47 protein-coding genes, 3 tRNA genes and 1 pseudogene (1 of these 51 cut by a window edge) are annotated in these 57,671 nt (G+C 57.2%); 25 read left to right on the top strand and 26 right to left on the bottom strand.

Features of this window, described 5'->3' with window-relative positions; genetic code table 11:
* On the top strand, positions 1-72 hold the 3' portion of the coding sequence (locus EA797_RS22100) for a hypothetical protein (RefSeq protein ID WP_255830579.1). Its footprint begins 54 nt before the window's first position; the window shows 72 of its 126 coding nt (coding positions 55-126); its start codon lies beyond the left edge, outside the window; the stop codon is at positions 70-72.
* Between the two features lie 103 nt (positions 73-175).
* Here EA797_RS22100 and EA797_RS05745 read toward each other — a convergent pair whose 3' ends face one another.
* The 3 genes from EA797_RS05745 to rimO all read right to left on the bottom strand — a co-directional run bounded on the left by EA797_RS05745 (position 176) and on the right by rimO (position 3,498).
* A complete protein-coding gene (locus tag EA797_RS05745) occupies positions 176-841 on the bottom strand; it encodes a TetR/AcrR family transcriptional regulator (protein WP_122164171.1) in 666 nt (221 codons plus the stop codon).
* Positions 842-1,038: 197 nt separating this feature from the next.
* Positions 1,039-1,845: an outer membrane protein OmpK gene (locus EA797_RS05740; RefSeq protein WP_122164170.1), complete on the bottom strand. Its 807-nt coding sequence runs from the start codon at positions 1,843-1,845 to the stop codon at positions 1,039-1,041.
* Between the two features lie 327 nt (positions 1,846-2,172).
* Entirely contained in the window at positions 2,173-3,498 is a 1,326-nt protein-coding gene (rimO, locus tag EA797_RS05735; RefSeq protein WP_122164169.1) for a 30S ribosomal protein S12 methylthiotransferase RimO, read from the bottom strand.
* Between the two features lie 340 nt (positions 3,499-3,838).
* Between rimO and EA797_RS05730 the strand changes: the two genes are divergently transcribed.
* Both EA797_RS05730 and EA797_RS05725 read left to right on the top strand, forming a co-directional pair.
* Positions 3,839-4,276 (top strand): DUF6306 domain-containing protein, encoded by a 438-nt coding sequence (locus EA797_RS05730; RefSeq protein ID WP_122164168.1) that lies wholly within the window; start codon positions 3,839-3,841, stop codon positions 4,274-4,276.
* A 108-nt stretch (positions 4,277-4,384) separates the two neighbouring features.
* The gene (locus tag EA797_RS05725; RefSeq protein WP_122164167.1) at positions 4,385-5,128 is read left to right on the top strand and encodes a helix-turn-helix domain-containing protein; all 744 of its coding nucleotides are present in this window, start codon (positions 4,385-4,387) and stop codon (positions 5,126-5,128) included.
* Positions 5,129-5,172: 44 nt separating this feature from the next.
* Here the strand turns inward: EA797_RS05725 and EA797_RS05720 are convergent, their stop codons facing one another.
* Positions 5,173-6,741 (bottom strand): sensor domain-containing diguanylate cyclase, encoded by a 1,569-nt coding sequence (locus EA797_RS05720; RefSeq protein ID WP_341866917.1) that lies wholly within the window; start codon positions 6,739-6,741, stop codon positions 5,173-5,175.
* Positions 6,742-7,045: 304 nt separating this feature from the next.
* On the opposite strand from EA797_RS05720, the gene EA797_RS05715 reads away from it, so the two are divergent.
* Together EA797_RS05715 and EA797_RS05710 are read left to right on the top strand one after the other, a co-directional pair.
* Positions 7,046-8,524, top strand: coding sequence for an ATPase domain-containing protein (locus EA797_RS05715; protein ID WP_122164165.1), 1,479 nt, complete (start codon positions 7,046-7,048; stop codon positions 8,522-8,524).
* Positions 8,517-8,930: a response regulator gene (locus EA797_RS05710; RefSeq protein WP_122164164.1), complete on the top strand. Its 414-nt coding sequence runs from the start codon at positions 8,517-8,519 to the stop codon at positions 8,928-8,930. The genes EA797_RS05715 and EA797_RS05710 overlap by 8 nt, the downstream gene beginning before the upstream one ends.
* A gap of 27 nt (positions 8,931-8,957) precedes the next feature.
* Here EA797_RS05710 and EA797_RS05705 read toward each other — a convergent pair whose 3' ends face one another.
* From EA797_RS05705 to EA797_RS05620, 17 genes are all read right to left on the bottom strand, one after another.
* Positions 8,958-10,028 carry an acyltransferase family protein gene (locus EA797_RS05705; protein WP_122164163.1) on the bottom strand — a complete coding sequence of 357 codons (1,071 nt, stop codon included), beginning with the start codon at positions 10,026-10,028 and terminating at the stop codon, positions 8,958-8,960.
* Positions 10,029-10,069: 41 nt separating this feature from the next.
* Positions 10,070-11,068 (bottom strand): glycosyltransferase, encoded by a 999-nt coding sequence (locus EA797_RS05700; RefSeq protein WP_122164162.1) that lies wholly within the window; start codon positions 11,066-11,068, stop codon positions 10,070-10,072.
* A 113-nt stretch (positions 11,069-11,181) separates the two neighbouring features.
* Positions 11,182-11,400: a hypothetical protein gene (locus EA797_RS05695; RefSeq protein ID WP_122164161.1), complete on the bottom strand. Its 219-nt coding sequence runs from the start codon at positions 11,398-11,400 to the stop codon at positions 11,182-11,184.
* A gap of 392 nt (positions 11,401-11,792) precedes the next feature.
* Positions 11,793-13,010, bottom strand: coding sequence for a glycosyltransferase family 4 protein (locus EA797_RS05690; RefSeq protein ID WP_122164160.1), 1,218 nt, complete (start codon positions 13,008-13,010; stop codon positions 11,793-11,795).
* Between the two features lie 147 nt (positions 13,011-13,157).
* Positions 13,158-14,276, bottom strand: a complete 1,119-nt coding sequence (locus EA797_RS05685) for a glycosyltransferase family 4 protein (RefSeq protein WP_122164159.1) — start codon at positions 14,274-14,276, stop codon at positions 13,158-13,160.
* Between the two features lie 28 nt (positions 14,277-14,304).
* The gene (locus EA797_RS05680; protein ID WP_122164158.1) at positions 14,305-15,651 is read right to left on the bottom strand and encodes a hypothetical protein; all 1,347 of its coding nucleotides are present in this window, start codon (positions 15,649-15,651) and stop codon (positions 14,305-14,307) included.
* On the bottom strand, positions 15,648-16,982 hold the full coding sequence (locus EA797_RS05675) for a hypothetical protein (protein ID WP_425275562.1): 1,335 nt from the start codon (positions 16,980-16,982) through the stop codon (positions 15,648-15,650). Before EA797_RS05675 ends, EA797_RS05680 begins: the two co-directional genes overlap by 4 nt.
* A complete protein-coding gene (locus tag EA797_RS05670) occupies positions 16,924-18,183 on the bottom strand; it encodes a glycosyltransferase family 4 protein (protein WP_122164157.1) in 1,260 nt (419 codons plus the stop codon). Before EA797_RS05670 ends, EA797_RS05675 begins: the two co-directional genes overlap by 59 nt.
* On the bottom strand, positions 18,161-18,742 hold the full coding sequence (gene rfaH, locus EA797_RS05665) for a transcription/translation regulatory transformer protein RfaH (protein ID WP_122164156.1): 582 nt from the start codon (positions 18,740-18,742) through the stop codon (positions 18,161-18,163). The genes EA797_RS05670 and rfaH overlap by 23 nt, the downstream gene beginning before the upstream one ends.
* 48 nt (positions 18,743-18,790) lie before the next feature.
* Positions 18,791-19,534, bottom strand: coding sequence for a WbqC family protein (locus EA797_RS05660; RefSeq protein ID WP_122164155.1), 744 nt, complete (start codon positions 19,532-19,534; stop codon positions 18,791-18,793).
* A 20-nt stretch (positions 19,535-19,554) separates the two neighbouring features.
* On the bottom strand, positions 19,555-21,765 hold the full coding sequence (locus EA797_RS05655; protein WP_122164154.1) for a polysaccharide biosynthesis tyrosine autokinase: 2,211 nt from the start codon (positions 21,763-21,765) through the stop codon (positions 19,555-19,557).
* A gap of 63 nt (positions 21,766-21,828) precedes the next feature.
* Positions 21,829-22,758 carry a glycosyltransferase family 2 protein gene (locus tag EA797_RS05650; RefSeq protein ID WP_305127013.1) on the bottom strand — a complete coding sequence of 310 codons (930 nt, stop codon included), beginning with the start codon at positions 22,756-22,758 and terminating at the stop codon, positions 21,829-21,831.
* Positions 22,759-24,285 (bottom strand): lipopolysaccharide biosynthesis protein, encoded by a 1,527-nt coding sequence (locus EA797_RS05645; protein WP_167468768.1) that lies wholly within the window; start codon positions 24,283-24,285, stop codon positions 22,759-22,761.
* 22 nt (positions 24,286-24,307) lie between these two features.
* A complete protein-coding gene (locus EA797_RS05640; protein ID WP_122164706.1) occupies positions 24,308-25,489 on the bottom strand; it encodes a DegT/DnrJ/EryC1/StrS family aminotransferase in 1,182 nt (393 codons plus the stop codon).
* Positions 25,490-25,549: 60 nt separating this feature from the next.
* Positions 25,550-26,323 (bottom strand): hypothetical protein, encoded by a 774-nt coding sequence (locus EA797_RS05635; RefSeq protein ID WP_425275561.1) that lies wholly within the window; start codon positions 26,321-26,323, stop codon positions 25,550-25,552.
* Positions 26,324-27,998: 1,675 nt separating this feature from the next.
* Positions 27,999-28,075: transfer RNA gene (locus EA797_RS05625), tRNA-Met, on the bottom strand.
* Between the two features lie 164 nt (positions 28,076-28,239).
* A tRNA-Met gene (locus EA797_RS05620) sits at positions 28,240-28,316 on the bottom strand.
* A 415-nt stretch (positions 28,317-28,731) separates the two neighbouring features.
* Between EA797_RS05620 and EA797_RS05610 the strand changes: the two genes are divergently transcribed.
* The 3 genes from EA797_RS05610 to EA797_RS05600 all read left to right on the top strand — a co-directional run bounded on the left by EA797_RS05610 (position 28,732) and on the right by EA797_RS05600 (position 30,439).
* Positions 28,732-29,043 (top strand): hypothetical protein, encoded by a 312-nt coding sequence (locus EA797_RS05610; RefSeq protein ID WP_122164152.1) that lies wholly within the window; start codon positions 28,732-28,734, stop codon positions 29,041-29,043.
* Between the two features lie 24 nt (positions 29,044-29,067).
* Complete coding sequence (locus EA797_RS05605) at positions 29,068-29,382, top strand: hypothetical protein (protein ID WP_122164151.1); 315 nt, start codon at positions 29,068-29,070, stop codon at positions 29,380-29,382.
* A gap of 82 nt (positions 29,383-29,464) precedes the next feature.
* Positions 29,465-30,439 carry a tRNA dihydrouridine synthase gene (locus EA797_RS05600; protein ID WP_122164150.1) on the top strand — a complete coding sequence of 325 codons (975 nt, stop codon included), beginning with the start codon at positions 29,465-29,467 and terminating at the stop codon, positions 30,437-30,439.
* Here EA797_RS05600 and EA797_RS05595 read toward each other — a convergent pair.
* Positions 30,436-31,182: an SDR family oxidoreductase gene (locus EA797_RS05595; RefSeq protein WP_122164149.1), complete on the bottom strand. Its 747-nt coding sequence runs from the start codon at positions 31,180-31,182 to the stop codon at positions 30,436-30,438. The genes EA797_RS05600 and EA797_RS05595 overlap by 4 nt on opposite strands.
* Positions 31,183-31,298: 116 nt before the next feature.
* On the opposite strand from EA797_RS05595, the gene EA797_RS05590 reads away from it, so the two are divergent.
* Entirely contained in the window at positions 31,299-31,742 is a 444-nt protein-coding gene (locus EA797_RS05590) for an Hsp20 family protein (protein ID WP_122164148.1), read from the top strand.
* Positions 31,743-31,795: 53 nt separating this feature from the next.
* On the opposite strand, the gene EA797_RS05585 is transcribed toward EA797_RS05590, so the two are convergent.
* Both EA797_RS05585 and EA797_RS05580 read right to left on the bottom strand, forming a co-directional pair.
* On the bottom strand, positions 31,796-34,684 hold the full coding sequence (locus EA797_RS05585; RefSeq protein ID WP_122164147.1) for a sensor domain-containing protein: 2,889 nt from the start codon (positions 34,682-34,684) through the stop codon (positions 31,796-31,798).
* Between the two features lie 124 nt (positions 34,685-34,808).
* Positions 34,809-35,675: a LysR family transcriptional regulator gene (locus EA797_RS05580; protein WP_122164146.1), complete on the bottom strand. Its 867-nt coding sequence runs from the start codon at positions 35,673-35,675 to the stop codon at positions 34,809-34,811.
* 173 nt (positions 35,676-35,848) lie between these two features.
* Here EA797_RS05580 and leuC point away from each other — a divergent pair, with 173 nt between their 5' ends.
* The 14 genes and pseudogenes from leuC to EA797_RS05510 all read left to right on the top strand — a co-directional run bounded on the left by leuC (position 35,849) and on the right by EA797_RS05510 (position 51,917).
* On the top strand, positions 35,849-37,276 hold the full coding sequence (gene leuC / locus EA797_RS05575; RefSeq protein WP_122164145.1) for a 3-isopropylmalate dehydratase large subunit: 1,428 nt from the start codon (positions 35,849-35,851) through the stop codon (positions 37,274-37,276).
* Between the two features lie 10 nt (positions 37,277-37,286).
* On the top strand, positions 37,287-37,934 hold the full coding sequence (gene leuD / locus EA797_RS05570) for a 3-isopropylmalate dehydratase small subunit (RefSeq protein ID WP_122164144.1): 648 nt from the start codon (positions 37,287-37,289) through the stop codon (positions 37,932-37,934).
* A gap of 92 nt (positions 37,935-38,026) precedes the next feature.
* On the top strand, positions 38,027-39,109 hold the full coding sequence (gene leuB / locus EA797_RS05565) for a 3-isopropylmalate dehydrogenase (RefSeq protein WP_122164703.1): 1,083 nt from the start codon (positions 38,027-38,029) through the stop codon (positions 39,107-39,109).
* A gap of 176 nt (positions 39,110-39,285) precedes the next feature.
* Complete coding sequence (gene asd, locus EA797_RS05560) at positions 39,286-40,398, top strand: aspartate-semialdehyde dehydrogenase (protein ID WP_122164143.1); 1,113 nt, start codon at positions 39,286-39,288, stop codon at positions 40,396-40,398.
* 401 nt (positions 40,399-40,799) lie between these two features.
* A pseudogene (locus EA797_RS21960) lies at positions 40,800-40,895 on the top strand (aspartate-semialdehyde dehydrogenase); the annotation flags it as partial.
* 151 nt (positions 40,896-41,046) lie between these two features.
* A complete protein-coding gene (locus EA797_RS05550; RefSeq protein ID WP_122164142.1) occupies positions 41,047-43,794 on the top strand; it encodes a motility hub landmark protein FimV in 2,748 nt (915 codons plus the stop codon).
* Between the two features lie 2 nt (positions 43,795-43,796).
* Positions 43,797-44,666, top strand: a complete 870-nt coding sequence (gene truA / locus EA797_RS05545; protein WP_122164141.1) for a tRNA pseudouridine(38-40) synthase TruA — start codon at positions 43,797-43,799, stop codon at positions 44,664-44,666.
* A gap of 122 nt (positions 44,667-44,788) precedes the next feature.
* The gene (locus tag EA797_RS05540) at positions 44,789-45,412 is read left to right on the top strand and encodes a phosphoribosylanthranilate isomerase (RefSeq protein WP_122164140.1); all 624 of its coding nucleotides are present in this window, start codon (positions 44,789-44,791) and stop codon (positions 45,410-45,412) included.
* A gap of 222 nt (positions 45,413-45,634) precedes the next feature.
* Positions 45,635-46,528 carry an acetyl-CoA carboxylase, carboxyltransferase subunit beta gene (accD, locus tag EA797_RS05535; protein ID WP_122164139.1) on the top strand — a complete coding sequence of 298 codons (894 nt, stop codon included), beginning with the start codon at positions 45,635-45,637 and terminating at the stop codon, positions 46,526-46,528.
* On the top strand, positions 46,525-47,829 hold the full coding sequence (gene folC / locus EA797_RS05530; protein ID WP_122164138.1) for a bifunctional tetrahydrofolate synthase/dihydrofolate synthase: 1,305 nt from the start codon (positions 46,525-46,527) through the stop codon (positions 47,827-47,829). The genes accD and folC overlap by 4 nt, the downstream gene beginning before the upstream one ends.
* Positions 47,813-48,439 (top strand): SPOR domain-containing protein, encoded by a 627-nt coding sequence (locus EA797_RS05525; protein WP_208644410.1) that lies wholly within the window; start codon positions 47,813-47,815, stop codon positions 48,437-48,439. The genes folC and EA797_RS05525 overlap by 17 nt, the downstream gene beginning before the upstream one ends.
* Positions 48,440-48,559: 120 nt before the next feature.
* Positions 48,560-49,072, top strand: coding sequence for a CvpA family protein (locus EA797_RS05520; RefSeq protein WP_122164136.1), 513 nt, complete (start codon positions 48,560-48,562; stop codon positions 49,070-49,072).
* Between the two features lie 84 nt (positions 49,073-49,156).
* Positions 49,157-50,662, top strand: coding sequence for an amidophosphoribosyltransferase (purF, locus tag EA797_RS05515; protein ID WP_122164135.1), 1,506 nt, complete (start codon positions 49,157-49,159; stop codon positions 50,660-50,662).
* 43 nt (positions 50,663-50,705) lie between these two features.
* Positions 50,706-51,917 (top strand): O-succinylhomoserine sulfhydrylase, encoded by a 1,212-nt coding sequence (locus tag EA797_RS05510; RefSeq protein WP_122164134.1) that lies wholly within the window; start codon positions 50,706-50,708, stop codon positions 51,915-51,917.
* 276 nt (positions 51,918-52,193) lie between these two features.
* On the opposite strand, the gene gspD is transcribed toward EA797_RS05510, so the two are convergent.
* Positions 52,194-54,464: a type II secretion system secretin GspD gene (gene gspD, locus EA797_RS05505; protein ID WP_122164133.1), complete on the bottom strand. Its 2,271-nt coding sequence runs from the start codon at positions 54,462-54,464 to the stop codon at positions 52,194-52,196.
* 3 nt (positions 54,465-54,467) lie between these two features.
* Positions 54,468-55,103: a type II secretion system protein N gene (locus EA797_RS05500; RefSeq protein WP_122164132.1), complete on the bottom strand. Its 636-nt coding sequence runs from the start codon at positions 55,101-55,103 to the stop codon at positions 54,468-54,470.
* 346 nt (positions 55,104-55,449) lie between these two features.
* On the opposite strand from EA797_RS05500, the gene EA797_RS05495 reads away from it, so the two are divergent.
* Both EA797_RS05495 and EA797_RS05490 read left to right on the top strand, forming a co-directional pair.
* Positions 55,450-55,526 (top strand) — tRNA-Asp (locus EA797_RS05495).
* 380 nt (positions 55,527-55,906) lie between these two features.
* Entirely contained in the window at positions 55,907-57,544 is a 1,638-nt protein-coding gene (locus tag EA797_RS05490) for a methyl-accepting chemotaxis protein (protein WP_122164131.1), read from the top strand.
* The last annotated feature ends 127 nt before the right edge of the window (positions 57,545-57,671 follow it).

Raw genomic sequence — 57,671 nt, 5'->3', positions numbered from 1 at the left:
GCGGTCGTGCAGCGCGGCCGCTACGTCTCCGAGCAGCTGATCAATTACCTGCTTTGCGCGGCGCGGGTTTGAACATGCGCTGGCACCGACGCACTTTGCTACGAGAGCCGGAAAGGACGCTCAGGGCGCCAGCTCATAATTGAAGCATCGAACCGCCGAGGAGGCGATTGCCGGGTCAGCGAGGCGGGGTCAGGCCGCAACCCTTCAGAATCACGCGTATCAGCGTTTCGGTGCCGCGTTCGAAATCATCTTTCTTGACCCGGCGCTGGCCCGTGATACGGCGTATCTGATCGGAGAAGTCGGCGTAATGCTGGGTGCTACTCCAGATCAGGAAGATCAGGTGCATGGGGTCGATGGGGTCCATCTTGCCTGCATCAATCCATGCCTGGAAAACGGCGGCGCGACCACGGAACCACTCGCGATAGTCTTCGTTGAAGTGGGCGGACAGGCACTCGCAACCACTGATCACTTCCATTGCGAAAATCTTGGAAGCCTGAGGTTGCTTGCGGGAGAACTCCATCTTGGTGCGAATGTAGCCTGCCAATGCAGTAGCGGGGTCGTCGTCCTCGGTGAGGTTGTCGAACGCATTGTCCCAGAGCTCGAGGATATGCCGCATGACCTCGACATATAGCCCGAGCTTGTTGGTGAAGTAGTAGTGAAGATTGGCTTTAGGCAGCCCTGCGCGAAGAGCAATGGCGTTCATGCTTGTGCCCTTGTAGCCGTGGTGGGCGAACTCTTGCGCGGCGGCCGAGAGGATCAGCTCCTCATTCTTCTGACGAATACGACCGGTACGTCTGTCATCGGCGGATGCTTGGGCAAGCGTGGCATCGAAAGTGGTCATAGGTCCGTCTCCTGTGCGCGCGCATCACGCCCGATGCGCTTGTTCAATGCTAGCCCATGCCGGCTTTTGCGCATCTTTACTGCGATCGGTGCGGATCAGAATTTGTATCAGTGGCGACGAGACGATGCGGCACAGTGTCAAGCAACAGCGCCATCAGCTTGGTGACGCTGTCCCCCGGCGCTGGGCTGACTCGCCTGTTAGAAATGCACCTTCACGATAGCGTTCCAGGCGCTCTGGTCGGTTGACCCCACGAAGTTCTTACTGACGAATCCGCCATCCTTGATGCCGTATTTGTTGGACCAATAGTCGTACTCGATACCTACGTAGAGCTGACCGGCTTTCTGATAGACCGCCTTGCCCAGGTCGTACTTGATCTGCGGGTTGATATGCAGGTTCTTGGACTGGTAATCGTCCGAGTCCTTATTGCCGGCATCGTTGACGACCCAGTCGATGTAGCCGTCGAAGAGGATGTCGGAGCTGCCAACCGGTATGGTGATCGCCCAGGTCGGGGTGATCTGCCACTGTCCTGACGCCTTGTTACGGATGCCGTCAGGCTTGCGGTAAGAGGTGTTGATGGCTAAACGGTCAAAGCCCGGGACAGCCAGATCTACAGCCGGACCGAGCAGATAATTCTGCACCCTGTCCTCGCCGCGCTCGTAGGTGAAGCCAATGAGCACATCGGTGACCGGGCCGAACGAGATATCGGTGCCAGTGGTCTTGCTGAGCGACAAGCGTGGACTGAATTCACCGTAGTAGGTGCGGGCAGCGTCGCTGTTGTCCTGGCTTTCGTTCCACTTGTAGTCGACGAACAAGAAGACGTCACCATAGGTCCAGCCGCTTGCGTGCTCGAAGGTCAAGGTGTGCTGGGTGTCCGGATCGACTTTGAAATCCTTACCGTACAAATAGGTCAGGCTATTGTTCTGCCAGAGCATGGGTGCCGCGCCGGCTTGGGCCGCCAGTAGCAGGCCGCCCGTAAGTGCAGCGGTGGTCAATAGGGGGTTCATGGGTAGCTCCTGTTGTTTGCATCATGTCTTTTATTTCTTGGCCGAACGGTCAGCTGAGTCGGACTAAGCAAATCCTGAGCCACACTGCTACTGTGGCGGATTCTTCGTTTTTATTGTGTTATTTCAAGGGTTTGCATTCGCCAGCGATTGCCTATGCTGACCGGTATAGCAATTCATGCCCGGACTTGATTCGAAAAAAACCTGACCGATCCGACAGTGCTTCAAATTGATGCAAGCAGATGGCCATTGCTTAAGTGGTGCCGCTTCGATGCATGCGGCCATAAAAAAGCCCCGCTGTGGCGGGGCTTCGACGAACTGGGCAGAGTGTCAGATGACCTCGGCCCAAAGATCGTACTCATCAGAATTGGTCACCCGAACCCACACCTTGTCCCCCGGTTGCAGCGGCTGCTCGCTGTCCACATAGACCATGCCGTCGATTTCCGGCGCATCGGAGTAGGAGCGACCGATGGCACCATCCTCGTCAACCTCATCGATGAGCACCTCGATCTCCTGGCCGATCTTGCGCTCCAGTCGGGCGGCGCTGATAGCTTGTTGGTGTGCCATGAAGCGATCCCAACGATCCTGCTTGATATCGTCAGGCACCGCCTCAAGATCCATCGCCTCTGCCGGCGCACCTTCGACGGGTGAGTACTGGAAGCAGCCGACACGGTCCAGCTGCGCCTCAGTCAGCCAATCGAGCAGGTACTGGAAATCTTCTTCGGTCTCTCCGGGGAAGCCGACGATGAAGGTCGAACGGATGGTCAGCTGCGGGCAGATCTCACGCCATTTCTGGATGCGCGCGAGCGTCTTGTCTTCAAAGGCTGGACGCTTCATCGCTTTGAGCACTTTCGGGCTGGCGTGCTGAAACGGGATGTCCAGGTACGGCAGCAGCTTGCCCTCCGCCATCAACGGGATCACGTCGTCGACGTTCGGGTAGGGGTATACATAATGCAAGCGCACCCACACGCCCATGCTCGATAGCGCCTGGCACAGCTCCAACATGCGTGTCTTGACCGGCTGGCCGTTCCAGAAGTCGGTCTTGTACTTGACGTCGACCCCGTAGGCGCTGGTGTCTTGAGAGATCACAAGGATCTCCTTCACGCCGGCTTTGACCAGTCGTTCGGCTTCGCTGAGGACGTCGCCCACCGGGCGGCTGACCAACTTGCCGCGCATGGACGGGATGATGCAGAAACTGCAGGTGTGGTTGCAGCCTTCGGAGATCTTCAGATAAGCGTAGTGGCGTGGGGTCAATTTGATGCCCTGCGGCGGGACCAGATCGACGAAGGGATCGTGATTGATGTTCGGTGGCACGACCTGGTGCACAGCGTTCACCACCTGCTCGTACTGCTGCGGCCCGGTAACGGCCAGCACGCTGGGGTGCACGTTACGAATGCTGTCTTCAGCCACGCCCATGCAGCCGGTAACGATTACTTTGCCGTTTTCGGCGATGGCTTCACCGATGGCGTCCAGTGACTCGGCCTTTGCGCTGTCAATGAAACCGCAGGTATTGACCACCACGACATCGGCGTCCTCGTAAGACGGCACGATCTGGTAACCCTCCATGCGCAGCTGAGTAAGGATGCGTTCGGAGTCCACTGTGGCTTTCGGGCAGCCCAGGCTTACAAATCCAACAGTTGGCGTTTTCATAGACATAGCAGGCCGCCTCGGCACATACGGCTTGGAAAAATAGCGCGCGAGTATACAGGCATCTTGAGTTTTCCGATCCCTGCCAAGCGTCGGAGATTATCGCGATCCCTGGGGTGAGCGCTGCGCTAGCCGATGTGGTGTGTCGCTGAGGTGAGTGGGGTTGCGCAGTGATGTCAGACAGTGCCTTTCAACGATGCAATATCGCTGCTTTGTCGCACCAATAACTTTCATTGTCACGCACGTCAGCAGCGCCACTAGGATGTGGATTGCTGCCCATGATGAGCAGCAGGGCCACCCTGGCTGGTCTTTGCTACACGAGAGCTCTTCTAAATGAACGGGAATAGACATGACCGCTGAATCGTTGGGAATGCAACGCGAGCTGCTGATCGAAGCCTTGAACGAGCTGTTGAGTGCCGAGAGGGCTGGGGCGCAGGTTGCAAGTATCAGCCTGAACGAAACCGAGGCCGAGGTGGCGCGCGAGATGCTGACGCAGGTTCACCGTGGTGAGGCCGACAGTGTGAGACGGCTGCGGGAGTGCCTGTTGCTGCTGGATGCAGAACCGACCCACGAGCGGGGCGCGTTCTATGAAAAGTGCATGGCTATCAGCGACCTGCCAGAGCGACTGGCTTTGGTAGACCGCGGGCAGAAATGGGTGATCCGCAAGCTTGAGGGCTTACTGGAGCAGGTCACGCATCCTCGGATACGTCAGGAGCTCGAGGCGGTGCTCAGTACTCATGAAGTCAACAGCGCTGACTATGCGGCCAAAGCGCCAGAGCTGAAGTGAGCACAATGCCCTGCTTGGATCCACTGATGACTGCCCCATGCTCCGATCTCCCTACGCTTGATAGGTCGGTAAAATGCTGAACTTCGGTACAGACGACGGGATATCTGGATGGGGTCGGTAGAGACCTTGAACGCCAGTTCTCATCGGGTCCGCTGCCAACGCTGTGTACTGTCCAGTCAGTGTTTTCCGGCATCGGTGAGTGGCCGTGATCTCGAAGCGCTGGACCGGATCGTGCTGCGGGGCCCGTCCCTGACTAAAGGCAGCACCCTCTTTCGAGCGGGTGAGACGCCAGTGTCGATCTTCGTCATAAGGTCCGGCGCGCTGAGAACCTTTGCGCGCAGCGCATCCGGTGCCGAGCAGATCCTTGGTTTTCACCTGGCTGGCGAGTTCGTTGGCCTGCCTGCGTTACATGAAGAGCGCTATGAGGTAACGGCCGCCGCCCTGCAGGTCACAGCAATTTGTGAGTTGCCGCTCGCCGAGCTTGAAGCAGTCAGCACCAAAGTGCCTGCGATGCGGCGGCATTTGCTGCGTCTACTCAGCCGCGAGCTGCAGCACAATCAGAGGGCGCGTCTATTGCTGTCCGTACCCAGAGCAGAGGTGCGTGTGGCGATGTTCATCAACCATTATCGAGCTCGCTTTCATGGACGTGGGCTGTCGGCCACCCGCCTGCGCTTGCCCATGTCCAGACGCGAGCTGGCCAATCATCTTGGTTTGGCCGTGGAAACGGTTTCTCGGACCCTGTCAAACTTCCGAGCCCAAGGCTTCATCGAAATTCACGGCAAAGAGCTTGAGATCACCAAGCCGGAAAGGCTGGCCGAACTGACCGCTCGGGGCATTTCTTTTGGTCGATGACGATGTCTGCACGCTCTGGATGTGCGGTCTGCGTCAGGCCGGTTTCAGGAGATGGCAGCGTCAGGTTCGGCAATTTCGGCACGATTACGTCCACGCTGTTTTGCCAGATAAAGCGCGGCATCGGCCAGCTTGAGGACGCGTTCGAGGTTATCAGCGTGCTCGGGCCAAACTGCGATTCCCAACGAGATGGTTATGTGCTCGACCACTGGTATCCGCTCCTGCTCGACGCTGCCGCGCAATCGTTCAGCGACGCGCGTGGCGGACTCGATATCGGCATCGGGCAACAGCATCAAAAATTCCTCACCACCACTGCGACAAAGAATGTCGGCATCGCGTGAACACGTCTTCATCAATTGAGCCATGTGGCGGATCACTTCATCGCCCACATCATGGCCATGACTGTCGTTGATTCGCTTGAAGTGGTCGATGTCCAGGGCGATTACCCCTACCGGTCGGCCTGATGCACTCAGAACATCCAGGGCGAGGGCCAGCCCGCGACGGTTATGCAACCCGGTCATTGGATCAGTCTGAGCGTCCAGCTTGAGCTTGCCGATGCGCTGGTGCAGCAAGGTGATTCCAACCTGCATGGCACGTTTTAGTTGCGCGACCTCGAGGTACCAGGATCGAATTCGCTGGATGCGTTCTGCGCTGTCGGGCGCATCCATCTCGCTGGCGCTTTGAGCCAGCTGCGAAAGGGGGCGCGTGATCAACCTCGCCAGAATCCAGATGCAAAGCAACGTGATCATTGCCAGCGGCGCGGTTTCTCGTAGCACCCTTAGCATCAAATCGTCGAGGGGGTGAAGGGTATCAGCCGTGGGCCGCTGGGCCACGATGCCCCAGCCAGCCGCGGGAGAGGGTGCATATCCCGCCAGCATGTCCACACCCTGGCTATTGGTCACGCGAAGGCTGCCGGATTCACCCCTCAATACCTTGTCTATGGCCACGTTCTCGCCCACCACGCTGCCCAGGCGTGTCGGTTGAGGGTGATAGAGGAGGCGACGCGTCTGGTCCACGGCGTACAGGTAGGAACCATCCTGGTAGAAGTGCTCGCCCAGCATGCTGTGAAGAATGTTCAGTTCCCTCAGGTAGATCACTCCGCCTACGTAACCCAGGTAAGTATTGTCTGCAGCGACTATCGGGTGAGAAATGAGCACGACCAGCGTGCCGAGCGCTGATACGTATGGGCTGCTGATCAGCGGCTTGCGCTCGTCTAGCGCTTGGCGAGCGCCTGGTGATTCGAGCTTCTGGCCAACCAATATGCCGGTGTTGGGCGCAGTTGCACGGACCCGACCCTGTGCGCTGGTGATGATCACTGCGTTGAAGCTGTCGGTCTGTCGGCGAAGCCGCCTGGCTTCCTGGTCCAGCACTTGATCGTCATTGAATTGAGCGGAGATAACCTCCGCGCTGACAGCCAGCTGTTGCTGTGCTGAGCGAAAGAAACCTTCGGTGCCGTCAGCGAGCTTTGCTGCGTAAGCATGGTTGGCCGCGAGGGTGCTCTGGATCAGAGAGTCACGCTGGACCTTGTAACTGGCGTAGAAGCCAATGCCAAGCGTGACCAGCCCGCTTAGCATCGCCAGCAGGATGATCAGCCGGCGCAAGTTTAGGCGAGGCAAACGAGCAGATTGCATAGGTCTGGTTTTTATCGGGCTTTGGTTCGCGGCGCATGGTAGGTGGTTTAGTCGCAAGGCTCCACCTCGGGTGATCAGTTGTTGAACAACCGGGGGCATGGGCAGGTGGTTTGTGATCAAGCGCCTATCGTTTTCATGAGACGTAAAAGCTTCAGCGAATGCGTTCGTCGTAGCAACCAATGAAACATGAACAACGGCCTGCACATGGTGACCAACATGCATCGGGGCCAAGGAAGCGCCTCACCCATTTGCTACCATGCGCGCGCACTGAATTGAACGGAAAGCCGCTGTGACCGATTCCCATACGCTCTCGCCGACTGCGCCAGACCATATCCCGACTGGCGTGCCGGGGCTGGATGCTGTGCTCAAAGGCGGCCTGCTGCCCAAGGCGGTCTACATCATCCAAGGTGGGCCGGGCGAGGGGAAAACCATCCTTGCCAACCAGATCTGCTACGCGTGGGCTGCCGGTGGCGAGCGGTCGCTGTATGTGACTTTGCTGGCCGAAACGCACCACAGGCTGTTGCGGCATCTACAGAACATGTCCTTCATGGACAACCGGTTCGCGGGTACTTCGGTGGTGTATGAAAGCGCATTCGATACGCTTCGAACGGAAGGCCTGGAGGGTATCCTTCGTTACCTGACTCGCAACGGAAAGCGGCAGAGCGCTTCACTGATCGTAATCGACGGGCTATTTGCGCTTGAGGAGAATGCGGCGTCGGAACGCGCGTTCCGTGAGTTCATCAATGACCTCTCGATTTATGCCGACGTTGTGGGTTGCACGATCCTGCTGCTGACCAACAGCAAGCGCGACTCCGGTTGCCCTGAATTCACCATGGTGGATGGCTGGTTTCAACTGGGCAGCGACGAAGACAAATTCCGAACCTACCGATATCTACAGGTGCACAAGTTCCGGGGTAGCGATTTCATCGGCGGCCGGCATATGAGCACGATTACGAGCGATGGCTTCCGGGTATTCCCTCGGCTTGAGGCGGTCACTGGTGAGCTGGATTCGGCGCCGATGCGCGATGAGCGCCTGAGCACTGGCGTCGCTCGGCTCGATGAGATCATCGAAGGCGGCGTTCCTTATTCCTCGACAACACTATTGGTCGGGCCGACTGGTGTAGGCAAGACCACGCTAGGGCTGAGCTTTATCTGTGAAAGCAGCGAGGCCGAGCCGGGTCTGGTATTCGGATTCTATGAGGATGCGCACCGCCTACGCCGGCGCGCCAACGCGCTGGGGTTGGGCCTTGGCGAACTGATCGACAGCGGCGTCGTTGAAATTCTTCATCACACTCCGACCGAGTTGTTACAGGATCAGCTGGCGGAGGAGATTCTCGAGGCGATACGCCGTCGGGGCGTCAAGCGCCTGTTCATCGACGGAGTCGACGCTTTCAAGCAGGCTGCCGTCAATGAGCAGCGCTTGGGTCGTTTCATCAGCACCTTGACGGCGATTCTGCGCTGCGAGGGCGTCACTACGATATTCACCGCCGAGCTGGCGGAGATCGTGGGTGGCGATACCGGGCTACAGTTCGCCGCGGTATCGGCAATAGCAGAGAACATCGTCCTGCTTAGATATGCCGAACTCGAGTCCAGGCTCTACCGCACATTGGCGATCTTGAAAATGCGCGAGAGCGGCTTCGATCCCTATGTCTACGAGTTTCACCTGGGCGCCGAAGGTTTCAGACTGGGTGAGCGCATGCAGCGCACGGAAGGGGTAGTGACGGGGCAGCCACACCGTCTACCTCCAGTGGGGAGGCGGGATGCGTGACGAGCGTTCGAAGGGACACGAGCCGCTCGTATTGCTGGTTGAGGACGAACTCGGCCTCAGGAAACTGATGGTCATGATCTTGGAAGACGAGGGTTACCAGGTCATTGAAGCGGCAAACGGCGCGCAGGGCCTGGCAAAGCTACAGGAAGTGAAGCCTGCGCTGGTCATCACCGATTACATGATGCCCGAGCTCAACGGCGGCGAGATGGTTCGTGCCATCCGCCGAAATCCGGCATTTGATGACGTTCCCATCCTTATGATGAGCGCCGCCTTACCCCAGCAGATTCAGGGGCGGGAGTTGGTCGATCAGTTCCTGCCCAAAGGGACAGGGCTTCAGGCGCTGGTAGACACTATTCGTAGGCTGATCACAGGCAGCGACAAATCGTCAGCGGATACAGACAGTTAAGCAGGCTAATGATGACCTCTGCGTTGGTCATGGCGCCGGGTTCAATCGCGCTTCAGAGATGCGTCTGCCTTTACTTGGAATGAATCGCTTGAGTTGCAACGACGGAGATTCGATCAGGTGCCAGGATACGGCTGCGATGATGATACTGACTGTCAAACTGAGCACCATGAATGCCGGTAATGGAAGCCGGGGGCTTAGCCAGTACATCAAAAGCTGCTGTAACGGAAAGCTGTAGATGTATATGCCGTATGAAAAGTCGCCATATCTGCCGAAGCGAGACAGCCGGAAGATCTTCAAATGCGCCAGATAGATAGTGAGGTAAGGAAGGGTCAGAACGTGGAAGTAGAACCATAGCTCGGTCCTTGCGCTGAGTAACGTGAGGGCCAGAAGAGTTAGCGCAACCTTCCAGTTCCAGGGGATGCTCAGGCGATACAGATATAGCGCTGAGCCTAGAAAAAAGAACATGCCCAGGCGCGTGGTTTTTCGCAGAATATCGCTTTCCAGGCCAAGGTTCGGCGCAAGATGGAAGTGAATCAGGATCAGTGCCAGGGGTACCAGCAGAACCGCTATCCGGCCGAATAGCTTGAACAGGCCCAGCAGCAAGAGCGTTGTGTACATCAGGACTTCGTAAGGCAGCGTCCAGACCGAGCCGTTGACGGTATTGGGGAATGGATTGTCAGCAAAGACACCAGGCAGGTGAAACTGGGTGATCAGGGCCATGTTCGACAGGTAGCGCACCGTCTGGCTGTTGAGCATGTACTCGCCGAGCGACAGCCCCGTCGCCAGCGGGCCGACGACAAATGTCGTCAAGAGGGTCGAGACCGCCAGGGCCGGAAATATGCGAAGCGCCCGTTTAGCTGCGAAATCCAACGTGCTGCGGCTGTTGATCCACGAAGCGGCGATCAAGAAGCCGCTCATCACGAAGAACAGGTTTACGGCTATATCAGCCGTGTCCATGGAGCCTGTGAACAGGCGCACCGGCTCAACCTCGCCTTGTCCTGATAGCCAGTAACAGTGACCAATGACTACCGCTGACGCGGCGAAGAACCGCAGAAAGTCGAAGTTGTTTTCGTCGCGTTGCACCGATGCGATATCCATTTAGGTCTCCTGGTGGAGAAGATGAGCAGGGATGACAGTGGTCAACGCAACGGGAAGGTTTTGCTCATACCCAGTGCCCCTGTCTCCCCGTCATGGATGGCTTGCTCGATCAAAGCCAGGCGTTGCTGGCTATTGCAAAGTCGGGCGACGAGGCGGAGTAGGATTAAAAATACCGCTCGATTTAGGCGGTGGAGCCAAGGGGAGGCGACCCAGATGTTCTTATCGAACCATGCTTGATTGCGTGCGGTGTAATAGGCTCGAAAATCGGAATCACCGAGCAGAAAACTTTCATAAATGTTACGGGTGCGTTGCTTGGTGTTCCAAGACTGCTCCAGTTCGTCGATTACCGCATCGGTGAAAAGGTACAGCCTCCCACCGCCAGCCGTTATGCGGCGGGTATATTCAGTGTCGTCAACGTAGAGCACCAGCTCCTTCAGAGGCACGCCGATACGCTCGTACAGGCTGCGGTGCGCCAGCATGCCGCCATAGGGCGCAAACGGCAGGCTTATGCTCGTTGGCCGCTTACCGGGCCGCCTTCCCCAAGGCAGGCGGCGCCAGATCTTGTACGGTAATTGCGCGACATGGAAACCAAAGTAGCTGGAGCGCCGCTGTGTAACATACCGCTCGGGTATGCCATGCTCGACGTCGGCTTGTTGGGTCGCGCGATAACCTAATACCGCTACTCGGTCAGTGCCAAGCAACGCGGCGAGGCGCTTAAGCTCTCGGTGCAGGATGAGAACCGCTGCACCTGTTGGAGCATTATCGTCGTCCATCATCCAGATGTATTCGGCGCCGCCTTCCAGCGCTGCCTTGAGCGCAACGGCGTATCCATTAGCGGATCCAGTGTTCTCTGCCAACTCGATCAGCCGGACTCGTCCAGGCCAACGTTCGATTAACTGGCCGAGGGGTAAGGAGGACGCATTGCTCACCACTATCACGTCGCTGACTTCAGCAAAACTCAGCGCGCGCTCGACCAAATGCTGCAAATAGGGCAGACGATCACCGTAGGTCACGGTCACCACAGTGGTTTTCGTGGACATGATTTGTCTCGCGTGGATATTAAGTGGCCGCTCATTCACTTGCGCAAATTGAATCCGCAACGCCATTGCGGCGATGCGGTGGGAGTAGATAGCGGGAGGTGACGCTAGCGGGGTCAGACGGTGTTGCCAGATAACTTGCTTGTCTCTGCGAATCGCGCAACGTCAGGCTCATCGTGAACATGGTCTGGATCAGCAGTAAAAAAAGCATGGAAGACGCTGATCAAACGGTCGCTTGCCGGTGTGCCTGGAAGTTCTGGCGCCTGGAATATCTCGGTATAGGAATAACCATCTGCATAAACGAGCGGGCGGTTGGTTTGATTTGCACTGTCCATGGTGCCTCCGAAGAATGCCGCAGGGTTCAAAACGAGTAACGGATGCTGTCGCTGGAACGTATATATGGAGTACCGGAGAGCGGCCTAGCCAGGCGTATAGGTGCAGGCGTAGCGGCGTCGATGCCGTTGGGTCTGGCGCAGGCTTGGCCAGCAGCGTGAGCGCCCAATTTGAATATGATCGCCGCTGACTCGCCACCTATGGCGCAGGTATGCTGCGGCGCATCCTTATATCCTTGTGGATGAAGGTGATCGCTTACAGCGTCTGGTTTATGGCCGGCGTAACTCGTCCCAGTAATCAGCAAGGTAAGACTTAATGCTGAAAGGGCCCGAGTACGGTGTGTTGCGGTTGCTGTGTTCATCCTTGAAGCCTCGCAATCAGAGATGGGGCGTGGTCAAGCGTGCTTCATGGGAACCGCCGTCGGGTATATCGGTGTAACACTTACCGGTGTGACCGTTGGACGATGGACAAGCCCTTCTTGCCCCTGGAGCAACGAAACCTCGCGAACCCTAGTATCGATGAAAGTCTTAATCTCCTGCCTGAATCGTTCGGTTGAAAATCTTTCGGCACTCGTGCGACACGTCTCAGCTTGAAAGAGATGCTCTTGCGCCTCGAACTGCTCTATTGCGGCTATTAACGAGTCCGGGGTCTGCTCGTTGTAGAACACTCCCGTGGGCTCCGGGTGGTCGATTCCCCGAACTGTTTCTAGCACGCCACCTTTCCCATAAGCGATCACCGGGGTGCCGCAAGACTGAGCCTCAATCGGCGCGATGCCGAAGTCTTCCTCGGCAGCGAACACAAAGGCGCGTGCACGCTGCATGTGGTGAAGCAGCACTGCAAAACTCTGATAGCCCATCAGCGTCACATTTGGTGTCGCAAGTTCCTTGGCCTTTTCCATTTCTGGCCCGGTGCCGATCACGACCAATTTCTTGTCTGGCATCTTTGAGAAGGCCTCCACGATCATTGGGATACGCTTGTACGGCACCATCCGCGAGGCGGTCAGGTAGTAATCCTCCTTGGTTGCGTGAAGCGTGAATTGACGGGTGTCGACAGGCGGGTAGATGACCGTCGATTCACGTCGATAGCTTTTGTTGATACGCCGGCCAATGAAGTGTGAGTTGGCGACAAAGTCATCCACGCCGCTGGCCGTACGCTGATCCCACATCCGCATGTAGTGCAGCAGCATTCGTGCGAGCTTTGCCTTGAATCCGTGATCCAGACTCGCTTCATGCAGATACTGGTGCTGCAGATCCCAGGCATAACGTATCGGTGAATGCACGTAGCTGATATGCAGCTGATTGGGTCCCGTGAGCACGCCTTTCGCCACCGCATGGCTGCTGGAAATCACCAGGTCGTAAGCCGACATGTCCAACTGCTCAATGGCAAGGGGCATTAATGGCAGGTACTTCTGGTAATGCGTCTTTGCTTTTGGCAGCTGCTGGATAAAGGTCGTGTTCGCTCGCTTGCCGCCGAGGTTGGCGCGGTCCTCATCGGAGAGAAAGTCGATTACCGCAAACAGGTCGGCTTCGGGCCAGACATCCAGCAACGCGGACAGAACCCTTTCGGCCCCGGCGTAGGTCACTAGCCAGTCATGAACAATGGCGATTTTCATACGATTGCCTTTCTTGAAGTTGTGGAAGGGCGCCCGTCACTGCAGAGCAGGGCAGGGGTTAGCTGAAGTGGCGATTGCAGGTTCAATTGCGAGGCGCTCGCAGTGCTCCGGCCTGGGCGCGACTGCCCGGTTGCTCCGCGAGTGCCTCTAGTGCTTAGGCTCGCTGAGGGGGAGCGGTCCTTCGTCTGTGGTTTCCGTGTTTTGCGCCCCGTTAAACGCCTGGTCGATCAAGCGGGATACTCGACGGGCGGACGAGTTCCAGCAGTAGCGCGCCACGTTGGTCTTGCCGCGCTGTCGCAGGTCCTGGCGCAAGGCTTCGTCGCTCAGAACCCGTTCCATGGCAAGGGTGAGGTCCGCCACTTTCAATGGATCAAAATACAGCGCGCTGTCGCCCAAGACCTCTGGTATGGACGCCGCTCGTGCTGCAATCACCGGACACCCGCAGGCTTGGGCTTCAAGCGGTGGAATACCGAAGCCTTCATAAATAGAGGGGAACACGAAGGCGGTCGCACCTTGGTAGGCCGCCACCAGCTCATCATCGGGGAGTCTGCCTAAATTGCGGATACGCCGGCTGCCGTCGACATCGTGCAGGCTGCCGGCGAACACCCGGTTGGAATCGCCGATTATGCGCAGCTCGACCTCATTGTGGCCTTCTATGCGCAAGAAGGCTGCCACCATCCGAGCAAAGTTCTTATGTGTGCTAGGCGACGAGACGGCCAGCAGATAGGGCGTCGTGCCGCGCCTGGCCACATCGATGCAAAAGGGTTGGAAACGCTCATCCACGGCACTCGGCACGATACAGATGTTGCTCGCTGGGTAGCCGTAATGGGCTGAGATCTCCGAGCGCGAGAACTCGCTCCCGGTAATCAACCCTTTGATGCGTCCAAGCAGCAGTGGGGTCAGGTTGCGATACACGGTTCTAAACGTCCTTGAATAGCTTTCTGGATGCCTGATGTAGGTAATGTCGTGATGCGTGGCGATCTGATTGCCATATGCCAGTGGTGCGGTATTGCATAACGAAACCAGCGGAGGGCTACCATTGCGGGCCAACCAGAGCGGAAGGTCCACCTGCTCCCATAGATGGCCTCGATGGCGTCCTATGCGGCGCACATGCAAGAGTTCGGCGCTTTCGTGCAGGCGGATGTCATTTGGTGCTACGAACACTAGGTCGTCGCGCAAGGCGTTCAGCTGCAGGCAGATCTGTTCGGCGAAACGTTGTACACCGCGCACTTCCTGGGTCAGGAAGCGTGAATTGATCACGATCATTGGTAAATTCCTCGTTCCTTGGAGTTTTCTAATCGAATGCCAGGTTCGTTTGTTCAGGCGCAACCGCAGCTGGATCGGACGCGCCAAGGCTGATGATTTTGGGAAACTCACCGAGTTCAATGCGGGCCGAGCAGGTTTTGCCATCTGCAGGGCATTGCCACTGGTTCGCGGCAGCTGTCCTTCCTCTGTTTGGCTGCGCGCTATCGATCAGTTCCACCTCGCCTGACTTTGGGCCGTTCGAGGTGATACTGACTGAGCGAGGCTTGTCGGTACTCCAGGCGATCAGCAACTGTTCCTCGCCGTTGCCAAACCGAAGCTGCACCGTACTCTCGTCCGATCCGGCGACCCGCTCAAGGAACTGAAATTGCTCGATAATCGGGCTTATGGCCTTAAGTACCTGGTATGCCAGCTTCGGCGAGTAGTCCTGACGAAGCAGGCCGAAGTTGTGCTCTCGCTCCCGGAGATCAGCGCCATCGTTTCGGAAGTCGTACCACCAATAGCCGCGCACGTTGGGTAGTGTTTTGGCGAGAAAGTAACTTCGGGCCAGATAGGCTGCCTGTGTGGTTTCGTCGAAGCCGCATGCGCCCTTGTGCGATGGCCAGGCCATCTCCGTCAGGTAGAGAGGAACAGGCTGGTTGGCGGCACGGGACAGGTCTAGATCGATCTCCGTGAGCCATTTGATCCAGGCTTCGGGGGTGTCGCGTCCGCGGCCGTAGCAGTGGACGTACGGGTGCAGGGAAAGCCCATCGACAGACTGCATGACCCCGGCCTCAATCAGGCGCAGGGCAAAGCCGGACTTGATACCTTCACTGGTGACTGCCCCGGCCAGCACCTTAGCGTCGGGGTCGTGCTGGCGGATGATTCCTGCGGCGTCGGCAACCAGCCGTGCATAGTCCTGGGAGAACTCGGGATCATCAGGGTTCTCGAGGTCCCATTCGTTCCAGACTTCGTAATGTCGTACGCGACCGCGCAGCTGTTGCGCGACGAACGCCACGTAACGGTTGTAGGCGGCTCGGATCGGCTCGCTGCGCGGTTTTTCGCCGTCGCCATGATGGATGTTGCCGTAACCGAGAATCAGCAGGCTGTCGATGCCCTGCGCCTGTGTCTTAGCCAGGTAGGTGTTCCAGTGAGGCTCAATCGCGAGCTTATTGCGGCTGCGTTCGACAAATGCCCAGTGCGCGTCGGTCCGTACTGATTCGATACCGGCCTGCCGCAGCAGTTCGAAGCCCGTGTCGCGGCTGGCAGGCAGGTGCAGCTCATGCGAACAGACTCCAATAATGAACGGATCTTCGGCCTCCAATGCCGACGCGCTAAAGACGACCCCGTATAGGACGGTAGGCAGCGCCACACGGCGAGTCCAATGACCGATGCTCATGGCTGACCCCCTCTTGTTCTATGCGGGTGGTGTTCAAATCCAACATATGTCGGTGTCGGAGCCGCCAAGTGGTTCAGTCCCCTCTGCAGATTCCGCGGCGACAGCACATGGGCGATGGCCATGCCAAGAAAAAGCGTGGCGGTGGTCACCTCCAGCACGTCGGTAGCCCAGCCGATCAGGCAGGTGCAGAAAACGACGCCCAACAATGCATCGCGATATCTTGAGCCTCGGTCATGCAGGCGCATCAGCAATGGAAACAGCAGCAGATAAAGAAGTACGCCGAATACGCCGAGCATTCCCCAGAGATACAACGCTGTGTTGTCGGCGATGCTCAGTAGATCGAGCCAGGCCAGCGGGAAGGCTGCTGCGCTGCTGCCCACCGCGCCGAAACCGGCCCCCCACCAGCCCCATCCTTCATTGATGATGACGTCGATGAAGTTCGGCCAGCTATGGATCAGGCGGTCATTGAATGACGCCAGCACGCTGGTGCTATAAGCCTCGCTTTGCGGAATGTTCAAAAGCAGACTGGCGACCGGTAAGGCCAGGCCGGTCAGCACCGCGATAAAAAATGCCGCTGCGCTGGGCATGCGATAGCCCGCAAGAAACAGCATCATCAAGGTCAACAGGTAGGCTGCGGCGGTGGACTTGTTCGTCGTGAGGTAAATTGCGCCGAACGCGACTGGGTACAGCATCATGCGCAGCAGCCGCGACCGCAGGAAGGCCGCCAGGAACAGGCAATACAGCGCGATCATCACGGCCAGATTGGTCGACATCCGTGCGAACCCGGCAAGCCGGTCGGTGCTGCCAAAAGCCCAGGATTTGTTAGCGGTCAGCTCGACGTCGCCCATCATGTAGCTGTAGCCCTTCCAGGGCACGTTGGTAAACATGTCCAGCGCAATGCCGAGCAGCGAGGCAACCAGGCAGAACGCGATGGTCCAATTGAGCAGGCGCGTGCTCTGTTCCAGATAGCCGCCACAGAACAACCCGAACAGCAGCGGGATGTAAATGAATATGCTGAAGCCGATATTGCTCGGCGAGGCCCTGTGAAGCAGCGCAAGCAAGCCCGAGACCAGTACTGCAAAAAGCACCAGCCATACGCCGGGCTTGCTTCGCGCCCTTGGTATTTCCAGCGCCACCGCCACGACACAGGCAAGTTTCGGCACGTAGAGCAGGGCGGGTGCACCCGCGATGTCGAGGTAATAGCGAAGTGCGCCGGCGAAGGTTTCGCTGATCAGCAACGAGGTTGCAATCAGTGCCATCACGGTGGGCTTGTCAATCGCGAGCGGGTTCGACCTGCGGTGGGAAATGGTCAGTGAAGTCGGGCTCATCATTGGCGCTCCGGCCGTTCAGCGTGGAAGACAGAATCGTCTGGTACTGATCGAGCATTCGTTCCGTATTTAAGAAGGCGGCAACGCTGGAACGTGCTTGCTCCGACAATCGCTGGCGCAGATCGCTATCGAGATAGAGTTTCAGCATTGCTCTGCCGAGGGAGTCGGGATCTGCTGGTGTGCACAGCAGCCCGTTCAGGTTGTCCTGAATGATCTCTGGCAGACCGCCCATATTCGTTGCGATGATAGGCAGATGTTGTGCGCAGCCCTCTACGGCGACTAGGCCGAAGGGCTCGGCCCAGATCGATGGAATGACGAGCACATCGATTCCTTGCATGAAGCGCTCGGAGGGCTGGTACCCGACAAACCGTACCTTGCTCGGATCGGCGCGGCCCTTGATCTCTGCTTCGTAGTCCAACTTGCCGCGCCCTGCGATCTCAAGCGTGGCGTTGATGGAAAGCGCCTGGAACTGCTCAATCAACCAGCTCAACCCTTTATTCTCAGAAAGCGTGCCGATGTAGCCGAAGCGCAGCAGACCGCTGTGGTGCGGACGTGGCAAAGCAGAGATGCTCGCTCTAGGATCGATGCAGTTGTGTACAACATGCTGGCTGGCCTGGGCGAAGTAGCCTTCGGCAGTGATCCGTTCGAGGACGAAACGGCTGACACCGATAACGGCAGCGACCTGTGCCGAGGCCGCGGCGTGTGGTCGGCGAAACGCCGCACACATGCCGCACTGGCGCTCGCAGCTTCGGCCGTTGTTGAACATGGTGTCTTTGGGGCAGAGCAGATAAAGGTCGTGCAATACCTGAACGATGGGCAGTCCGGCCGCGCTGATTTCGTCCCACGCTGATATCGACCAGCCGGTGAGGTTGTTGCAGAGCACTATGTGGGGCTCTTCGTGTGCAATCACGTCGCGCACATGCTGGCGCATGCTGCGGTTATAGCGGTCCCGCAAGTGCCAGCCGAGACGCAGTAGTCGGTTCGGCTTGGCCTGCGTGAAGTGCCAGTAGAAGTTGGACAAGCCGGCGCGATAGACAAGCAGGCCGTCGAGATGTTCGGGATTCAGGCCCGCGCGCGGCCCGGTGGCAAGCACTACCACTTCGCAGCCTCTTGCCTGCAGGCCTTCGGCTAATTGGCGGACGACGATCTCTGCACCTCCGCCGATGTGAGGCGCATACAGGCTATGCAACAGGAGAACTTTCATCGCAGACATCCTTGAGGCGATTCATCATTGGGCCAGGCTGGGGTGATCTCGGTTTGCATGGCGCAACAGCGAGATAGCGCGTTGGTACACTGACCTTCTGTTCTCGTTGAAGCAGGTTGAGCAGAATTACCGACCGCTCCTCGCCTTCGTCGCTGACGAATATCGCTTCCACGTCCCGGAAGCTGCCGCCGATAAGCTGAACCGGATCGCCGGATTCGAACCGTGGCGTACCGCCCGAGCTGGTTTCGTTAGCCAAGCGTTGGCGTAACTGCTCAATGAGGTCGTCTCTGACTGTCGTCGGTTCGGTGCCGAAGGACACCACGCGCGCGACGCCGCGAGTGGAGCGGATGGGGTACCAGTTATCTAGATGGCGATCGAGCCGGATGAACAGATAGCCTGGAAACAACGCTTCATTCATCTTTTCATCGCCGTTGTCGCATGGCTTCATTGGCCGATAGCATTCGAATCGCTGGCGTCGGAGGTTGTCTTCAGCGCGTTTATCCTGACGTGGTTTGGTTTGGATCAGGTACCAACGAGGGCTGCTGCTGGGCGCGGTCATATGAATTGCCTTCCATAGAATGTGTTGCTGATGTTCGTCCTGTTTCTGTCATGCGCCTTGCAACGCAGTTGAGTGCTCGATCCCCTCGACCAGCGAGAATCGTTTGAGTAGTGCCCGAGCTTCGCTCCGGCTGTTGAACATTAGTACGTCGATGATCGACAACGAGGGCACGAAGGGCTGGTTGAATTGCGGATAGCTCAGGTCATCCATTTGCAGGAAGCGCAGCGCCAACCCATGCGATCTGAAATAGGCTGGGCAGTAGAGCGCGGTGCCGCCAATAGGGTTGACGTACAGCTCGGCATTCATCTTGTGGGCGATGGTGACTACGCGCTCTTGCTTATCCATGCGCGCCGGCAAGCCCAGCTCCGAGCCAATGCGGATCGGCGTTGCGATCTGCAGATAGGCGCAGATCCGCCGGATGGAGTTCTCGATGAAGCGCGCCAGGTTGCGTTCCGGATGAGCCAGAATCTGGCGCACCAGCGTTATCACCTCGGCCTTGTGTGGCGCGCGTGAGTAGCCCAGCTCCAGTGTTTTCAACAGTTTCTGAGCTTCCAGTTCGAACTCGTCGCATAGCCAGCGCTGGTTGATCGGAGAGAATTGATTGGCTTTACGCAATGAAAACGTAATCAGCTTCGGCTGCCCGTTCGCCAGTACCCGGTTGCGGTTAATCCATGAACCCTTGACGTACTGAAGGTCGTCGCCCAGTACAAAGACATCGCTGCGCGCGATCAGCTGGAAATAGCCAAGGTAGGGGAACAGGTAGGGTTGCATCATCGAGACGGTTCTGAGCACGGGCTTATCCCTCGCATGTGTCAGGCTTTTTGAGAATAACTGTAATAACCGTAGGCACCGGTCTCGTAGGCGGAGCTCGAGGCCCTGCGTTTGACCCCGTTTAGAATTGCGCCCTTGAGCAGCACCCCGTTCTGCGCCAAGCGTCGCTTGGCGGCTTCGACCTGGCCGGCGGTGCTCAGCCCATAACGGGCCACCAACAGGCAGGTGCCAGCCTGTTGTGCAACCAGGACGGCATCCGTTACCGCCAACACCGGTGGTGTATCGACGATCACGAAGTCGTACTCACGCTCGGCTTCCTTCAGCAAGCGTGCGAAGTTCTCGTGCATCAAGAGTTCCGAGGGGTTGGGCGCACTATGCCCGCTGGCGATGAACTGCAGGTTGGCCTGATCGGTCTTGCAGACCACGGCGGAGAGCGACAAGCCGCTGGCCAGGGCGTCTGACAAACCGTTGCGCGGCGCCATGCCGAACATTCCGGCCAGATAGCCGCGCCGCATGTCGGCGTCGATCAGCAGCACGCGCTGGCCGGCCTGGGCAATGACCGAAGCCAGGTTGCTGGCGACAAACGATTTACCCACAGAGGGCGTAGGGCTGGTTATTACCAGCACCTGATTGCGGGCCTCGAGCATGGCGAACTTGAGACTGGTACGCAGGCTGCGGAGTGATTCGATAGCCAGGTCGGCCGGATCGGCACGCCCCAGCAGCTTGCTTCTGCCATCGTGAATCCTTCGCAACCGGAACAGGTGCTCCTGCTTCGCCGAAAAAGGCAGCGCGGCGTACACCGGCGTACCCAGGTGCTCAATGGTTTCGGGACTTTCTATGCCGCGGTAGAACACCTGCCGTAGCAGGATCACTGTCGCCGACACCAGCAGTCCGACGAAGATCGCGACCAGCACCACCAGCGGCTTGATTGGCTTGGCCGGCTTTTCCACCACTGCGTAGGCGCTGTCGATGATGCGCACGTTACCGATGGTGCCCGCGCGCAGGATGTCCTGCTCTTGTGCCTTGTCCAACAGCAGCGTGTAGGTGCGCGTGGTGACCTGCATGTCGCGGTTCAAGCGCAGGAGTTCCTGCTGCGTCATCGGCAAAGTATCGATTTTCCCCATAAGCGCGGATTTCTGCGCCTGCAACTGGCCGATCTTCTTCATCAGCGTCTGGTAGGTTGGGTGTTCCGGGGTATAGAGCTGGTTGTATTCAGTGCGCTTGAGGTTGTGCTCGGAGATTTGTGATTCCAGCGCGACGATCTGATCGAGCACGCCCTTGGTCTCGATGCTGATGTCCACCGACTGAGCGCTGGTCTGGTAGTCATTGAGCGCGGCTTCGGCCTTTTCCAGCTCCTTGCGCACCACGGGGACCTGCGACCTCAGGAACTCCAGCCGTTGGGCCGCTTCTGCTGAGCTGCGTTCGATATTCTGCCGCACGTACAGGCGGCTGATCTTGTCCAGCACGCGATTGGCCTTATCCGAATCCGGATCCTCCAGCGTGAGATAGATGATCCCGGAGTCCTTACCAGCTTCACCCACCTTCAGGCGCTTTTGGTAGTCCAGCGCAGTGGTCTGCGGGCGGCTGCGCACCACAACGAACTCAGTGCCGGGACGCGCCTTGAGTTCGGCGACCTGTACCCGAAAGCCGTCGTGCTGCACAGCTTCGTTGATCTTTCCGGTTAGCAGCATTTTCTCTTCGGCGTCGTACAGGCGGTACGAACCCGCAGTGCCCGCTTTCAGCAGCAGCTTCTCGCCCAGGTAGGCTTCCGGCACGTCCAGCTGGAAGATGTCGAGCTTTTCTCCACCCCAGGCGTAGCTGTCCAGCCCCAGTAACGGTGTAGCGAGTTCTCCGTCTTCCACGGGGTCGTGCTGGCGGGCCAGGTAGCTGCCAAGCAGCGGGACGTACTTGGGTCGCGTATTGATGTACAGCTTCAGGTCATTGACCGTGTTGCCTAGAACCGCGCGGGATTTGATCAGCTCTATTTCGGTGATTGCCTGGGATACCGAGTTCGGCCTGGGCACGGATTCGGGGATGCCGGTGATACCTGACTTCTTTGGCTCGATCTGGATCATCGCGGTGGCTTCGTAGATCGGCGTGGCAACAATGGCGTAGGCCACGCCGAGGAGCGCGAAGAGGGCGGTGATGCTGAAAATAAGGCGCTTGTGATCGAATGCCACGCGAAGAATGCGCGCCAGATCGATTCGGTTGTCTCCATCGTAGTCCAGCGAAGAGCGGGCCATGGCAGTCATTGCGGTTCCTTCCTTGAGTGTTGCGCCATCGATGCGGCAGCGGGAGAGACGACCGGATTTTCGTCAGACGCCTGGGGTAAGCCTGCGCAAAAGGTTGATGCTGATGTTCTGGAAAACCTGGCCAAGGGCCTGGAGCTTGCTGATCGGAGATATCGACGCAAGTATTTGAGCGAATACCTGGATCATGAAGTACTCGTAGAGCGACTGGTCGCCGATGCGCTGGTAGTAACGAGCAAGGCTGTAGTAAGCGTGCGTGGTCATCTGAATGCGCTGCTTGCTGCTACGCATGGAGAAGATCCCGCCTTCGTGCACACGATAGGCTGCGGGCTTTATTTCTTCGATGAACTTGCCCTTGCCATGGGCGCCCAGTAATGACCACCAGCAAATGTCCAAAACCTCCACACCGTGCAGCTCCGGCGGTAGCTCATGCACGAGATTGCGAAAGCACACGGTCAGGGTAGACACCGGGCGTGCCTGCATAAGCTCGCGGGCGGTAGCGTCTTTGCGGAACTTGCCCTGCATGTGTGGGCTGCACACAACGCCCTGGCTGTTGAACATGAACGCGTCGTGATAAGTCATCACGTAGTCACGGTGCTGTTCGAGGAAATCGACCTGAATCTGCAGTTTGCGCGGGTCCGTCCAGTAGTCGTCACCTTCGCAATAGGCGATGTATTTCCCCTCGGCTTGTGCGAACAGCCGAGTGCTGAAGGGCACGCCCAGGCGGTACTGATTCTGCTGCTGATAGATCGGTTTGATCACGCTCGGGTAGAGCGCGGCATATTCACGAATGATCGCCGCCGTGGTGTCGGTAGAAGCGTCGTCATGAACGATCACCTCGAAGGGGAAGTCCGTCTCCTGTCGGAGGAAGCCGTCCAGCGTTTCCTTTATGAATGCCGCATGGTTGTAGGCCAGGCAGATAACGCTCAGCAGAGGTACACGTCTGTCACCCCAGGCCGCCATCACGTCTTGTTCGTTTCTTTGTTGAATATCCATTCAGGCGCTCGACTTGGTCATCATTACGTAGAGCCGCATGACTACGGGCTTTGTGGTGAAGGTCACCAGCGTCATGCAAATAAGCCCGCTGACGGCCAGTCCTAGAAGGACGTCAAATCGGTTGTCGCTGGCGATGGCATCAAAGACTGGCTCGCCGATCAGCAATCCCAGGCCAGTCATGGCGGTGATGCGCAACAGATCTTGCAACCATGGACGATGGAGGCTGGGGCCAAAGCGTTTGTGCACCATCGACGGCCAGATCAGAAAGGTCACTATGCGCAGCCCGAACCAGGCCAGTGCCGCGCCGTAAACGCCATGCGCAAGGGCTGCATAAATCACCACCGGGATGCTTATAGCCGCGCTGATCAGACTGAACCACACGTGCAGGCGCAGCCGCCCATAGGCGTACTGCAGATAAAACTGAAAAGCTGTGATGGCCATGATCGCGCTGCCTATCACATACCAGGGCAGCACCGTGCGGCTCCACTGCGCTGCTTCAACATCGCCGGTCCAGGCGAAGACCAGCTCGGCGGAGTGAAAGGCGACTACTCCAGTCAGGGGAAACAAGAGGCTGCACACGAACCGCGTAGCGTTCAGGTAAAGCGTCTGCATGTCGGCTATCCGGCCTTCGGCGACCAACACCGTCATACGTGGCAGCAATGTCTGCACCAGCGGGTTGGTCAGCGTCATGATCCCGGTCGCCATCAGTGCAACCAGTGAGAAATAGCCGTATTCCTTGAGCAGCAGGACGTTGGATAACAGCACCTTGTCCAGCTGCGTTAGAAGTATCCACAGCACTGAGGTCAGCGAGATGCTCGCAGCAAACGGCAGCACGGGTTTGACAAGGGGCCAGTTGAAGCCGGTGAAAATCCTGGGGGAAGGCATCAGCACGTAGGCCTTAACGGCAAATATCAGCGTTTCGATCAGTGCCACGACCGTCTGGAACAGGAAGAAATCCACCGGGTCTTCGCTGATGTTCGCTACCAGACACAAACCACCGAAATAACGCAGCGTGGCAATCAGGACGTTTGCACCGTTGAGCCATGCATGCAACTCGAGCCCCTGCAGGCCGCTCTTGTATAGGGTGGCATAGAGTTTCAGCCCGACGACCAGCCCCATCAAACTGATGCAGTGAACGATGGTCGCCGTGTCTAATTCCTGCGCCTGCAGCCAGTGCTGGGCGATCCAGTCACCTGAGAAATGCACACCCAGGACGGTCAACGCTGTCAGCGGTAGAAAGATGATCTCGAACGAGCGCAGCAGTTGCCCCGGCTCGTAGCTTCTAGCTCCTATTGCTGATCGCCCACGAAAATGCGCGATCTGCCGGACAAGCGACGGGGAAAGACCGGCGTCCAAGAGTTGTAACCAGACCTGCATTACCGCAAAGAAACCGATCAGGCCATAGGCTTCGGCACCCAGATGCCCAAGGTAGAAGGGCAAAATGAGAATGCCGATCAGCATGGCGTACGCCTGGCCGGCATAGCTCAGGCCGGTATTGCGAATCATGGATACTTTTCGATCAGACATGGATTTGGCCGTCCCGGATGGATCAACAGATACGCTTGCTCTCGGGATCGGGCAGAGGGAGACGGTCATCCATCCATCCGGCGGTATTGACCTGCGGCCAGAAGCGTTCAGTTATTGGTTCGCTGCGCCCGGCGTTTTCCATCAGTAGGGTCTGAATCACTGTGTTCTGAACATGACGTGGCAAACCTGGGTAGATTGGCAGGCACAGCACCCGCCGACTCAATGCGCGAGACCGAGTCTGCGGCGACTGCGGCTGCAAATAACCGAGCGTATCCAGCGACGGATAGAAATAACGCCTGGGGTTGATCCCTTGGGCATTTAGCGCTGCGCGGCAACGCAGCAGCTGGCTCTCGCTCGCAAGGGCGATCGGAAAGTAGCTATGGTTGCGCTGGGAATGGTGTTGCTGCTGTTGAAGGTCGAAGTGATCACCCAGTTGTGTTTCGTAGCGCCGGGCAATCTCTTCGCGCTGCTCCAGGATCAGCGCTATGTCGTCAAGAATGCACAGGCCCATGGCTGCGGCGAATTCATTGAGTTTCGCGTTAATGCCGATGCCGTCGATTATGTCGGTGTCGACGATGCCAAAGTTACACAACAAGCGAATCCTGGCGGCCAGTGCATCGTCGTTCGTGACAATTGCGCCGCCTTCGATGGTGTGGAACAGCTTCGTCGCATGGAAACTGAGCGTGCTGATGTCGCCCCAGTTCAATACCGAGCGGTCTTTGTAACGCACACTAAAGGCGTGTGCGCCATCGTAAATCACCTTGAGACGATGACGTTCGGCGATCTGAGCGATGCCCTCCACATCGCAGGCGTTACCAAACACATGAGTGGCGACAATTGCCTGGGTATCGGTATCAATCCGGGCCTCAATCGCCGAGGGATCCAGATTCCAACTGGCTTCGTCGATATCCGCAAAGATCGGGCGGATACCTTCCCACTTTAGAGAACTGGTGGTGGCAACAAAGCTGAACGGTGTGGTGATGGCACTGCCCGCCAGATTCAGTGCGCGATACGCGATCTGCAGTGCAAGCGTGCCATTGTTGGTCAGGATGATGTTTCTGACACCTAAATAGTCACGCAGGCGTTCTTCGAGCTCAGCTACCAGCGGGCCTTGGTTGGTCAGCCACCCGGACGCGTAGATGCTGTCTACATAGCCTAAAAATTTTGTTTTTTTTCCGAGATACGATTTGGTGACGTTGATCATCACGATGTCCTTATCGGTGGCCACATCGAACAACAAAATCAGGAGGAGGGCGCAGTCTTGTTAACCGGTCGGTTGCGTACCAAGAGCGGTAGCGCGCCGCGCACGGCGTTGATTGAGTTTGAGAATCATGCGGGTAACGAAACTGCCGGCGTGTGGGTCGCCATAATGGAAAATGGCGGACGCCCGGCGCTGGGCGGGGTCGCACGGCTCATTTGCATGCAGCGTCCGATAGCCCCAGAACAGGTAGAGATTGCCCGGCACTAATCGGAGTTTTTCAGGTTGCAAGATTCGGTGCCTGATGCCGGCGCTGATCAGTTTGCGGCTCAGTGGATTCTGCAGTAGTGCTTTCTCAAGTACGTTGATCAAAACGTTCGAACGTATGCGACGAAGGTTCGGGAAAAGGATCAGATCACCTCTGTCGACGCCATCCTGAGGAATTTCAATAGGGAGTAATGCTGTAACAAGACTGGCGTCGAAATGAAAGCAGTTCGATTCGCGACGTCCCGACGACCCTTGTACGCAACGAAGAACGTTCAGGATTTCGCTATTGTATGCGGCCGCTCCGGCACCAGACTGGTAAACGTTTTTAAGCAACGCCCGGAACTCCGGCGATGCGCTTATTGCGCCTAGCTGAGATTGTTCGATCTCAGGTCCGCCATGATGGGCAAAGTAGCAGCCCTTATGTTTATCCCCCTCCGCTCTCACAGTTTGCTTTAACGATTGCAGTTGTTCGGAAGACAAAAAATTTGAAATACAAAAGCTTCCATTTCTGTCCATCTCGCTCGCTATAACTTTAGCTGTGGGCAACTCTAGGTTGCGAAAAAAAGTATTCACGGGATACTCCGTTTGATCAAGGTAATCGGTTTTATAATCAATGCGGATAGTTACTCTAAAACACTTTAAAAGGAGCATTGGTTTCAATCGCGAGCCGCTTGGCCGCGGTGCGATCGATTGCAGGTGACTGTCTTTTTTTTGTTCACTAATTTAATTAGGCAAAGCTACCGCCACTGGCAGGTTCTAACTGCCCATGACCCTATGCCAGGAAAGCTGTACGCACCGAAATCACTGATTTTCCGGTGAATTCAGAAAAAGCTACCGCACTCGGCTAGCGTTCGAGATAAGCATCTAAAAAACTTAGTGAGGCGCGTGCGGCACATTGGCTGCAACTAGAGAACGCCATCCCTGTGCACTTACGGAGCCAATACCGATGTAGTCTAGAGGTCTGCGGCTCGAAACGTCCCGTCTCTGAGTTGTGTGACGTAGTTATCATCTAGAATTTCGTGGTCGTCAAGATATGAAACACATTTTTTTTGAGCGCAAATGGCTGAGACTTGTAACTAATTGACTGCAAAGGTTTCGGCTGTTTGTATCGAGAAACCAATTAAGCTGGCGTTAGTTTGAGGAATCAATCCTCTGAGCTAAGCCATTCGAGCTAGTTTTTTAGTGGCGCTAAAGACCGGGCGATATGCCTACTACATGGTTGTACATAAGTAGTAGTCAGCAGGTGAGATCGCACAATATCGGTATAAGCATCGCCTCGCGGATTAGGCTTGAGTAGGTTTATGCCCTCCTTATGGCTAGCGGTTCTACAAAACGCCCGATTCACTACATGGGACGTTTTGTATCTCAGGGCTAGATGGGGCTGCTGACAGTTGTAGATGCCGATGGCTTCAAGCACCAAACGACATACCTGATCAAGATCGGGCGGTCTTCAGGATACGGTCGACTAGTTCCGCCAGGGCGTTCTGGTAGCAGTCGTCGCCATCAGCCATCGAGCAGGTAACCTCTTGGCGTACGCGGATTCGCTCTAGCGATCACTACAATGCTGAGTGCCACGATCCTAATGATGGATCAATCTCTGACGATGCCTGCGCTGATGCAGTGCTTGGCTGAAGGGGCGAGCGGCTGACACGGCATAGGGGTCCTCGTGCACATGGTGGCCGACGACTTTCGTGCGAACACTTCCGTTACAAGGCTCAAATAAAGCGGGCCACTCTTGCCTGCAGGAACGTGCTATCCGCCACCCTGAAACGCTCCGGCGCGCTTGGCAGTACTTGTTCCGGCCCTGGCTTGAGCAGGTTCGGATGGCGGCGAAACGGTGATGGGTTTAGGTCGTACTGTGGCAGGACCGGTTGGGCAACCAATTGCCGATGCTCGGCCGGGATCCAGAACAAGCGATCCCGACCGATCCGCAGGGACGAAACCTCGCGAGTACGTAACAAATAATGCAGCTTGCTCGCCCCAGTCCTGTGGATAATGCTTGCGCAGCCGCGCCAGAATCGCGAGCGGACCTGGATACCATAGCGTTTCTAAGCTTGCCTGTAGCTCATCTCGCCTCTTTCGACCTGATCAACCGCGGCCGATTTGAAAGACAGCGAAACGTCTCGCTGGCTTCGATGAGCAATTTTTGCCAAGACCGTTTCCTGATGAATGAGGCGAAGGTGTAAACCTTCTTCAAGCCAAGACACACGCAAAAAAAAAGGCCACTCCGAAGAGTGACCTTTTAAATTGGTTGCGGGAGCCGGATTTGAACCGACGACCTTCGGGTTATGAGCCCGACGAGCTACCAGACTGCTCCATCCCGCGTCTGTGGGGCGGCATTCTACAGTCCGCGAGGCTGCTGTCAACCGTTTGGCTCAACAAAAGTTTGTCTTTTCAGATATTTAGCTATGCTGGCAACCATTGAGGCGTACTAAATACTTTCTTTCGGCTAATAAAAAAGGCCACTCATTAGAGTGACCTTTCGTATTTGGTTGCGGGAGCCGGATTTGAACCGACGACCTTCGGGTTATGAGCCCGACGAGCTACCAGACTGCTCCATCCCGCGTCTGTGGGCGGCATTCTACAGCTTTCATTCGTTCTGTCACGGCTTTATTACCAGCGTCCAGAATTTAGATTACGCGGGAATCGACATTGACGCCTGGTGATGGGCTTGCGCTGGGACAGAGGGTCGTTCTAGGCGTGTTGGCGAGCTTGGCTTGTGGTGATGCCGAGCGATTCGCAGCATGCCCCAAAGCATGGCGAGCGCGGCTGCGCTCCAGCCAATCACCATCAGGAAAATTATTAGGGCAGGGGTGATCATTGTCGGATTCCTTTCTAACTTGCTTTAGCTCTCCACCCCTCGGACCTGTCATATGGATAACGGTTCCGCTTGCCATTTGTCGGTAACCCTTCAGTGCATGCGCACGGTGAGTCGGCAAAGATGCCCAAAAAAGGGAAGGGCAACTCTGTTAGGAGGGGATATGCAGAGCATCTTGAAGATTACCTGTTGCGCCACGTTACTGGCCGTTGTCGCGGTTCCTGCTTGGGCCGGTTCGATTACGCAAGGCGCTGTTCAGGTGGCTCAGAACACCGGTGCGGCTGACCGCGGTGCGGGTAATGGCTCGATGGGCATTGGCAACGGTGTGGAGCGATTGCCAGAGCGTCTCGAAGAGGATCGAGAGCTGCGCGATAGCGAAACGCCCAAGGCTTACGATGAATCGAGCCATGGCGATACCGACCCCGATATGGAGCATCGTCCGCGTCGCACGCTTGGCGATCGGGATGACGACTGATCAACTTATAAGGTGGAGAACATCATGCTGAACAGAATCCTGTTAATGAGTGCTGGGCTGGCAATTGCCTCAGGTGCCGCCTTAGCTAATCCTGACAATAAGGAGTTCACCCCAACCACGCCGTCCACGACAGGCACCGCAGCCATGGAGCAGCCATCTTCGGAGATTGGAGAGGATGGCTCATCCAGCCAGAATCGTTCGAATGATCGAGCCGGTGACACTGGCAGCAACTCCGCTATCGGTACGATGGGCACCGGTGCCACTGGCACCACGGGTGGCATGGGTGCAACGACCGGTACCGACACAATCGAAAATCGCGATGACGAGACGGAACAATAGTAGCCGGACGGCTGATATCGAACGTTCCTAAGCGAGGGCGGCATACGTACAATGCCGCCCTTTTCAGTTGGGGCCGACCTCGATGCAAATAGCTTTGGCCCCAATGGAGGGATTGGTAGACGACATTCTCCGTGATGTGCTGACCACTGTAGGCTGCGTGGATTGGTGCGTCACGGAGTTCATCCGCATCTCGGATCGTTTGTTGCCGCCCTCCAGCTTTCACAGGTTGGCGCCAGAACTTGAGCAAGGCGCAGTAACCCGAGCGGGAACGCAGTTGCGTGTCCAGTTGCTCGGTTCCGATCCGATCTGCTTGGCCGACAATGCGGCTCTGGCCTGCAGCCTGGGCGCTCCCGCCATCGATCTGAATTTCGGGTGCCCTGCCAAGACCGTCAACAAGTCGCGGGGAGGCGCTATCCTGCTAAAGGAACCCGACCTGCTGCATTCCATTGTTCGCGAGGTGCGCAAGGCAGTACCCGAACATATACCGGTTACCGCCAAGATGCGGCTTGGCTTCGACAGCAAGGATGGCGCTATCGATTGCGCCAGAGCGCTGGTTGATGGTGGCGCTGCGCACTTGGTTGTTCACGCGCGGACCAAAGTGGAGGGCTACAAACCTCCGGCCCATTGGGAGTGGGTCGCCAAGGTTCAGGACGTCGTAAACGTGCCGGTGTTCGCCAACGGCGATATCTGGTCGCTTGAGGACTGGAAGCGCTGCCGTGAAGTAAGCGGCGTCGAGGACATCATGCTCGGCCGCGGTCTTGTCTGCCGGCCGGATCTGGCGCGTCAGATCGCTGCAGCAAAGGCTGGCGAGCTGGTCGAGCCAATGAGCTGGGAAGATCTGCAGCCGCTACTTGCCGAGTTCTGGGTGCAGGCACGGCGCAAGATGTCGCCACGTTACGCCCCGGGTCGCCTAAAGCAATGGATATCGCTGCTAACCCGCAATTACCCGCAGGCCGTTACGATGTTCGCCGAGCTTCGACGTGAGAGCGATTGCGAGCGGCTCGATTCGCTGCTTGGCCTCGATACTCAACAACCCGGTTTCAAGGCGGCTGTCTAGCGGCCGCCGCTAACGTCCAATATTGCGCCATTGGTATAACTGGCCTTCTCACTGGCGAGCCAGAGAATAGCCTCGGCTACTTCTTCGGCTTCCCCGCCGCGCCCCATGGGCACGCTGGAACTGACCCGCGCAACGCGACCAGGCTCGCCACCGCTGGCGTGAATCTCGGTTCGAATTACACCTGGCCGTACCGCATTGACTCGGATGCCCTCGGCTGCCACTTCCTTGGCCAGTCCCAGCGTCATGCTGTCGATCGCACCCTTTGCAGCCGCATAGTCGATGTACTCATCAGGCGCGCCGAGCTTGGCGGCAATCGATGACACATTCACGATCGCGCCGCCTACGCCGCCGTTGCGAGTGGACATGCGCCTGACCGCTTCACGAGCGCACAGAAAGCTGCCGAATACATTCACGGCGAATACCCGCTCCAGTCGCGCCCGGTCCATTTCATCCAAGCGCAACTGCCGCTCCAGAATTCCCGCATTATTTACCAGCACATCGATGCTGCCGAACTCGGCATCCAGCCTTGAAAACAAATGGACTACCTGTTCCTGGTCTGCCACATCCGCCTCGACCGCGATAGCGCGGGCACCGATTGATCGTACTTCACTCAGCAAGGCCTCGGCTGCATCTCGACGCTCTCGAAAATTCAGACACAACGCATAGCCCTGGGCCGCGGCCAGCCTAGCGGTAGCCGCGCCGATGCCGCGGCTTGCTCCAGTGATTAACATGACTTTAGGCATAAAAAATCCCCGACGAACGGTCTTGAAAATCAATGCTTGGCGCCTATTTAAGGCGGTACAGGATGCCGAATTCGGGTCCTGGATGAACCACTCGCTGATTATCAGGAGATTGCAAAATGACTACTTTTTCCATGGCTCCACTGTTCCGCCAGTCCGTCGGATTCGACCGTTTCAACGATCTGTTCGAATCAGCGTTGCGCAATGATGCCAATGGCTCGTTTCCACCCTACAACGTGGAAAAGCACGGCGATGACCAATACCGCATCATCGTAGCAGCCGCAGGGTTCCAGGAATCAGATCTGGAGTTGCAGGTTGAACGCGGCGTATTGACCGTCAGCGGCGGCAAGCGAGACAACGGCGGCGACAACGTTACCTACCTGCATCAGGGCATCGCCCAGCGGGCTTTCAAGCTTTCGTTCCGCCTCGCGGACCACATAGAGGTCAAAGGTGCTGCCCTTAATAGCGGGCTGCTGAGCATCGAGCTCGAACGTGTCGTACCGGAAGAGGCCAAGCCCAAGCGCATCCCGATCAACGGTGAGCGTCTGGCCCTCGAGGCCTGATCAGCTTCGGCCCACGCCTAGTGTCATGAACCCCGCCTCATTGGCGGGGTTTTTCATGGCGAACGAACCCTTAGAACTTCACTGAATTCAGCCAGTGGTAACGGGCGGCTGAACAGGTATCCCTGATAAAGGTGACATCCCTGAAGTTGGAGCAGGTCGAGTTGCGCCTGCTGTTCGACTCCTTCGGCAATCACCTCCAGCCCTAGGCTGCGCGCCATTGCCACTATCGCCCGTATGATTTCGGCGTCATTCGGATCGATCAGAGCGTCGCGAACGAAGGATTGGTCAATCTTCAACAGGTTCACAGGCAGGCGCTTGAGATAAGTGAGCGAGGAGTAACCGGTGCCGAAATCGTCCATCGCAAAACTTACCCCATGCCGGCAGAGGCGGCGCATCTTGGCGATGGTGTCATCCAGATTTTGAATCACGATGCCTTCGGTGATCTCCAACTTGATCATCTTGGGCGCAAGGCCTGCGAGCTTGAGTGTGTCGAGGATGCGCTCGACGAAATCGTTCTGGCGGAACTGACGCGGACTTATATTGATGCAGAGCGTAAAGCTGTCGGCGTCAATCAGGCCTTTGGCGAGCAATGCGGCGGCAATGCGGCACGCCTCCCGTATCACCCAGTTGCCCACTTCGACGATCAGCCCGCTTTCTTCAAGCACCTCAATGAACTGAGCAGGCGATCGTGCGCCGTGCTCGGGATGGTGCCAGCGCAACAGAACCTCTGCGCCGACCACGCCACCAGTGCGCGCATCCACCTGCGCCTGCAAATGGAGCTCGAATTCCTGGCGTTGTAGCGCCAGCCGTAGCTCGCCTTCAAGTTGCAGCCTCGCGCTTGCCGCGTGCTGCATAGTTGTGCGGAACATCTGAATCGCATTACGCCCCGCTGCCTTTGCCCGGTACAGAGCAATGTCAGCGCGTTTCAATAGATCGGCCGGTGTTTCACCATGGTCTGGCATCAGCGCGATGCCGATGCTGGGCGTCACCTGCAGGCGATTGCCTTCGAACACCATCGGCTCGGCAAGCAGTGTGCGAAGTTTTTCGGCAACCTGTCGGACGTGCCGTGTTACCTCGGAACGCCTCCCGCTCAACCCAGTCAGCAGCACCACGAACTCATCGCCCCCAAGGCGAGCGACTGTATCTTCCTGGCGGACGCTTGCTTCGAGGCGAGCAGTGATCATCTTCAGAACCGCATCACCGACGGGGTGCCCGAGCGAATCATTGATGTGCTTGAAGTGGTCGAGATCGAGAAAGAGCAGGGCACCGCGCAGGTTATGACGTTTATGCAAGGCCGCCTGCTGGTTCAACCGATCCGTCAGCAGCGTGCGGTTTGGCAAGTTGGTCAGCGGGTCGTGGTAGGCCAGGTGGTGGATTTGGGCGTGCGCGGCCTTCAGTTGGCTGATGTCACGCGCCGACAACAGCAGGCAGTCAACGCCGTTGAGCTCGATCGGCTCCACGGACACTTCGATATTCTTGGGTCGTCCATAACGATCCTGGCCCACCATCTCCCAGTTCGTCACCCGACCCTCACGCTCAAGTTGCTCGTGTATTTCCTGGCGTTGATCGCCCGGCCAGACGCCCAGCTCGGTAGAAGTTTTGCCGAGTGCTTCTTCCTGGCGATAGCCCGACAGTCTATAAAAACCCTCGTTGACTTCAATGAACCGGCCGGTGCTGCGCTCACTGATAATGATGGCGTCGGGGCTTGAATGAAACGCTCTGGCGAACTTGGCTTCGCTGGCTTTCAACGCAGCCTCGGCCTGCTGCCGTTTGGTGATGTCGCGAAAGGTGGTAACAATGCACAGCCGCTGGTCAATTCTGATGATGCGGCTGGAAACCGCGCAGGTGAGTGTCTGATTGGTCTTGGTGCGAAATTGTGCTTCGGCGTTATCGAGCCGCTGGTCCTGCATCAGCTGCTCGTAGAGCGCCTGCCTTTGATACTCGTCCTTCCAGATGCCTATTTCCAGCGCCGAGCGCCCGATGATATCGCTTGGCTCCCAGCCAAAGACGACGCTGAAGCTCGGGTTGATTTCCATGAAAACGCCATCGCGTAGGCGTGAGAGCGAGATTGGGTCTGGGCTGCCTTGAAACAGCGCGGAGAACTTAGCCTCAGACGCTGCCAAGTGTTGTTCTCGCAGGACCCGGTCGGTCGCGTCGATGATTATGCCGGCCATGCGCAACGGCGCGCCTTGGTCGTCCAGATAGAGCTTGGCGGTGCTTTCCAGTTGCCGTGTCGTGCCATCCGATTGTACGGCCTGGTATGTGGCTTGGTATGACTGGCGGCGGCCGGCCAGAAGGTCACTGTACGCCGCGCGCATGGCTTGGCGGTCGGCAGCGGCAACGCTACGGAAAAACTCACGGAATGAGCCATTGAACGGGCCCTGGATAAGCCCCTGTAGTTCAGAGGCCCTGGTCGAAGCATAGAGGCGGTCGCTCGGGATATGCCATTCCCAGTTGCCAAGATCTGCCGAGGCCAATGCCAACTCCAGTCGCTCCTGACTGTCTTCAAGTGCCAGAGCCTGGGCATGTTGGTCGGTTATGTCACGGATAAGGCCTACGAATAGCCTGGTTCCATTGCTGTCCTGCAACTGCCCGTCCAGTTCAAGCCAGCGCTCGCTGGCATCCGGCCAATGGACGCGATGCCGGATGTTCAGGCGCGATCCATTGCCTTCGACCAAGCTGTCCATGGCAGCTTCGACATGAGGCCGGTCCTCGGCGGCAACCAGGACCAGATAATCGCTTTGAGTCATCTCTGACGGCGCTTCCTTCAGGCCAAATAGCCTGCCCGTACCGAGCGCCCACTGCACGGTTTTGCGCCGGGCATCCCATGACCATATACCTAGCCCGGCTGCATCAAGGACCGACAGTAGGCGAGCAGCGTCCTGCCAGGGTTTCGCTGCGCCTTTCGAGGCGTCGTCGGGGATGACGTCAGGCGGTGACATGAGCGGCCTCGGACGGTGTGGTCAGGGGGAGATGGATGGGCATCAGAGCCGGCGCCCATGGGTGAACCGGTCTTGCTATTGTGGCGAAAACTTATCCGTAGCTGATGGCAAAGTGCAAGCGCGATTAGTCGGCATCCAGCAGCGCCATGAATGCCTTGGCCGCGTTAGACAAAGTCCGCTCTGTGTGAGTGATATAGCCCAACTGCCTTGACAGTTGGATGCCTGGCAACGGAAGCCGCACGACCTGTTCGTCGAGCATCGTACGAGGCAGCACGCTCCAAGCGATGCCGATGGAGACCATCATCTTGATCGTCTCCATGTAGTTGGTGCTCATCGCAATGTTGGGCGTGAGCCCTTCGCGCTCGAAAAGCCTTTGCGCAATGTGGTGGGTAAAGGTGTTGCCGCCCGGAAACACTGCGGGATATCCGGCAACGTCGGTCAGGCTGATATTTCGCTTACGCGCCAGCGGATGCTCCGGTGCCACGACGAAATCCAGTGGATCATCCCACACTTTACAAGCGTGGATCGGTGCAGCTGTTTGCGGCGCAAGCGTTATCACGGCGACCTCGGCGCGGCCATGCAGCACTTCGTCGTAAGCGACTTCCGAATCGAGAAAGCGGATATCAAGATTCACCTCTGGATACGCTCGGGTAAAGGCTCTCAAGAGGGGCGGCAAACGATGCAGACCGATATGGTGGCTGGTTGCGAGCGACAATCGCCCGCTGACATCGCCGCTGAGATTGGTCAGGGCGCGGCGAGTGTCGTCAAGAACATTCAATATCTGATAGGCACGTGGCAGCAGTGCACGGCCGGCTTCGGTCAGGCCAATTTCACGGCCCAGGCGATCGAACAATCGAACATCGAGCTGCGACTCCAACGATGCGAGGCGTTTGCTGACGGCCGGCTGGGTCAAGTGAAGCCGTTCCCCGGCAAGTGAAAAACTTCCAGTTTCCGCGATCGCGATAAAGGCGTTGAGGCTAGCGAGATCCATGAGCCCTCCGGATCGGCGAGTACAAATTGCTGTCCCGCTAAGGATAGGCAGACGTATTCCTTAAGGGAATGCATCGGATGAAAAATATGAATTTGAGTAATCGATGGAAGGTCCCTACGATCACCCCATAAGCAAAAGGGCTATAGCCCTACGCACTGATGAGGAAAAGTCCGATGGCTGGCAAAACGCTCTACGACAAGCTCTGGGAAATGCACGAAGTCAAACGCCGTGATGATGGCTCGTCGCTGATCTACATCGACCGCCACATTCTTCATGAGGTGACCTCGCCGCAAGCTTTCGAAGGCCTTCGGCTGGCGGGACGCAAACCGTGGCGTATAGATGCCAATATCGCGACCCCGGACCATAACGTGCCGACCACTAAAGGCGAGCGGCAGGGCGGTCTCGAAGCGATTGCCGATGAGGTTTCGCGTATTCAGGTGCAGACGCTGGACGAGAATTGCGACGACTTTGGAATTCTTGAGTTCAAGATGAACGACATACGTCAGGGCATCGTGCATGTGATCGGACCTGAGCAGGGTGCAACGCTGCCTGGTATGACCGTAGTCTGTGGGGACTCTCATACCTCGACTCATGGGGCGTTCGCTGCTCTGGCGCATGGGATAGGCACGTCGGAAGTTGAGCATGTGCTCGCGACCCAGTGCCTTGTCGCCAAGAAAATGAAGAACATGCAGGTGCGGGTCGAAGGCAAGCTGCCATTTGGCGTCACCGCCAAGGACATCGTATTGGCGGTGATTGGCAAGATCGGCACCGCAGGCGGCAATGGCCATGCGCTGGAGTTCGCTGGCAGTGCCATTCGTGAGCTGTCGATGGAGGGCCGCATGACCATCTGCAACATGTCGATCGAGGCAGGCGCTCGTGTCGGCATGGTGGCAGCGGATGAAAAAACCATCGCTTACGTCAAGGGGCGACCGTTCGCACCCAAGGGTGCTGACTGGGACAAGGCGGCCGAACTGTGGAAGGAGCTTGTTTCTGATGCAGACGCCGTCTTCGATACAGTCATAGAACTCAAAGCCGAAGACATCAAACCTCAGGTCAGCTGGGGCACGTCCCCTGAAATGGTGTTGGCAGTCGACCAGCGCGTGCCGGACCCTGCCGTTGAAGCCGACCCGGTCAAGCGCGACTCCATCGTGCGCGCGCTGAAGTACATGGGGCTTCACGCCAATCAGCCGATCACGGATATCCAGCTCGACCGGGTCTTCATCGGTTCGTGCACCAACTCGCGTATCGAAGATCTTCGCGCGGCGGCAGAAGTGGCGAAGGGGCGTAAGGTGGCGGCTACGGTGAAACAGGCGATGGTGGTGCCGGGTTCCGGGCTGGTCAAGCAACAGGCTGAAGCGGAAGGCCTCGACAAGATCTTTCTAGAGGCAGGCTTTGAGTGGCGTGAGCCGGGTTGCTCTATGTGTCTTGCAATGAACCCGGACAAGCTCGGCAGTGGTGAGCATTGCGCCTCCACGTCCAATCGTAACTTCGAAGGTCGCCAGGGCGCCGGTGGAAGAACTCACTTGGTGAGCCCGGCAATGGCTGCTGCAGCGGCGGTGACAGGCCGTTTCGTCGATGTCCGTGAATTGATGCAGGCCTGAGGAGAGCGACATGAAGGCATTTACCCAGCACACCGGTCTCATCGCGCCGCTCGATCGCGCCAACGTTGATACCGATCAGATCATTCCGAAACAGTTTCTCAAGTCCATCAAGCGCACCGGTTTCGGCCAGAACCTGTTTGATGAGTGGCGCTACCTGGATGTCGGGCAGCCCAATCAGGACTGCTCGAACCGACCGGTAAATCACGAGTTCGTGCTGAATTTCCCGCGTTATCAGGGCGCGAGCGTTCTACTAGCGCGCGAAAATTTCGGCTGCGGGTCGTCACGCGAACATGCGCCCTGGGCATTGGAGGAATACGGGTTCCGCACGATCATCGCGCCTAGTTTCGCCGACATCTTCTATAACAACAGCTTCAAGAACGGCTTGTTGCCGATTGTGCTGAAAGAAGAAGAGGTAGACGAGCTGTTCGAGCAGGCAGAGGCCAGGGAAGGCTATCAGCTCACCATTGATCTGGCAGCGCAGACGGTGATTCGCCCGGACGGCAAATCGTACAGTTTCGAAGTCGATGCATTTCGTAAGCATTGTCTGCTGAACGGCCTGGATGATATCGGCCTGACGCTGCAGGACGCGGAGGCCATAAGGGCATTCGAGGTCACGCACCAGCAGAGCCAGCCATGGCTGTTCGGTGCGATCAAGTGAGATGAGGGCAGGATGGGTGACACATCACCCATCCCCCATGCAGGACTCGGTGAATGAACAACTGTCATCCACCATTGAAAATCGAGGATGCAATGAGCAAACAGATTCTGATTCTTCCCGGTGACGGCATTGGTCCGGAAATCATGGCCGAAGCTGTCAAGGTGCTTGAACTGGCCAACGACAAGTATCAGCTCGACTTCCAGCTGAGCTATGACGAGTTGGGTGGTGCCGCGGTTGACAAATATGGCGTGCCGCTGGCTGACGAGACACTTGAACGAGCCCGTGCGGCTGATGCCATCCTGCTGGGTGCAGTTGGCGGGCCAAAGTGGGACACGATTGATCCGGCCATTCGTCCCGAACGCGGTCTGCTCAAGATTCGGTCGCAGCTAGGTCTGTTCGGCAACCTGCGTCCCGCATTGCTGTATCCCCAATTGGCCGAAGCCTCTAGTCTCAAGCCAGAAATCGTCGCTGGTCTCGATATCCTTATCGTGCGTGAGCTGACAGGGGGCATCTATTTCGGCCAGCCGCGCGAAAGCAAGGTGCTGGATTCAGGCGAGCGTATGGCTTTCGATACGCTGCCGTATAGTGAGAGCGAGATCCGCCGGATCGCAAAAGTCGGATTCGACATGGCGCGCGTACGTGGCAAGAAGCTATGTTCCGTGGATAAGGCCAATGTGCTGGCATCCAGCCAGCTATGGCGCGCGGTCGTTGAGGAAGTCGGTAAGGATTATCCTGACGTCGCGCTCAGCCACATGTACGTCGATAACGCCGCGATGCAACTGGTGCGTGCGCCCAAGCAGTTTGACGTGATCGTCACTGACAACATGTTCGGTGACATCTTGTCCGATGAGGCTTCCATGCTCACTGGATCGATAGGCATGCTGCCATCCGCCTCTCTCGACTCCAACAACAAGGGCATGTACGAGCCATGTCATGGTTCTGCGCCCGACATTGCAGGTCAGGGGATTGCCAATCCATTGGCAACGATTCTTTCGGTTTCCATGATGCTGCGCTACAGCTTCAATCAGAGCGTAGCGGCCGACGCGATCGAGCAGGCAGTCAGCAATGTGCTCGATTTGGGACTTCGCACCGGGGATATCTGGTCCGAGGGCTGCCAGAAGACCGACACTCGGGCAATGGGCGACGCAGTAGTCGCAGCGCTCGCGAAGTTGTAATCTCTCCGGCCCCATTGCCCGGCCGTTTGAATGAACAGGCGAGCTACGGCTAGGCGAAATGCCGTGGAATGGTGAGGCGTTGTTGGCTGAATAACGCCCGCGCTATCGAATTCCGAAGCCGCTTTCTTGTTATCGACGGCTCGCCATTTGGGCCAAACATATATAGGTGTAGTGCGATGAAACGTGTAGGTCTGATCGGTTGGCGCGGCATGGTTGGCTCCGTGCTCATGCAGCGGATGCTGGAAGAGCGGGATTTCGACCTGATCGAGCCGGTGTTCTTTACCACTTCCAACGTAGGCGGTCAGGGGCCCTCCATTGGCAAAGATACAGCGCCTCTCAAGGACGCCTACAGTATCGATGAGCTGAAAACGCTGGATGTCATCCTTACCTGCCAGGGTGGTGATTACACCGGCGAGGTATTCCCCAAGCTGCGCGAAGCAGGCTGGAAGGGCTATTGGATCGACGCGGCGTCGACGCTGCGCATGCAAGATGATGCGGTCATCGTGCTCGATCCGGTGAACCGCAAGGTTATCGACCATCAGCTGGACGCGGGCACGCTCAATTACATCGGTGGTAATTGCACGGTCAGCCTGATGCTCATGGGCCTGGGCGGGCTATTCGAGAATGGTCTGGTCGACTGGATGAGCGCAATGACCTATCAAGCTGCGTCCGGTGCTGGTGCGCAGAACATGCGTGAGCTCATCAAGCAGATGGGCAGCATTAATGCCTCCGTTGCTGACGAACTAGCTAACCCAGCCAGTGCCATCCTGGAAATCGATCGCAAAGTTGCCGAATGTCAGCGATCAGAAGCCTTCCCGGTGGACAATTTCGGCGTTCCGCTTGCTGGTAGTCTGATTCCGTATATCGACAAGGAACTGCCCAATGGGCAGAGCCGCGAAGAGTGGAAGGCGCAGGCCGAGACCAACAAGATTCTCGGTCGGTTCAAGAGCCCCATCCCGGTTGACGGTATCTGTGTACGTGTAGGGGCTATGCGTTGCCACAGCCAGGCACTGACGATCAAACTGAACAAAGATGTGCCCATTTCCGATATCGAGGGCATGATCAGCCAGCATAACCCTTGGGTGAAACTTGTTCCGAATCACAGGGAATCCAGCATGCAGGAGCTGAGTCCCACTTCGGTCACTGGAACCCTGTCCGTTCCCGTGGGACGGCTGCGCAAGTTGAATATGGGATCACATTACTTGGGGGCGTTCACCGTGGGTGACCAGCTGCTCTGGGGTGCTGCCGAGCCGCTGCGCCGAATGCTGCGCATCCTTCTGGAGCGCTAGATCAGTATCGAAAAACATAGAAAGCGCCACGGCTTGCCGCGGCGCTTTTTTTTGCGCCCTGGAATTCCTGCTCCAAACGAGAGGGCGCAGCGTTGGTGCGATGGCGTAGCTCGTCGGGTTAAGCCTTATTTTATCTTCGGTTCAGCGGCTTTCCGCTACAGTGTGGCCGGTTCCGTCGGCTGTGCAGGATGATGGTCGACGGGAGTTTCTGTTTTCTTAGGAACAACCAGATCAATTGTCTTGCTCATCCGCTTCGGTCTCGCGATTGAGCTCCTACCAGAGCTTAGAATCCTGGTTGCAAGTTGTTTTGTAGATGGACTTGCTTAGCTGATGGATGTTGGACTTGATTCAGCGAGTGCTCTCAAGCTTTTTACTAATCATGCAAGCGGACATGCTGGCGCCAAGCTAATTTGTGGATTGTGTCTGATAACGTGCGAAAAGGCGCGACCGGCCATGCTGCCCGGTCTGGTGGGTTGTTGATAAAACACTATCTGTAAAAGATACTTGCTGAAAATTCGAAGAATAATTCTAGCCAACGACACTGTTTAGGCTTATCGCTGACGGGGGACCGCCACCTGGCGGGCGCAGGCAGTGAATATAAGACCCTCTCGAAGATCCGAGAAAAGTTAAAAAACAAGGATTTACATAATGGTTCGGGTTCGCAATCTGGTACTGGCAATCGCGGCTGCTACCGCACTGACTTCCGAAATGGCTTACGCGCTGGGATTGGGCGAGGTCACGCTTAAGTCGGCATTGAATCAACCGCTAGTGGCTGAAATCGAACTGCTGGATGCGAAGACGCTGGCTCCGGGCGAAGTCGTGCCGGTTCTTGCATCTGCCGAGGACTTCAATCGTGCGGGGGTAGATCGACAGTATTTTCTGACCGACCTGACCTTTACGCCTGTCTTGCGCCCGGATGGCAAGAGCGTCATTCGGGTATCGTCGACCAAGCCGGTTCGCGAGCCCTACCTGAATTTCCTCATTGAAGTGCTATGGCCTAGCGGCCGTCTGCTTCGTGAATACACCTTGCTGCTCGATCCCCCGCTTTACTCACCTGAGATCGCCGCGTCCGTTGCGCCTCAATTGCCGATAGCTGCACCTATTTCCCGGCCAACCGCAGCGCCCCGCCAGGCTACGCCACCAGCCGCTCCGTCTTCGTCTTCTGCACCCAGTGCCTCATTGCAAGGCGACCAATACAAGGTGACGCCGAATGACACGCTTTGGGAAGTCGCTGAGCGCGCCCGTCAGGGTGGGACGGTGCATCAGGCCATGCTTGCAATCCAAGACCTGAACCCGGACGCATTCATCGGCGGCAATATCAACCGGATGAAAAATGGGCAGGTGCTTCGTTTGCCTAATGCCGAGCAGATCGGCAGTCGCACCCAAGCTGAAGCGATCCAACAGGTGGCACAGCAGAATGCCAGCTGGCGTCAGGGAGCCGGTTCGACAGCCTCCGGCGCCCGGCAGATTGACGCCACTCAGCGCGGTTCGGCTGGTGCGGCGCCTTCGCAGAGCGAACAAGGCGATAATCTTCGTCTTGTGGCACCAGAAACGGGCAAAGCCACCACCGGTAGCGATGCTGGTGCTGATGGTGACGCAGCGGCATTGCGGGACAAGCTGGCGGTAACAGAAGAAGGGCTGGAATCGAGTCGTCGCGAGAATCTTGACCTGAAGGACCGTCTAAATGATCTGCAAGGTCAGCTGGATAAGCTCCAGCGTCTGATGCAACTCAAGGATGATCAACTGGCCAAGTTGCAGGCCCAGTTGGCAACAGATGGTGAGTTGGGTAGCGCAATCGAGCCGTTGGAAAACTCTGCTGCCGAAAGCACCGAACAGGACCCTGCATTGGCGTCGGATGGCGCTGCAAGCTCACCGCAAATGAGTGACGAAGCCGAGCCGTCCATAGCGCCGTCGGTGGCGCCAACCCAAGAGCCTGCAAGCACTCCAGCCCCGGTAGCTGAAACGCCAGCTCCTATTCCTGCGGCACCTGCCCCTGAAGAAATGGAGAGCGAAGGCTACATTGATGAGTTAATGGCCAATCCGGTCTTGCTGGGAGTGCTGGGCGGTAGCGCACTTCTGCTGTTATTGGTCGGCTTGATGGCGCTATCTCGGCGCAACGCCATGAAAGAGGCTGAGTTACAAGAAAGCCTCCTTGCTGAAAATGAGCAGGACAGTTTCTACGTCGTGCAACAGAACATAGGCTCATCCGATGCGGACTTGACCGAGCAGGTGTCGCCACATGCCGGTAAGCCGTCGGCTGATCCACTTGCTGGCTTAACCACGGATCCATTGGCTGAAGCCGACATCTACATCGCTTATGGTCGCTTCAACCAGGCTGCAGAACTGCTCCAGAATGCATTGAATGATGAGCCTCAGCGTAGCGACCTACGACTGAAGCTCATGGAAGTCTATGCCGAGCTTGGCGACAAAGACGGATTCGCTCGTCAGGAAGCAGAACTTCGTGATATCGGGGGTTCGACTGCAGCTATCGAGCAGACGAAGGCTCGCTATCCTGCTATGGCTGCAGCTGCTGGCTTTGGCGCTGCGGCTGCAGCGGCTTCATTCAACGAGAACGAAAACGAGTTCGACAGCTTCAGCCTCGATGACCTCGAGGTACAGCCGGCTCCTCCCAGCACAGCTCAAACTTCTGATGACAGTTTCGATTTAAGTCTGGACGATCTGGAGCTGGATGATGACCTTTCGGGTACGTCAGTGGCGCCTGTTGCCGAACCCGAAGTGGAACTTGATGAGGTCAAGTTCGATGAACTGAGCCTCGACGCGGCAGCGCAGGAGCAATCATCAGATGACTTCGCGTTCGAGCTCGACGAGCCGTCCAAACCTGATGACGTATCATTAGAAGACGAACTGGCAGCTTTCTCGCTCGATCTTGATGACCAACCTGCTGCAAACCGCAATGACGACCTGGCGTTCACATTAGATGAGCAGTCGCCAAGCGCGGAATCTGGCGAACCCGTTGACGAGTTTGGCTTTGAGTTGCCAGAACCGTCCGAGCAATCAGAGATGCCGGATGAGTTTGATCTGTCATTGGAAGAAGAACCGGCCCCTTCTGCTGCCCCGGAAAATTTCCGTAGCGAGCTTGAAGGAGTTGAAGCCGAGCTTGAGGATCTGTCGCGTGACTTCGGCGAGCCGCTTGATCAGCCGAATGCACCAGCCGTATCGGCAATTGAGCCAGTTGAGCCGTCATCCGAGGCACTGGACGATGACTTCGATTTCTTTGCCGACACCGATGAAACAACGACGAAGCTGGATCTGGCGCGCGCTTACATCGATATGGGTGATGCCGAAGGTGCCCGCGATATTCTTGACGAAGTGATGAATGAAGGCAGCGATACTCAACAGCAAGAGGCGCGCGATATGCTCGCTAAACTCGCCTGATTATGATTGAAGCAGTACCTGATGCGGCAGCCACCTCGGCTGCCGCTGACGTTTTCAGAATCGCCCTTGGGGTCGAGTATAAAGGTTCACGTTATCGTGGCTTCCAACGCCAGCGAGACGGTGTTCCGTCAATACAACTGTCCCTTGAGAACGCATTGAGTAAGGTAGCGGGAGGGCACCCTGTGGTGCTCAGTTGTGCCGGCAGAACTGATGCGCTTGTTCATGCATGCGCCCAGGTAGTGCATTTCGACACTCCGGTCGATCGCTCTATGCACGCGTGGGTCATGGGCGCCAACATGAATCTTCCAGGTGATATAAGCGTAACCTGGGCCAAACAAATGCCGAAAAGTTTCGATGCGCGTTTTAGCGCCATGGCTCGCCGCTATCGCTACGTGATCTACAACGATCAGATCCGACCCGCCCATCTCGCTGAAGAGGTGACCTGGAATCACCGACCGCTCGATGTTGCACGCATGCGCGAAGCTGCCAAGGCGTTTGTCGGTACTCATGACTTCAGTGCGTTTCGCGCACGCCAGTGCCAGGCGAAATCTCCGATCAAGACTATCCACCATCTCGAACTACTCGAGAACGGCAGGCTGGTCGTGATAGACGTGCGAGCCAATGCCTTTCTGCACCATATGGTCCGCAACTTCGCAGGAGTCCTTATGACCATTGGGGCCGGCGAGAGGCCAGTGGAGTGGGCGCGTGAGGTGCTGGAGTCACGGGTGCGGCGTACCGGAGGGGTAACGGCGCATCCCTACGGGCTGTATCTCGTACAGGTGGATTACCCCGAGCAGTTCCAGCTGCCGGAGCGCTATCTAGGGCCGCATTTTCTATCCGGACTTCCGGATGTGCGTAACTACACGAGCTGATCAATCGCGCTGCCGCGCTCATGGTGCTTACGAGTCCAGCATTGGGCTCATACGATGATGCGGGTTGCAGCTTGCGATGCTTTTGTTACCATCCGGAATCCTCTATCTCAGGTACCAGCCCCTTGCCTATCGTTCGTAGCAAGATATGTGGAATCACCCGCGTAGAGGATGCGCTTGTAGCGGCTGAAGCCGGCGCGGATGCGATCGGTCTGGTGTTCTATCCCAAAAGTCCTCGAGCGGTAAGCATCGCCCAGGCGCGCGCAATCATTTCGGCACTGCCGCCCTTTATCACTACCGTCGGGCTTTTCGTAAACGCATCGCGCTGTGAACTCTTCGAAACGCTTGATGCAGTCCCGTTGGACGTATTGCAGTTTCACGGTGACGAAACGCCTGCGGATTGCGAAGGTTTCCATCGCCCCTGGTTCAAGGCGCTCAGGGTCAAGCCGGGTGAGGACATCAGGCTGCTGGCTGACCGCTATTCAGGGGCCAGTGCACTTCTGCTCGACACATATGTGGCTGGTACTCCAGGCGGGACCGGCGAGGTCTTCGACTGGTCGTTGATTCCTTCGGATTTGTCAAAACCATTGATCCTTGCCGGCGGGCTGACTTGCCAGAATATTCAGCAGGCCCTGGCTCAAGTACAGCCATACGCTGTTGATGTAAGTGGAGGGGTGGAATTGAGCAAGGGCATCAAGGACGCCGATAACGTAAGGAAATTCGTCCAGTTAGTACGAGCGGCAATGTGACGAACCCATGAGCGTTGCCGTCCAGTTACCATTCGCTGGATTGGCGGCACACCAATGATCTGCTGTTGTATAAGCAGCCGATCAGGTTTCAGCGACAGCGCTCCAACCGGGCGTATCGCCTACGCGGCCCAGCGAGACAACAAGAAGCTGGTCGCAACGATGAATTTTGCCGGTGCGTGCAATCGCAACGCGCCGGACTGACAAGCTGTGGAGAATAAAAGCATGAGCAACTGGCTGGTAGACAAGCTGATCCCTTCGATCATGCGTTCGGAAACGCAGAAAAGCTCAGTACCAGAAGGCTTGTGGCACAAATGTCCTTCTTGTGAGGCGGTGCTTTATCGGCCAGAGCTGGAGAAGACGCTGGATGTCTGCCCGAAATGTCAGCATCACATGCGTATCGATGCGCGCACTCGCCTGGACATCTTCCTCGACAAGGAGGGACGCGAGGAAATAGGTGCCGATCTTGAGCCTGTTGATCGTCTGAAGTTTCGCGATAGCAAGAAGTACAAAGACCGCCTTTCCGCTGCGCAAAAGCAGACAGGAGAGAAGGATGCACTGATTGCAATGAGTGGAACCCTCATGCATATGCCAGTTGTAGCCTGTGCATTCGAGTTTTCGTTCATGGGGGGGTCAATGGGGGCCATCGTTGGCGAGCGCTTCGTTCGCGCAGCCAATGCTGCACTGGAGCAGCGGTGTCCCTTGGTATGTTTCGCGGCTTCCGGTGGTGCCCGGATGCAAGAAGCCCTGATATCGCTAATGCAAATGGCCAAGACTTCTGCAGTCTTGGCGCGTATGCGTGAAGAAGGGCTGCCGTTCATATCCGTGCTGACTGATCCTGTTTACGGCGGGGTATCGGCAAGTCTTGCGATGCTTGGTGATGTCATCGTCGCTGAGCCCAAGGCCCTGATCGGCTTCGCAGGACCACGTGTGATCGAGCAAACCGTTCGAGAAAAGCTGCCTGAAGGTTTCCAGCGCAGCGAGTTCCTGCTTGATCACGGCGCGATCGATCTTATCGTCCCACGATCCGAGCTGCGGTCTCGTCTGTCACGACTACTGGCTCAGCTGCAGCAAATGCCTACTCCTGCAGAACCTGCTCTGGTGACGGCTGACGCATGAGCCGACGGAATCTGCAGGATTGGCTCGGTTACCTCGAGCATCTGCATCCCGTCGCGATTGATATGGGCCTGGATCGCTGTCGTGAAGTGGCGTCCAGGCTTGGCCTGACGCGTCCGGCTCGTCAGGTCGTAACTGTCACCGGTACCAATGGAAAGGGCTCAACCTGCGCCTTCATCGCCCAGATGCTAATAGGTCAGGGAAAAAAAGTGGGCGTCTATAGCTCACCGCATCTGTTGCGCTACAACGAGCGTGTTCGGCTGAACGGAGTGGATGCGACTGACGAGGCGCTGTGTGAGGCCTTTGAGGCTGTTGAGTCCGCACGCGCCTCTGTTTCGCTGACCTATTTCGAAATGGGCACCCTTGCTGCCCTATGGCTTTTCGAGCGTGAAGGTCTCGATGCGGTTGTGTTGGAGGTCGGCCTGGGTGGTCGTCTCGACGCCGTCAACCTCGTTGATGCGGATGTTGCGGTGGTCACCAACATCGGCCTGGATCACGCCGAGTGGCTGGGATCGACCCGCGAAAGTGTTGCGCTTGAAAAAGCCGGAATATTTCGCTCCGGCCAGCCCGCTGTCTGCGGCGACTGCGATCCGCCAGAAACGATGCTGGAGAAAGCAGCTCAGTCCGCTGTGCCGCTGTTGGTCCGTGGGCGGGATTTCGACTTGGTTAGAGGGGATGCATGCTGGCAGTGGTCTGGTAAGGATAGGTCGGGCAGCCTGCTCGACCTACGAAACCTTCCCATGCTCTCTTTACCCTTGGAAAACGCGGCTGTAGCGCTGCAGGCCTTCGCCTTACTCGAACCCTTGTGGCAACCGGAACTGCTCATCGATGCACTGAGGAGCACCCGGATTACAGGGCGCCTGGATCGGTACTCCATCCGCTGGCGTGAGCGGAATCTCTCCGTACTGCTCGACGTCGGGCATAACCCACACGCCGCCGCTTACCTCGCTCGTCATCTTGACGTACGGCCTAAATCAGGTCGCCGATTGGCGGTGTTCGGTTTGCTGGCTGACAAGGATTTGTCGGGCGTAATAGACGAACTGGTGCCCATCATCGACGGCTGGGCGGTCGCACCGCTGGCTACTGCTCGATCACGCAACGCAGACGAATTGAGATCAGCATTGATAGATCGGCGTGCGCCGGTCACTATCTACCCCAACATAGCTCAGGCGCTCGAGGAGCAGTGCAATCTGGCTTCTGAGATGGATGAGATACTGGTTTTCGGATCTTTCTATTGTGTAGCCGAAGCGCTGGCCTGGTTGGATCGGCAAGCAAAGAGTGGAGGGGATGGTTTTGGTGGATAGGGGATTGTTGCAGCGTATCGTTGGCGCGCTAGTACTTGTTGCCCTGGCGGTAATATTTGTTCCTATGCTTTTCAATCGTGAGGATGCCGGTCAGCAAGTTGCTGTAGACGCACCACCTATGCCTGCGACGCCTGCTGCGCCCGTAATCGAGACTGAGCCCGTAGCTGTGCCTGAGCCAGAGGCAGAGCCTTTTCCTGAGGAGTTCGAAATCGTCGAGGAGGGGCCTGCTACCGAAGCTGATGCGCCTGCTGCGCCGATTGAACCGGCGCCGGCGGTGGTCGAGCCGCTTCCTTCGACTGAGCCGACGACCAAGCAAGCCCCTGTAGCTGCTCCGCCGGCACCGTCGGAGCCGAGATTGGATGCATCGAATCTTCCTGTTAGCTGGTCAGTCCAATTGGCTAGCCTGTCCAGTCGCGAGAACGCTGACAAGTTGCAGCAGACGCTGCGCTCACAGGGATATAACGCCTATATTCGCACTGCGGACGGCATGAATCGCGTGTTCGTCGGACCTTTGGTGGAACGTGCGGAAGCCAATCGCCTGCGGGATCAGCTACAGCGCCAGCAAAAACTGAACGGTTTCGTCGTACGCTTCAAGCCCGAGGGAAGCTGATCAGCCGAGTTGCCAGGCAAGACCAGATAATCGACTTCCGGCTGGAGTACGCTCGCAGTGCTTACTCCGTGGCAGGCGCTCTGCTAAAATGCGCCGCCTTTCTCATCTGCAGGACACCCTGTGACGTTCACTTGGGTCGATTGGGCGTTTATCGCCGTTGTAGTCATTTCCAGCCTGATCAGCTTGAGACGCGGCTTCGTCAAAGAAGCACTTTCTCTGCTGACGTGGATCGTCGCGGGCGTCGTCGCATGGATGTTTGGCGGCGCTCTGTCTCATTATCTAGCTGAATTCATCAGCACACCTTCCTTTCAAGTCATCGCGGCATGCGTGATTCTTTTCGTCGTGACCTTGCTGGTCGGGGCGTTGATCAACTTCCTCATCGGGGAGTTGGTTCGGGTGACCGGCCTTTCCGGCACTGATCGCTTTCTAGGGATGGTATTTGGTGCGGCTCGTGGCGGGCTGTTGATTGTGGTCCTGGTTGGCTTGCTCAGTCTGGCTCCAGTTCAGCAGGACCCCTGGTGGCGAGAGTCCGCATTGCTTCCGCATTTTCTGTTGGTTGCCGATTGGTCGAAGAATCTGATTCTCGGGTTCGGAAACCAGTGGGTGGTCGGCTCGCTCGGCACATCAAGCTGAGGCGAGCAAACTCTAAAACGGGGATGTCAGGCGACAGTCTGCGTAGTCTCCGGATCAGCCTGTAACAACTGAGAGGTTCCTTGCATGTGTGGCATTGTCGGCATTGTCGGTAAGTCGAACGTCAATCAGGCGTTGTATGACGCGCTCACCGTATTGCAACACCGTGGGCAGGACGCAGCCGGAATCGTGACCAGTGATAGCGGTAAGCTGTTCCTGCGCAAGGACAACGGGCTGGTTCGGGACGTCTTCCAGCAACGTCACATGCAGCGCTTGGTTGGCAATATGGGCATCGGCCATGTTCGCTACCCCACCGCAGGCAGTTCGAGCTCCGCCGAGGCGCAGCCGTTCTACGTGAATTCGCCCTATGGCATTACGCTGGCACACAACGGCAACCTTACCAATGTCGATCAGCTGACCAAGGAGATCTACGAGTCGGACCTGCGTCATGTGAACACCAATTCCGATTCTGAGGTGCTCCTCAATGTGTTCGCCCACGAGCTGGCCGTCAGGGGCAAGCTGCAGCCGACCGAGGAGGACGTCTTTGCTGCAGTAACCAAGGTCCACGAGCGCTGCGTAGGCGGCTATGCGGTGGTTGCGATGGTGACTGGCTATGGAATCGTCGGATTTCGGGATCCTCATGCGATCCGTCCGATCGTGTTCGGACAACGGCATACCGATCAAGGTGTGGAGTACATGATCGCCTCCGAGAGCGTCGCCCTGGACGTTCTGGGCTTCTCGCTGATCCGAGATCTGGCGCCTGGTGAGGCGGTCTACATTACAGCGGACGGCAAGCTGCACACTCGTCAGTGTGCCCAGAATCCCCACTATGCACCTTGCATCTTCGAGCACGTCTACCTGGCGCGGTCGGACTCCTTGATGGATGGCGTTTCGGTCTACAAGGCTCGCTTGCGTATGGGTGAGAAGCTTGCTGACAAGATTCTTCGTGAGCGGCCAGATCATGACATTGACGTGGTCATTCCCATTCCTGACACGAGTCGCACAGCTGCGCTGGAGCTGGCAAACCGTCTGGGTGTGAAGTTTCGGGAAGGCTTCGTCAAGAACCGCTACATCGGGCGGACATTCATCATGCCAGGGCAGGCTGCCCGCAAAAAATCGGTGCGGCAGAAGCTCAATGCCATTGATCTGGAGTTCCGGGGCAAGAACGTCATGCTGGTCGACGATTCCATCGTTCGCGGCACGACCTGCAAGCAGATCATCCAAATGGCACGTGAAGCTGGTGCGAAGAATGTGTACTTCTGCTCCGCAGCACCTGCGGTTCGCTACCCGAACGTGTACGGCATCGACATGCCAAGCGCACACGAACTCATCGCCCACAATCGCAGCACCGAGCAGGTGGCCGAGCTGATCGGCGCCGACTGGCTGGTCTATCAGGATCTGCCCGACCTGATCGAAGCGGTCGGCGGCGGCAAGGTCAAGATAGAGAGTTTCGACTGCGCCGTATTTGATGGTAAATACGTGACGGGCGATATCGATGATGTTTATCTGCACAAGATCGAGCAAGCGCGCAACGACCTGAGCAAAACCAAAGGCGTGGCGGGTAGTGCAATCATCGATCTGTACAACAACTGATCAACCGGGCGGCGTGGCCGTCTCGCCTCACGGTGGAGTGATTATGACAACTGACTGGGACGCTGGGCGGCTGGATAGTGATTTGTCTGGCGTAGGCATGGATACGCTGGCTGTTCGTGCCGGCCAGCATCGCTCGCCCGAAGGTGAGCATGGGGAGCCGCTGTTCTTTACCTCCAGCTACGTCTTCCGCAGTGCAGCTGACGCCGCAGCACGGTTTGCCGGCGAAGTGCCGGGCAACGTGTATTCGCGGTATACCAACCCCACCGTGCGTGCTTTCGAAGAGCGCATTGCTGCAATGGAAGGTGCTGAGCAGGCTGTCGCGACTGCCTCAGGGATGGCCGCCATTTTGGCGATGGTGATGAGCCTGTGCAGTGCAGGTGACCATGTGCTGGTGTCACGCAGCGTTTTTGGCGCAACCGTTTCATTGTTTGAAAAGTACTTGAAGCGCTTCGGCCTCGAGGTTGATTACGTTCCGCTCACGGAGGTGAGCGTATGGGAGCCAGCGTTCAAGGCCAATACCAAGCTGGTTTTCGTCGAGTCTCCGTCGAACCCATTGGCGGAGCTGGTTGATATCGCTGCATTGGCTGATCTGTGCCATGCGAAGGGCGCCATGCTGGCGGTGGACAATTGTTTCTGCACACCGGCATTGCAGCAGCCGCTTGCACTTGGAGCCGACATCGTCATTCATTCGGCGACCAAATACATCGACGGTCAAGGGCGCTGTTTGGGCGGTGTAGTTGCCGGTAGATCCGAGCAAATGAAGGAGGTTGTGGGCTTTCTCCGCACCGCGGGCCCTACGTTGAGCCCGTTCAACGCCTGGGTATTTCTCAAGGGTTTGGAGACCTTGCGGCTACGTATGCAGGCACATTGCGCCAGTGCGCAAATATTGGCTGATTGGCTTGAGCAGCAGTCAGGCGTGGAGAAAGTCTATTACGCCGGTCTGACCAGCCATCCACAGCATGAATTGGCAAAACGTCAGCAGAAAGGGTTCGGTGCAGTGTTGAGTTTCGAAGTGGCGGGCGGAAAAGAGGCCGCGTGGCGCTTCATCGATGCCACTCGCTTGATTTCCATAACGGCCAATCTAGGCGACAGCAAGACCACCATTACTCATCCTGGATCGACTACGCACGGTCGGCTTTCGCCGGAAGACCGTGCAACCGCTGGAATCCAGGATAGCCTGGTTCGCGTAGCGGTCGGTCTAGAAGATGTAGAGGACCTCAAAGCCGATCTTGCTCGAGGGTTGGCTGTGTTGTGAGGTTGTTCAGCTTATAAATCCAGCCGCCGCCTGAAGCTGACAGACACAATGCCTGTATCGTTAGATACGGGCATTGTTGCTTACGGGCGCTGAATATCCGACGCATCGGATTTCTAAGGCCGCAATCAATAATGGCTGCTGAATCGAACCAGACCTGATGTTATTTATTCACCAGGGATGGAGAGAACCATAGAACCCTCGCAGCCATGGTAATCAGGCGATACAGGAGAGCTCAGCTCTCCATTTCCTGTGAAGAGAACAGGCGGCTCGGCGGGCCTAGCCGCCCGCACCATCGAAGTTCACGACGAAACCGTCCAGACGTTGCTCCTGGGACAATTGCTCGCGTAAGCGATTGGCTTCTTGTCTGGCGCCAACGGGGCCAACGAAGACCCGATGCGTACTGCCTGTCACTCTCAGATAGGCGTCGAAGCCTTCATCCCCCAATTTCTGCTGAAGCGCTGTGGCGCTGGCCCGGTTCTGAAAGCTGGCGACTTGCACAGCCCAGCCCGAACGCGCCGGTGCTTGCTCAACAGGCTGCGTACTTGGGGTGAATGTCTGCGGCGCCCGTTGCGTTGCCGGAGCGCTTGGTACTTCCCGGCGCTGAGCCGGTTCGTTGGAACGAAGGTCAATGGCGGGTGCCGGCTGGCCCTGGCCATCGAACAAGCGTTCTGGCGTTGCAGGCAGAATACTCGGGCTATCGGACTCGGTTTCGATAACTCGGATATCGCTATATTTCTTGCCAGACAGCGCTGCCAGACCAGCGCGGTCTCGAATGACTGTCGGCCGGAGGAAGACCATCAGGTTGCGTTTTACATGGCTTTCCCGTGTGGAGCGGAACAGCGCGCCGAGCACGGGAATGTCCCCGAGCAACGGCACTTTGGAGTCGGTGCGAGTAACGTCGTCCTGAATAAGCCCGCCCAATACGATCACCTGGCCATCCTCGGCGAGGATCGTACTTTTGATAGAGCGCTTGTTGGTGACCAGGTCTACGGCCTGTGCCGAGAGGCTCGCTGAAGGCGCGATCGAGGAAATTTCCTGCTCGATCTCCAGGCGCAAAGTGGCGCCGTCATTTATGTGCGGCACTACTTTCAGCGTTACGCCGATATCCTGCCGCTCGATGGTAGTGAATGGATTGCCGGCGCCGGACGAATCGGTCGTATAGCTACCGGTTTGAAACGGAACGTTTTGTCCAACCAGAATCTCCGCCTCCTGATTGTCCAGTGTGAGCAGGCTTGGAGTGGAAAGCAGGTTGCTCTTGCTGTTGGCCGAAAGGGCAGTGATCAACGCGCCAAAACTGCGGGTGCCGACCCCGATGATCGCGCCATCCGGTAGCTCGGATGGAATAGTGTTCTCGCTGATAGCGTTGAGCACGCTGCCGATGGAAATACCCGCGTTGCCAAAGTTGACACCGCCCGCGCCACCCGTTCCGCCGCGAGCGTCTACCGCCCACTGCACGCCAAGCGCGTCGGTGATATCGCCCGATACTTCGACGATTGCTGCCTCAACCATTACTTGCGCGCGCGGAACATCGAGCTGGCGAACAATTGACTCCAGGGTGCCAATCAGTTCGGGCTCAGCGAGCATCACCAAAGCGTTGAGGCTCTCGTCAGCGCGGATCAGGATGTTCTGCTGTCGGCCACTCTGTGCCTCACCATCGGCTGGCGTAGCCAGGCCTTCGGAAATGTCGCCCAGGGTCTCTGCCAAGGACTTGGCGTCGTTGTGGCGTAGCCGAATGACCCGTGTATTGGCCGAGCGGGTGCTTGGCGTATCCAGTGTCTTGGCGAGATTGGCAAGCTTCTGACGAGCTTGCTGCGGACCGGTGAAAATCAATCGATTGGTACGTGAGTCGGCGATGATCTGAGCACCTGCCGTATCGCGTGCTTCGCCACGCGCCAGGGTATTGCGTAACACTTCAGCGATGTCTACGGCCCAACCATATTGCAGGTTCACGACACTGTGATCGCCCGTTTGGGCTCGATCGAGCTGGCGTACCAGATCCTCGATGCGTGCAATGTTCGCACTACGGTCACTGATGATCAGTGCGTTGGCAGAGCTTACGGCCGCAAGATGCCCATATTGTGGAACCAGAGGACGTATCAAAGGGATCAGTTCAGTCGCGCTGGTGTGCTGAACTTGAATCACCCGAGTTTCCAGAAGGTCGCCACCCGTTGGCCCGCCACCCGCCTCGGATTTCGCTTCGGCATTGGGCACGATACGCGCGACTTCACCTTGGGTAAGGACACTGTAGCCATGGGTTGCCATGACGGACAGGAACAGTTGGTACACCTCTGAGAGTGAGAGTGTGGTTGAGGACACTACACTGACCTGTCCCTTTACCCGGGGGTCGACAATGAAAGTTTGTCCAGTCAGCTGGCTGATCTGATCGACAAATGCGCGGATGTCGGCATCCTTGAGATTGATTGTCCAGCCGTCTTGCTGGGTTCCACTTGGCTCGATTCCAGGGTCGGCCGCAAGGGCGGGCAGGGGAGCGGCAAGCAGACCGGCTGCGATCAATACAATGAGCGGGCGGGAGGAAAAAGGCAGCATCGGTCAGTCGTCTTCCGTGGGCTGTTCATCGGAGGGCATGTTGTCGGAAGGGGCGGTCGTTCCTTCCATTTGTTGGCGAAGCGCTTCCATCTGCTGCTGAAGCATCTCCGCTTGCGGGTCTGAGTATTCCATGTCCGCAGATTCACTGTAGTCCGGCAGGTTGTCCTGGATCGCCGAGGCGGAGCGCACGCTGGGGAAATGCAACGTTTCGATGCGCCCGCCGCGCGCTATTTCTACCCGATCAGGATGAACGCTGTGCAGGCGCAGGCCAGTATCCAATTGCTGTTCGATCTGAAAGAGCTGAGGAGGCGAGCCGCTCACCTGGATAATTGCTTTCGATTTGGCCGGGTCGGCATGGACGAAGCTGCCTAGTAGGGTGAGGTTAGAACTTGATTCGCCCGCCGCATAGTTTTGGCTGGAAGATGCTGGGCTGCCGAAGAGGCCCTCCATGCGTTGCAAGTCAGGCGCAACGCCGGCCGGCTGGGCATTATCTGCAGATGCGGCAGGCGCAGGTTGAGTCAATTGCATCCAAGCGCCGATTTGCCCGGCAAGATAAAAGCCGAAAAGCACAACTATGGCTGCGCTGAGGATCAGTGGCGCATGCTGGCGGACTTTCTGCAACGCTGCGGGGGAAGCCAAGCTAGGCACTCCGTGTGGCCAAATTATGATGGTCGTATCGCCATGTTGCGCAAGGCATTTGAGAACAATAGGCGACCTGTGCAGTTTAGACCTGGACCATGACAAAGAAGCACCTGAATATACCAGTGCAAATGACTGTTTTTGCGGCAAAAGGTGCCCGGCGGACTGCCGGTCCTGTCATTGATTTCAACTGGCCGCTATTTTTTTCACAAAAATGTCGTTGACCTGTTGACTTGGTTCAGGGGGATGCGTAAATTTCGCGCCTCGCAAGGCGACGAGCTAACTGGAAACAATTAGCTGCTGCAAATCGCAGGCCTTGCGAATCGGACGAAAGTCCGGCCGACGCGCAGCGGTAGTTCAGTCGGTTAGAATACCGGCCTGTCACGCCGGGGGTCGCGGGTTCGAGTCCCGTCCGCTGCGCCACACATTTTCCTTTGATTCAATTCGAAGGAGCTTCGAGAAAGCGGCCAACGGCCGCTTTTTTCGTTTCAGCACTTCCTGATTACCCCTCCGCTTCTCTTCCTGGTCGTTTGGCCCACGACATCATGGCGCTTGTTTGCGCTCAGTCGATTTTCATAAACCTATACAAAAACTGATCGAGACGATGCTGTATCGGCGTCTCTCGCATTCGCTGCGGGTTGAGTAGGCCTGTTCTCGACTGTTTATCTGAATTCCCCCGGCAAACTTGTACAACATAATGTCATTGTGACATTATCTGTATAAGTTGCGGCGGGCGGACATATCTGGTCCTGCAATCGCTACTGCACTGGCTGCGTCGCAGCGAGGCTCCGGAGATAGGATCAATGAACAATCAGATGTCAGTATCAAAGCGCTTAGGTCTGGGTTTCTTTGTCATCCTGGCGATGATGGTAGTGGTCGCAATGGTCAGTGCGTTCAAGGTCGACGTCATCGATCGGACTATGAACAGCATCAGTACTCAGGCGGGGCAGAAGCAGCGTTACGCGATTAACTTCAGAGGCAGCGTGCATGACCGTGCGATTGCAGTACGCGATGCCGTGAGTGCTGCCGACGTTACGCTCGCCCGCAGCCAAGTCGCGGAAATTGAACGTCTTGCGAAGCTTTATGCCGACTCTGCAATACTGATGAAGGCCATGCTTGCCCAGCCCTCTGCCGACTCAGAGGAGCAGCGGTTGATGGCGCAGATCGATGCCATTGAGACGAAGACCAACGATCTGACACGTCAAGTGGTCGAGCTGCGCTTCGCCCAAGGCTCGGAACGGGCACATGCCTTCCTTCTGGAAAATGTCGCTGGGGCCTATACCGAGTGGCTGCGGCTGATCAATGCGTTCATCGACCATCAGGAGCGTGGAATCAACGAAGATGTGGCGGTCGTGCGTGATACTGCGAGCGGATTTCTTACGCTCATCATTGCGGTTACTGGCGCTGCCGTTCTTTTGGGCGCCCTGATCGCGGTGCTGATCATCCGCAAGCTGCGTTCGACCCTTGGAGCTGAGCCCGATGAGGTAGCGCGTGTCATCGGTAACCTCGCTGACGGCGACCTGACTCAGGTCATTGCCACCGACTACCCAGACAGCGTCATGGGGGCTACCGCGAAGATGGCCAGCCGCTTGACCGGTATCATTACTGAGGTGCGTACCGCTGCGGATGGGCTGGGCACTGCCTCGGGGGAGCTGCTCACTTCCTCGGCCAACAGCAATCAGCAGATCCAACATCAGTCTGCGGAAGCCGAGCAGGTTGCGACCGCTATCAATCAGATGGCAGCGACAGTCAGCGAAGTCGCGAGTTTTGCCGCTCGTGCAGCTACCGCAGCGAAGAGCGCTGAGGAGCAGGTCGAAGCAGGTAATCGCGTAGTGGGTGCAACGGCTATTTCGATCCACGAACTTGCCAGGGTGCTTGAGCAAGCTACCAAGACTGTGAGCCGTGTCTCTGAGGAAAGCGGCAATATCGAGAAGATCCTGCAGGTCATTACAGCTATCGCTGAACAGACCAACCTGCTCGCGTTGAATGCCGCTATCGAGGCGGCACGCGCTGGAGAACATGGGCGCGGATTCGCGGTAGTCGCCGACGAGGTGCGCTCACTCGCCAATCGTACTCAGCAGTCTTCCAGAGAGATCAGCGAAATGATCGCGTCGTTGCAAGCCGGCGCTGGCAGGGCGGTTGATGTCATGCAGTCAAGCAAGCGAATGGCTCAGAAAACCGTTGAGCAAACCCTGGAGGCTGAAAACGCTTTGGCGATGATCCGGCAGGAGGTTGGCTCAATCAACGAAATGAATGCTCAGATCGCAACGGCCTCCGAAGAGCAGAGCGCAGTGGCAGAGGAGGTCAATCAAAGCGTGACGCGTATCCATGATTCAGCGGTAACGAGCTCCGCTGCCGCTAATCAGGTCGCCGCCTCCAGCCGAGATCTAACCGCGCTCGCTCACGAGCTGAACCGGAAAGTCGGTTACTTTCGCAGCTGATACACCCGTCTTCATCATCGAGCCCGGCAGGCAGTAAGCTTGACTGGCTCGGTAGCTGAAAATGATGGTCGCATAACGAAGCACCGCATGATGTTGAGCTGGGCTGTCGTGCAACCTTGAATAACTA

Source organism: Stutzerimonas zhaodongensis (assembly GCF_003696365.1).
In the GTDB taxonomy this organism is placed as follows: Bacteria; Pseudomonadota; Gammaproteobacteria; order Pseudomonadales; family Pseudomonadaceae; genus Stutzerimonas; species Stutzerimonas zhaodongensis.
This window is presented reverse-complemented; position numbering and strand designations above follow the sequence as displayed.

Excerpts from the sequence above, each read along its gene's own strand:
- EA797_RS05600 (WP_122164150.1), top strand. The coding sequence starts at position 29,465 with ATGCAAATAGCTTTGGCCCCAATGGAGGGATTGGTAGACGACATTCTC.
- EA797_RS05585 (WP_122164147.1), bottom strand. The coding sequence starts at position 34,684 with ATGTCACCGCCTGACGTCATCCCCGACGACGCCTCGAAAGGCGCAGCG.
- EA797_RS05605 (WP_122164151.1), top strand. The coding sequence starts at position 29,068 with ATGCTGAACAGAATCCTGTTAATGAGTGCTGGGCTGGCAATTGCCTCA.
- rfaH (WP_122164156.1), bottom strand. The coding sequence starts at position 18,742 with ATGACCGCGCCCAGCAGCAGCCCTCGTTGGTACCTGATCCAAACCAAA.
- EA797_RS05710 (WP_122164164.1), top strand. The coding sequence starts at position 8,517 with ATGCGTGACGAGCGTTCGAAGGGACACGAGCCGCTCGTATTGCTGGTT.
- leuC (WP_122164145.1), top strand. The coding sequence starts at position 35,849 with ATGGCTGGCAAAACGCTCTACGACAAGCTCTGGGAAATGCACGAAGTC.
- EA797_RS05675 (WP_425275562.1), bottom strand. The coding sequence starts at position 16,982 with ATGATGAGCCCGACTTCACTGACCATTTCCCACCGCAGGTCGAACCCG.
- folC (WP_122164138.1), top strand. The coding sequence starts at position 46,525 with ATGAGCCGACGGAATCTGCAGGATTGGCTCGGTTACCTCGAGCATCTG.
- EA797_RS05610 (WP_122164152.1), top strand. The coding sequence starts at position 28,732 with ATGCAGAGCATCTTGAAGATTACCTGTTGCGCCACGTTACTGGCCGTT.
- EA797_RS05595 (WP_122164149.1), bottom strand. The coding sequence starts at position 31,182 with ATGCCTAAAGTCATGTTAATCACTGGAGCAAGCCGCGGCATCGGCGCG.
- EA797_RS05490 (WP_122164131.1), top strand. The coding sequence starts at position 55,907 with ATGAACAATCAGATGTCAGTATCAAAGCGCTTAGGTCTGGGTTTCTTT.
- EA797_RS05550 (WP_122164142.1), top strand. The coding sequence starts at position 41,047 with ATGGTTCGGGTTCGCAATCTGGTACTGGCAATCGCGGCTGCTACCGCA.
- EA797_RS05700 (WP_122164162.1), bottom strand. The coding sequence starts at position 11,068 with ATGTCCACGAAAACCACTGTGGTGACCGTGACCTACGGTGATCGTCTG.
- EA797_RS05510 (WP_122164134.1), top strand. The coding sequence starts at position 50,706 with ATGACAACTGACTGGGACGCTGGGCGGCTGGATAGTGATTTGTCTGGC.
- purF (WP_122164135.1), top strand. The coding sequence starts at position 49,157 with ATGTGTGGCATTGTCGGCATTGTCGGTAAGTCGAACGTCAATCAGGCG.
- leuD (WP_122164144.1), top strand. The coding sequence starts at position 37,287 with ATGAAGGCATTTACCCAGCACACCGGTCTCATCGCGCCGCTCGATCGC.
- EA797_RS05740 (WP_122164170.1), bottom strand. The coding sequence starts at position 1,845 with ATGAACCCCCTATTGACCACCGCTGCACTTACGGGCGGCCTGCTACTG.
- EA797_RS05650 (WP_305127013.1), bottom strand. The coding sequence starts at position 22,758 with ATGGATATTCAACAAAGAAACGAACAAGACGTGATGGCGGCCTGGGGT.
- leuB (WP_122164703.1), top strand. The coding sequence starts at position 38,027 with ATGAGCAAACAGATTCTGATTCTTCCCGGTGACGGCATTGGTCCGGAA.
- EA797_RS05590 (WP_122164148.1), top strand. The coding sequence starts at position 31,299 with ATGACTACTTTTTCCATGGCTCCACTGTTCCGCCAGTCCGTCGGATTC.
- EA797_RS05725 (WP_122164167.1), top strand. The coding sequence starts at position 4,385 with ATGGGGTCGGTAGAGACCTTGAACGCCAGTTCTCATCGGGTCCGCTGC.
- accD (WP_122164139.1), top strand. The coding sequence starts at position 45,635 with ATGAGCAACTGGCTGGTAGACAAGCTGATCCCTTCGATCATGCGTTCG.
- asd (WP_122164143.1), top strand. The coding sequence starts at position 39,286 with ATGAAACGTGTAGGTCTGATCGGTTGGCGCGGCATGGTTGGCTCCGTG.
- EA797_RS05690 (WP_122164160.1), bottom strand. The coding sequence starts at position 13,010 with ATGAAAATCGCCATTGTTCATGACTGGCTAGTGACCTACGCCGGGGCC.
- EA797_RS05745 (WP_122164171.1), bottom strand. The coding sequence starts at position 841 with ATGACCACTTTCGATGCCACGCTTGCCCAAGCATCCGCCGATGACAGA.
- EA797_RS05730 (WP_122164168.1), top strand. The coding sequence starts at position 3,839 with ATGACCGCTGAATCGTTGGGAATGCAACGCGAGCTGCTGATCGAAGCC.
- EA797_RS05680 (WP_122164158.1), bottom strand. The coding sequence starts at position 15,651 with ATGAGCATCGGTCATTGGACTCGCCGTGTGGCGCTGCCTACCGTCCTA.
- EA797_RS05685 (WP_122164159.1), bottom strand. The coding sequence starts at position 14,276 with ATGATCGTGATCAATTCACGCTTCCTGACCCAGGAAGTGCGCGGTGTA.
- gspD (WP_122164133.1), bottom strand. The coding sequence starts at position 54,464 with ATGCTGCCTTTTTCCTCCCGCCCGCTCATTGTATTGATCGCAGCCGGT.
- EA797_RS05580 (WP_122164146.1), bottom strand. The coding sequence starts at position 35,675 with ATGGATCTCGCTAGCCTCAACGCCTTTATCGCGATCGCGGAAACTGGA.
- EA797_RS05695 (WP_122164161.1), bottom strand. The coding sequence starts at position 11,400 with ATGGACAGTGCAAATCAAACCAACCGCCCGCTCGTTTATGCAGATGGT.
- truA (WP_122164141.1), top strand. The coding sequence starts at position 43,797 with ATGATTGAAGCAGTACCTGATGCGGCAGCCACCTCGGCTGCCGCTGAC.
- EA797_RS05640 (WP_122164706.1), bottom strand. The coding sequence starts at position 25,489 with ATGATCAACGTCACCAAATCGTATCTCGGAAAAAAAACAAAATTTTTA.
- EA797_RS05705 (WP_122164163.1), bottom strand. The coding sequence starts at position 10,028 with ATGGATATCGCATCGGTGCAACGCGACGAAAACAACTTCGACTTTCTG.
- EA797_RS05655 (WP_122164154.1), bottom strand. The coding sequence starts at position 21,765 with ATGACTGCCATGGCCCGCTCTTCGCTGGACTACGATGGAGACAACCGA.
- EA797_RS05645 (WP_167468768.1), bottom strand. The coding sequence starts at position 24,285 with ATGTCTGATCGAAAAGTATCCATGATTCGCAATACCGGCCTGAGCTAT.
- rimO (WP_122164169.1), bottom strand. The coding sequence starts at position 3,498 with ATGTCTATGAAAACGCCAACTGTTGGATTTGTAAGCCTGGGCTGCCCG.
- EA797_RS05525 (WP_208644410.1), top strand. The coding sequence starts at position 47,813 with ATGGTTTTGGTGGATAGGGGATTGTTGCAGCGTATCGTTGGCGCGCTA.
- EA797_RS05670 (WP_122164157.1), bottom strand. The coding sequence starts at position 18,183 with ATGAAAGTTCTCCTGTTGCATAGCCTGTATGCGCCTCACATCGGCGGA.